Origin of the sequence: Micromonospora sonchi (genome assembly GCF_014646235.1) — a bacterium.
Classification (GTDB): domain Bacteria; phylum Actinomycetota; class Actinomycetes; order Mycobacteriales; family Micromonosporaceae; genus Micromonospora; species Micromonospora sonchi.
The window spans coordinates 1-56,059 of record NZ_BMNB01000038.1; the positions used below are offsets into that span (position 1 = coordinate 1).

General features: G+C 71.8%; 48 protein-coding genes and 2 pseudogenes. 32 read left to right on the forward strand and 18 right to left on the reverse strand.

Annotation, left to right across the window (positions count from 1 at the left end):
- Both IEY61_RS27310 and IEY61_RS27315 read left to right on the forward strand, forming a co-directional pair.
- Positions 1-161: carboxyl transferase domain-containing protein (locus IEY61_RS27310; protein ID WP_189049433.1), on the forward strand; the 161-nt coding region annotated here is incomplete at its 5' end.
- Positions 162-338: 177 nt separating this feature from the next.
- Positions 339-938, forward strand: a complete 600-nt coding sequence (locus IEY61_RS27315; RefSeq protein ID WP_189049435.1) for a carboxymuconolactone decarboxylase family protein — start codon at positions 339-341, stop codon at positions 936-938.
- Here IEY61_RS27315 and sigJ read toward each other — a convergent pair.
- The 5 genes from sigJ to IEY61_RS27340 all read right to left on the reverse strand — a co-directional run bounded on the left by sigJ (position 910) and on the right by IEY61_RS27340 (position 6,307).
- Positions 910-1,851 carry an RNA polymerase sigma factor SigJ gene (sigJ, locus tag IEY61_RS27320; protein ID WP_189049438.1) on the reverse strand — a complete coding sequence of 314 codons (942 nt, stop codon included), beginning with the start codon at positions 1,849-1,851 and terminating at the stop codon, positions 910-912. The two genes, IEY61_RS27315 and sigJ, sit on opposite strands and share 29 nt — an antisense overlap.
- Before the next feature lie 46 nt (positions 1,852-1,897).
- A complete protein-coding gene (locus IEY61_RS27325) occupies positions 1,898-2,752 on the reverse strand; it encodes a hypothetical protein (RefSeq protein WP_189049440.1) in 855 nt (284 codons plus the stop codon).
- Positions 2,745-3,245, reverse strand: a complete 501-nt coding sequence (locus tag IEY61_RS27330; protein WP_189049442.1) for a SigE family RNA polymerase sigma factor — start codon at positions 3,243-3,245, stop codon at positions 2,745-2,747. Before IEY61_RS27330 ends, IEY61_RS27325 begins: the two co-directional genes overlap by 8 nt.
- A 112-nt stretch (positions 3,246-3,357) precedes the next feature.
- On the reverse strand, positions 3,358-4,101 hold the full coding sequence (locus IEY61_RS27335; protein ID WP_189049444.1) for a M50 family metallopeptidase: 744 nt from the start codon (positions 4,099-4,101) through the stop codon (positions 3,358-3,360).
- 229 nt (positions 4,102-4,330) lie between these two features.
- Positions 4,331-6,307, reverse strand: coding sequence for a serine/threonine-protein kinase (locus IEY61_RS27340; protein WP_189049446.1), 1,977 nt, complete (start codon positions 6,305-6,307; stop codon positions 4,331-4,333).
- Positions 6,308-6,399: 92 nt separating this feature from the next.
- On the opposite strand from IEY61_RS27340, the gene IEY61_RS27345 reads away from it, so the two are divergent.
- From IEY61_RS27345 to IEY61_RS27370, 6 genes are all read left to right on the forward strand, one after another.
- A complete protein-coding gene (locus IEY61_RS27345; protein WP_189049448.1) occupies positions 6,400-6,612 on the forward strand; it encodes an acyl-CoA carboxylase subunit epsilon in 213 nt (70 codons plus the stop codon).
- A 126-nt stretch (positions 6,613-6,738) separates the two neighbouring features.
- Positions 6,739-7,200 carry a hypothetical protein gene (locus IEY61_RS27350; protein ID WP_189049450.1) on the forward strand — a complete coding sequence of 154 codons (462 nt, stop codon included), beginning with the start codon at positions 6,739-6,741 and terminating at the stop codon, positions 7,198-7,200.
- Positions 7,201-8,617: 1,417 nt separating this feature from the next.
- Entirely contained in the window at positions 8,618-9,772 is a 1,155-nt protein-coding gene (mycP, locus tag IEY61_RS27355; protein ID WP_189049526.1) for a type VII secretion-associated serine protease mycosin, read from the forward strand.
- A 73-nt stretch (positions 9,773-9,845) separates the two neighbouring features.
- Positions 9,846-9,983, forward strand: a complete 138-nt coding sequence (locus IEY61_RS27360; protein ID WP_189049452.1) for a hypothetical protein — start codon at positions 9,846-9,848, stop codon at positions 9,981-9,983.
- Positions 9,984-10,023: 40 nt separating this feature from the next.
- Positions 10,024-10,680 (forward strand): Maf family protein, encoded by a 657-nt coding sequence (locus tag IEY61_RS27365; RefSeq protein ID WP_189049453.1) that lies wholly within the window; start codon positions 10,024-10,026, stop codon positions 10,678-10,680.
- 9 nt (positions 10,681-10,689) lie between these two features.
- On the forward strand, positions 10,690-11,343 hold the full coding sequence (locus tag IEY61_RS27370) for an O-methyltransferase (RefSeq protein ID WP_189049454.1): 654 nt from the start codon (positions 10,690-10,692) through the stop codon (positions 11,341-11,343).
- Between the two features lie 74 nt (positions 11,344-11,417).
- Here IEY61_RS27370 and IEY61_RS27375 read toward each other — a convergent pair whose 3' ends face one another.
- Both IEY61_RS27375 and IEY61_RS27380 read right to left on the reverse strand, forming a co-directional pair.
- Positions 11,418-12,173 (reverse strand): ABC transporter permease, encoded by a 756-nt coding sequence (locus tag IEY61_RS27375; RefSeq protein WP_189049456.1) that lies wholly within the window; start codon positions 12,171-12,173, stop codon positions 11,418-11,420.
- An 18-nt stretch (positions 12,174-12,191) separates the two neighbouring features.
- Positions 12,192-13,151, reverse strand: coding sequence for an ATP-binding cassette domain-containing protein (locus IEY61_RS27380; RefSeq protein WP_189049458.1), 960 nt, complete (start codon positions 13,149-13,151; stop codon positions 12,192-12,194).
- A gap of 185 nt (positions 13,152-13,336) precedes the next feature.
- Here IEY61_RS27380 and IEY61_RS27385 point away from each other — a divergent pair, with 185 nt between their 5' ends.
- Complete coding sequence (locus tag IEY61_RS27385; protein ID WP_189049460.1) at positions 13,337-15,091, forward strand: acetyl/propionyl/methylcrotonyl-CoA carboxylase subunit alpha; 1,755 nt, start codon at positions 13,337-13,339, stop codon at positions 15,089-15,091.
- A 47-nt stretch (positions 15,092-15,138) separates the two neighbouring features.
- Here the strand turns inward: IEY61_RS27385 and IEY61_RS27390 are convergent, their stop codons facing one another.
- Positions 15,139-16,056, reverse strand: coding sequence for a LysR family transcriptional regulator ArgP (locus IEY61_RS27390; protein WP_189049462.1), 918 nt, complete (start codon positions 16,054-16,056; stop codon positions 15,139-15,141).
- A 69-nt stretch (positions 16,057-16,125) separates the two neighbouring features.
- Here IEY61_RS27390 and IEY61_RS27395 point away from each other — a divergent pair, with 69 nt between their 5' ends.
- Together IEY61_RS27395 and IEY61_RS27400 are read left to right on the forward strand one after the other, a co-directional pair.
- Entirely contained in the window at positions 16,126-16,722 is a 597-nt protein-coding gene (locus IEY61_RS27395) for a LysE/ArgO family amino acid transporter (RefSeq protein WP_189049464.1), read from the forward strand.
- 69 nt (positions 16,723-16,791) lie between these two features.
- Positions 16,792-18,243 (forward strand): GuaB1 family IMP dehydrogenase-related protein, encoded by a 1,452-nt coding sequence (locus IEY61_RS27400; RefSeq protein ID WP_189049466.1) that lies wholly within the window; start codon positions 16,792-16,794, stop codon positions 18,241-18,243.
- A gap of 5 nt (positions 18,244-18,248) precedes the next feature.
- Here IEY61_RS27400 and mgtE read toward each other — a convergent pair whose 3' ends face one another.
- Positions 18,249-19,580 (reverse strand): magnesium transporter, encoded by a 1,332-nt coding sequence (mgtE, locus tag IEY61_RS27405; RefSeq protein WP_189049468.1) that lies wholly within the window; start codon positions 19,578-19,580, stop codon positions 18,249-18,251.
- A 357-nt stretch (positions 19,581-19,937) separates the two neighbouring features.
- Positions 19,938-20,510, reverse strand: a complete 573-nt coding sequence (locus IEY61_RS27410; RefSeq protein WP_189049470.1) for a TetR/AcrR family transcriptional regulator — start codon at positions 20,508-20,510, stop codon at positions 19,938-19,940.
- Between the two features lie 85 nt (positions 20,511-20,595).
- Between IEY61_RS27410 and IEY61_RS27415 the strand changes: the two genes are divergently transcribed.
- The 5 genes from IEY61_RS27415 to IEY61_RS27435 all read left to right on the forward strand — a co-directional run bounded on the left by IEY61_RS27415 (position 20,596) and on the right by IEY61_RS27435 (position 26,554).
- Positions 20,596-21,042: a DoxX family protein gene (locus tag IEY61_RS27415; protein WP_189049472.1), complete on the forward strand. Its 447-nt coding sequence runs from the start codon at positions 20,596-20,598 to the stop codon at positions 21,040-21,042.
- A 55-nt stretch (positions 21,043-21,097) separates the two neighbouring features.
- Positions 21,098-21,565, forward strand: a complete 468-nt coding sequence (locus IEY61_RS27420; protein ID WP_189049474.1) for a MarR family winged helix-turn-helix transcriptional regulator — start codon at positions 21,098-21,100, stop codon at positions 21,563-21,565.
- A complete protein-coding gene (locus IEY61_RS27425) occupies positions 21,559-23,292 on the forward strand; it encodes an ABC transporter ATP-binding protein (protein WP_189049476.1) in 1,734 nt (577 codons plus the stop codon). The genes IEY61_RS27420 and IEY61_RS27425 overlap by 7 nt, the downstream gene beginning before the upstream one ends.
- A 76-nt stretch (positions 23,293-23,368) precedes the next feature.
- Positions 23,369-25,408 carry an ABC transporter ATP-binding protein gene (locus tag IEY61_RS27430; protein WP_189049478.1) on the forward strand — a complete coding sequence of 680 codons (2,040 nt, stop codon included), beginning with the start codon at positions 23,369-23,371 and terminating at the stop codon, positions 25,406-25,408.
- 480 nt (positions 25,409-25,888) lie between these two features.
- A complete protein-coding gene (locus IEY61_RS27435; protein WP_189049480.1) occupies positions 25,889-26,554 on the forward strand; it encodes a DUF998 domain-containing protein in 666 nt (221 codons plus the stop codon).
- A 96-nt stretch (positions 26,555-26,650) separates the two neighbouring features.
- Here the strand turns inward: IEY61_RS27435 and IEY61_RS27440 are convergent, their stop codons facing one another.
- Positions 26,651-28,054 carry an NAD(P)H-quinone dehydrogenase gene (locus IEY61_RS27440; protein WP_189049528.1) on the reverse strand — a complete coding sequence of 468 codons (1,404 nt, stop codon included), beginning with the start codon at positions 28,052-28,054 and terminating at the stop codon, positions 26,651-26,653.
- A 106-nt stretch (positions 28,055-28,160) separates the two neighbouring features.
- On the opposite strand from IEY61_RS27440, the gene IEY61_RS27445 reads away from it, so the two are divergent.
- The gene (locus IEY61_RS27445) at positions 28,161-28,616 is read left to right on the forward strand and encodes a gamma-glutamylcyclotransferase (protein ID WP_043719680.1); all 456 of its coding nucleotides are present in this window, start codon (positions 28,161-28,163) and stop codon (positions 28,614-28,616) included.
- 95 nt (positions 28,617-28,711) lie between these two features.
- Here IEY61_RS27445 and IEY61_RS27450 read toward each other — a convergent pair whose 3' ends face one another.
- From IEY61_RS27450 to IEY61_RS27460, 3 genes are all read right to left on the reverse strand, one after another.
- A complete protein-coding gene (locus IEY61_RS27450) occupies positions 28,712-29,449 on the reverse strand; it encodes an SCO6745 family protein (RefSeq protein WP_189049482.1) in 738 nt (245 codons plus the stop codon).
- Between the two features lie 86 nt (positions 29,450-29,535).
- A complete protein-coding gene (locus tag IEY61_RS27455) occupies positions 29,536-30,468 on the reverse strand; it encodes a hypothetical protein (RefSeq protein ID WP_189049484.1) in 933 nt (310 codons plus the stop codon).
- Between the two features lie 4 nt (positions 30,469-30,472).
- Complete coding sequence (locus IEY61_RS27460) at positions 30,473-31,105, reverse strand: MBL fold metallo-hydrolase (RefSeq protein WP_189049486.1); 633 nt, start codon at positions 31,103-31,105, stop codon at positions 30,473-30,475.
- Between the two features lie 115 nt (positions 31,106-31,220).
- Between IEY61_RS27460 and IEY61_RS27465 the strand changes: the two genes are divergently transcribed.
- Positions 31,221-32,177 (forward strand): DUF4349 domain-containing protein, encoded by a 957-nt coding sequence (locus IEY61_RS27465; RefSeq protein ID WP_189049488.1) that lies wholly within the window; start codon positions 31,221-31,223, stop codon positions 32,175-32,177.
- On the opposite strand, the gene IEY61_RS27470 is transcribed toward IEY61_RS27465, so the two are convergent.
- Positions 32,134-33,396 (reverse strand): amidohydrolase, encoded by a 1,263-nt coding sequence (locus IEY61_RS27470; protein WP_189049490.1) that lies wholly within the window; start codon positions 33,394-33,396, stop codon positions 32,134-32,136. The genes IEY61_RS27465 and IEY61_RS27470 overlap by 44 nt on opposite strands.
- Positions 33,397-33,904: 508 nt before the next feature.
- The gene (locus IEY61_RS27475) at positions 33,905-35,488 is read right to left on the reverse strand and encodes an acyl-CoA mutase large subunit family protein (RefSeq protein ID WP_189049492.1); all 1,584 of its coding nucleotides are present in this window, start codon (positions 35,486-35,488) and stop codon (positions 33,905-33,907) included.
- A gap of 199 nt (positions 35,489-35,687) precedes the next feature.
- On the opposite strand from IEY61_RS27475, the gene IEY61_RS27480 reads away from it, so the two are divergent.
- The 3 genes and pseudogenes from IEY61_RS27480 to IEY61_RS31585 form a co-directional block, all read left to right on the forward strand.
- Complete coding sequence (locus IEY61_RS27480) at positions 35,688-37,871, forward strand: serine/threonine-protein kinase (RefSeq protein WP_189049494.1); 2,184 nt, start codon at positions 35,688-35,690, stop codon at positions 37,869-37,871.
- A gap of 48 nt (positions 37,872-37,919) precedes the next feature.
- The gene (locus IEY61_RS27485) at positions 37,920-39,707 is read left to right on the forward strand and encodes a phospho-sugar mutase (protein WP_189049496.1); all 1,788 of its coding nucleotides are present in this window, start codon (positions 37,920-37,922) and stop codon (positions 39,705-39,707) included.
- 1,078 nt (positions 39,708-40,785) lie between these two features.
- Positions 40,786-40,956 (forward strand): annotated as a pseudogene (locus tag IEY61_RS31585) (DUF397 domain-containing protein); the annotation flags it as partial.
- Positions 40,957-41,026: 70 nt separating this feature from the next.
- On the opposite strand, the gene IEY61_RS27495 reads toward IEY61_RS31585, so the two are convergent.
- Both IEY61_RS27495 and upp read right to left on the reverse strand, forming a co-directional pair.
- Positions 41,027-41,701 carry a GOLPH3/VPS74 family protein gene (locus IEY61_RS27495; protein ID WP_189049500.1) on the reverse strand — a complete coding sequence of 225 codons (675 nt, stop codon included), beginning with the start codon at positions 41,699-41,701 and terminating at the stop codon, positions 41,027-41,029.
- A 137-nt stretch (positions 41,702-41,838) separates the two neighbouring features.
- Positions 41,839-42,471, reverse strand: a complete 633-nt coding sequence (gene upp / locus IEY61_RS27500) for a uracil phosphoribosyltransferase (protein WP_189049502.1) — start codon at positions 42,469-42,471, stop codon at positions 41,839-41,841.
- A 133-nt stretch (positions 42,472-42,604) separates the two neighbouring features.
- Between upp and deoC the strand changes: the two genes are divergently transcribed.
- The 11 genes and pseudogenes from deoC to cydC all read left to right on the forward strand — a co-directional run bounded on the left by deoC (position 42,605) and on the right by cydC (position 55,909).
- The gene (gene deoC / locus IEY61_RS27505; protein WP_189049505.1) at positions 42,605-43,660 is read left to right on the forward strand and encodes a deoxyribose-phosphate aldolase; all 1,056 of its coding nucleotides are present in this window, start codon (positions 42,605-42,607) and stop codon (positions 43,658-43,660) included.
- 5 nt (positions 43,661-43,665) lie between these two features.
- Positions 43,666-45,096: an aldehyde dehydrogenase family protein gene (locus IEY61_RS27510; RefSeq protein ID WP_189049507.1), complete on the forward strand. Its 1,431-nt coding sequence runs from the start codon at positions 43,666-43,668 to the stop codon at positions 45,094-45,096.
- The gene (locus tag IEY61_RS27515) at positions 45,089-45,907 is read left to right on the forward strand and encodes an aldehyde dehydrogenase family protein (RefSeq protein ID WP_189049509.1); all 819 of its coding nucleotides are present in this window, start codon (positions 45,089-45,091) and stop codon (positions 45,905-45,907) included. Before IEY61_RS27510 ends, IEY61_RS27515 begins: the two co-directional genes overlap by 8 nt.
- 382 nt (positions 45,908-46,289) lie before the next feature.
- Positions 46,290-47,624, forward strand: coding sequence for a bifunctional o-acetylhomoserine/o-acetylserine sulfhydrylase (locus IEY61_RS27520; RefSeq protein ID WP_189049511.1), 1,335 nt, complete (start codon positions 46,290-46,292; stop codon positions 47,622-47,624).
- A gap of 7 nt (positions 47,625-47,631) precedes the next feature.
- Positions 47,632-48,771, forward strand: a complete 1,140-nt coding sequence (gene metX, locus IEY61_RS27525) for a homoserine O-acetyltransferase MetX (protein WP_189049513.1) — start codon at positions 47,632-47,634, stop codon at positions 48,769-48,771.
- A 9-nt stretch (positions 48,772-48,780) separates the two neighbouring features.
- Positions 48,781-49,131: pseudogene (locus IEY61_RS27530) on the forward strand (BlaI/MecI/CopY family transcriptional regulator); the annotation flags it as partial.
- 31 nt (positions 49,132-49,162) lie between these two features.
- Positions 49,163-50,068, forward strand: coding sequence for a M56 family metallopeptidase (locus tag IEY61_RS27535; protein ID WP_189049516.1), 906 nt, complete (start codon positions 49,163-49,165; stop codon positions 50,066-50,068).
- 115 nt (positions 50,069-50,183) lie between these two features.
- The gene (locus IEY61_RS27540; protein ID WP_189049518.1) at positions 50,184-51,440 is read left to right on the forward strand and encodes a cytochrome ubiquinol oxidase subunit I; all 1,257 of its coding nucleotides are present in this window, start codon (positions 50,184-50,186) and stop codon (positions 51,438-51,440) included.
- 10 nt (positions 51,441-51,450) lie between these two features.
- Positions 51,451-52,458: a cytochrome d ubiquinol oxidase subunit II gene (locus tag IEY61_RS27545; protein WP_189049520.1), complete on the forward strand. Its 1,008-nt coding sequence runs from the start codon at positions 51,451-51,453 to the stop codon at positions 52,456-52,458.
- The gene (gene cydD / locus IEY61_RS27550; RefSeq protein WP_189049522.1) at positions 52,455-54,125 is read left to right on the forward strand and encodes a thiol reductant ABC exporter subunit CydD; all 1,671 of its coding nucleotides are present in this window, start codon (positions 52,455-52,457) and stop codon (positions 54,123-54,125) included. Before IEY61_RS27545 ends, cydD begins: the two co-directional genes overlap by 4 nt.
- A complete protein-coding gene (cydC, locus tag IEY61_RS27555; RefSeq protein WP_189049524.1) occupies positions 54,122-55,909 on the forward strand; it encodes a thiol reductant ABC exporter subunit CydC in 1,788 nt (595 codons plus the stop codon). Before cydD ends, cydC begins: the two co-directional genes overlap by 4 nt.
- Positions 55,910-56,059 lie beyond the last annotated feature (150 nt).

A 56,059-nucleotide genomic window follows, 5' to 3' on the forward strand; every position in this document is an offset into this window, starting at 1 on the left:
AAGACACCCTCGCCAACCCCTACATCGCCGCCGAACGCGGCTACATCGACGCCGTCATCCCCCCACACCAAACCCGCACCCAAATCACCCGAGCACTACGCATACTCCGCACCAAACGCGAAACCCTTCCGCCGAAGAAGCACGGAAACATCCCGCTGTAGGTGTAAGGAAGGGCCCCTTATTAACGTCTGGTGTAGAGGAAGGGCCCCTTCTTAACAACGCTCGGCGGTGCCGTTCCCCGGCAAGCGCCCCGGCGGTCGGCCGGGGTCGGGCGGTCGTCGCAGCATGACCTGGATCACCCCGCGTCACATGGTCGGGCCCTGTTCCGTCCTGCATGCATGACACGAATTCCTCTGCTCGGTGACAGGCAGGTCGGTTGGCTGACGCGACTCGGGTTCCGGTCCGCCCGTCGCCGCTTCGGCCAGGTGCCGGAACCGTTCCGGGCCGCCGCGCACCACCCCGGGATCATGTGGACGGGCGCGATCCACGAGCTGGCGTACGAACGCGCGGCCAGCCGGCTCGACGCGGAGCTGCGCGACCTGATGGTCCACCGGGTGGCCACCCGGGTCGGCTGCTCCTGGTGCGTCGATTTCGGCACCATGCTCACGCTGAAGGCCGGCTTCTCGGTGGAACGGCACCGGGAACTTGCCCGCTACCAGGAGTCGACCGCCTTCACCGAGCTGGAGAAGCTCGCGCTGCGGTACGCCGACGCGATGACCGATCTGCCCATGACGGTCACCGACGAGATGGTCGAGGAACTGCGCGGGCACCTCGACGACGCGCAGCTGGTGGAGCTGACCTACGCGATCGCGCTGGAGAACATGCGGGCCCGTACCAACCACGCGCTCGGGCTCACCGCCCAGGGCTACACCAGCGGTGACGCCTGCCCGGTGCCGTGGGACGTGCAGATCACCGAGGCAGCGCCCGCTCGGCGGTGAGGGCCGGCACCCGGGCGAGCTTGGCCGGGTTCAACTGGTCGAAGATCCCGGTGATGCGGCCATCGGCAACCGCGAAGGCCATCGTCAGATGCAGGCTCTCCCCCTCTGCGGACCGCATCTCGATGAGCAGGCCCAGGTCGCCGTTGACCAGCACCGGCTCGGCCAGCACGGTGGTGGCCTGCCGGGACGCCCGGCGGAGCAGGCCGATGAAGAACCGGGCGACGGGGAGCGCGCCGACGATCGGCCGGCGGCCGGCTGGGGCGACCCCGCCGCCGTCGCCGATCGCCACCGCGCCGGGTGCGAGCACGGCGAGCAACCCGTCCAGGTCGCCGGCCTCCGCGGCGGCGACGAAAGCGGCGACCACCCGGCGTTGCTCGGCCCGGTCGGCCGGGCGGTGGGGCACATCGTGGGCGGCCAACGCGCGACGGGCCCGCGAGGCGAGCTGTCGGGTCGCCGCGTCCGTGCTGCCGAGCACCGCGGCGATCTCGTCGAACGGGAACGCGAAGATGTCATGCAGGACGAAGGCGACTCGCTGCTCCGGGGTCAGGCGCTCCATCACCACCAGCAGCGCGTAGCTGATCTCGTCGGTGCGCGTGGCGGCATCGACCGGGTCGGGCGCGAAGCCCGCCGGACCGCCGGGCCCGGGCAGCCGCGACACCACCGGCTCCGGCAGCCACGGCCCGACGTACGCCTCTCGGCGTACCCGGGCGGAGCGCAGCAGGTCGAGGCAGATCCGGGCGGTCACGGTGGTGAGCCAGGCGCGGGTATCGTCGATCCCGCCAGGATCGGCGGCGGAGTAACGCAGCCACGCCTCCTGCACCGCGTCCTCCGCATCGGCCCAGCCGCCGAGCATCCGGTACGCGACGCCCATCAGGTGGGTCCGGTGTGGCTCGAAACCCGCCGTCGAATCCATCCGCCGCCTCCCGCCGCCCGTCACATCATCCGCCACCTTCCGGGCGTCAACAGACCGGGTTGGCCGCCGCGCAGAGCCGGTCGGCCGCGACGGTGGCGATCCGGCGCAACTCGGACTCGGTGCCATCACGGCCGAGCCTCAGCACCGTGACCAGGTCGCCGACTCGCAGCACAACCCTCGTCTCGGGGCGTGCCGGTCCCCGGCTCTCACCGGTGTCCAGGTTCTGGGTCCCCGTGACGGTGTGCCGGATCAGCATCGCCTCGTCGCCGGCGAAGTCGCGGTCGGCCACCTCCCACCGGTGCTCCGCCTCGGCTGGCGCGATCCGATCCCCCCACTGGACGTCGCCCTTCGATCGCCAGTTGGCGCATGGTGCGAGCAGCGCGTCGAGCCGCCCGAAGAAGCCAGCGGCTCGGTCCGATGCGAGCCGGTAGACATCCTGGCTGAAGACCACGTCGGTGGGGCCCGGTTCGGTCCCCGCGGGTGCCCGCAGCAGGGTCTGCGACCGCGAGTACCGGGACGTTTCCCAGTAGGTCGTCCGTCCTTGCGACCTGAGGCAGACCAGCAGCATCTGGTCGATCTGCACGGGCTCACCGAGGCCAGCCTGGCCGAGCGGTGGATCGGTCTTCGTGGCGAGGTCTCCCGGTTGCACCAGCGCCTCGTGTGGAATCCCGGCGGCTGTCGGCGACGACGCCTGCGACTGCAGCGCGGAGGTGGGCGGCGTCACGAGACGCATTCCCACGATCATCGGCCCGCCGGCCAGGACCAGCACTGCGGTCGCCGCGCCCACCATGGCCCGACGTCGCCGACGGTGGGCCCGCGCACGCAACACCGCAGGTTCCGGCCAGCGGACGTCGCGCAGGTCGTTCTGCAGTCGCTCGACGAACGTCATCTCGTCACGCACCGGGTGCCTCCTCCAGGTCAGAGACGGCGAGCAGCCCGGCGAGCGCGGCGCGCCCCCGGGAGAGGCGGGCCTTGACCGTGCCGACGGGGGCCGAGGTCTGCCGCGCCACCTCGGCGACCGGCATGCCGACCAGGTAGTACAGCGCAATCGCGACCCGCTGCTCCTCCGGCAGGCGGCGCAGGGCGGCGACCACCTCGACGGTTTCCGTGCCCGGTGCGGGGACACTCTCCACGGCGCCGTGCCGCAGGTAGGCCCGAGCCCGACTGCGCAGGCTGCGCCAACGGCTCACCGCGAGTCGGCTGGCCACCACCCGTACCCACGCCTCAGGGTCGTCGTAGTCCCCGACGGTGGACCACCGTTGCCACGCCCGTATGTACGCCTCCTGGACGGCGTCCTGGGCTTCGCCGAGATCCCCGGTCAGCACGTAGATGAAGCCGAGCAACCGTTGTCGGCTTCCCCGGTAGAACTCGTCGAACCCGTCGACCTCCGGCACCTGCCACCTCCCTGCGGGTCGTAGAGGACACGCACCAGGGGGTGGGCGCGGTTGCCGGAGCACGCGAACCGCCGGCACCGCGTGAAACCGTCGGGACGCCGATGGTCCCGGTTCACCAGGTGATGCCGGCCTCCGAGAGCAGCGGGCCGGCCAGCATCAGACCGCCGACGACCAGCACCGCGAGGTTGACCAGACCGAAGAGGACGACCCAGAAGAACGCCGGGAACCCGGTGATGCCGGCCAGTTGGTCGGCGTCGGAGGCGGGCATCCCACGCCGGGTACGCAGCCGTTGCAGCTCGATCACCGGGCGCACCCCACCGAGGAGCAGGAACCACACACTCGTCCAGGCGAAGGCGGCCTGCACCTGCGGGCTGGCGTACCAGGAGACGGCGAGCACCACCCCGCCGGTGACCACCAGGGAGAGCGCCCCGAAAAGGTTGCGGATCATGACGAGCATGCCGAGCAGCAGCGCGACGGCGATCCAGAGCAGCAGCGTGATCCGATTGCCGGCGAGCAGCCACGCCCCGCCGAGGCCGATCACCGGTGGCGCCAGGTAGCCGGCGAGCAGGGTGAGCACCATGCCCGGGCCGGTGGGACGGCCGGCGGAGAGCGTCAGCCCCGAGGTGTCCGAGTGCAGCCGGATGCCGCGCAGTTTGCGTCCGGTGAGCAGCGCGGCCAGGGCGTGACCGCCCTCGTGGGCGATGGTGATCGCGTTGCGGGCGATCCGCCACGGCAGCCGGGTGGAGACCACCAGCAGCGCGACGAGGCCGGTGAGCAGCACCAGCAGTGGGGGTGGCTCGGGCTGCGCGCCGAACAGGCGGTCCCAGAACTCGGTCATCCCGTCGATCGACACCATGGGGCGCGAGCCTACCGCCCGCGTTCCGGCCCCGGTCCCCCACCGAGCCGTTCCGTTGGCAGGTCGACCCGGCCACCCTGCGCTGACCACCAGGTGGGCCGGCAACACACTCGATACGTCTAAAGTTTTCCTGACCGCGACCCCGGCCGCCGCGGCCACCGTTCCCGGCATCGACGTCTCGCGCTCTGGCAGGGGGACGCCGGCCTGGTACGCGAAAAGGGTGCCCTGATCAGTCCTGACGGTCCGGCACGAACTCCCGGAAGGTCATCTCGAAGTTCTCGAGTTGAGCCTCCCAGTCCCGGTTCGGCACCTCCCAGCGCAGGGCGAAACCCCGGTTGCTGGCGGTGACGAAGCCCCGGTTACGGACCCGGATCTCGACCCCGTTGCGTTTCTGCAACCAGTCCCAGTCGGCGCAGGTACGCCACTTGCAGTCGAGCGGGGAGACGCCGATCAGCCGGTAATCCTGCACGCCGCGAACGTTCTTCCGGTCCGGTTCGATCCTCCGCCAAGCCGCGGCGGCGTCTCGCTGCGGCTTGTCGGTGCGGTCGATGGTCAGCTCGCTGACGCCGTCCGGATCCCGGTACTTGACCCAGGTGCCACCGGCGCTGCGCCGCCAGCCCTCCGGCACCGCCACCTTGAAGCCCACCGGGTCGGTACGCAACGTCCACCCTTCCGGCAGGCCACCAGCGGCGGTCTCGGATGGGCTGGCTGACGGGGTGGGTGAGGCGGACGGGCTCGACGGCGCGGCACTGGTCGGTGGCGGCACCGCAGGCGCGGAGGTCGGCGGCGCGGTCGCCGCGCTGGTGCCGGCCGTGCCCTGCGGAGTCTCCTCCTCGCCTCCGTCGCCGCTGCTGAGCAGCGGCACGATCGCCACCAGACCGACCAGCAGCAGAGCGACCAGGGCACCGACGAGCATGGCACGACGGGCCCGCTCCGACCGCAACTGGCCGGCCTTGAAGACGGAGCCACGGGCCGGCGCCGAACCCACCGGCGCCGCGGGCAGCAGCGAGGTCCCCTGAGGTACGGCCCGAGCCACGTCCTTCGCCGGCGGATCCGCCCGCTCACCCGACAGGGCCTCGTCGCCACCCTTTTCCCCGGCGGCGGAGCCCCTGGGTTCGTCAGCGGCGTGCGGCGTGTCCTGCTCGCTCGCCGGTGCGGCTGCCTCAGCGGCCTCCACCTTGGTCGTCGACGCGGCATTCGACCCGGTGGCGGGCGTGTCCACCCTGGCTGTCGGGATGGCACCCGCGTCCGGGGCGGCGCCGTCGACCTTCGCCGTCGGCTCCCCGGCCGATCGTGGGCTCGGCACCAGCGGCGGGCGCGGCTCGCGCGGACCGTTCGGCCCCGGCCGGCGTACGCCGTCGAGCAGCGAGATGCCACGCGCCCGCCGGCCGCTGGCCTTGCGCAGCATGCGCTCGGCGGACTCGGCGGTGATGCGCTCCTCGGGATCCTTGCGGAGCAGTCCGGCAAGGACCTGCTTGAGCGGACCGGCGTTGCGTGCCGGCGGCACCGGTTCGGTGGCGAGCGCGGCCAGGGTGGCGATCGCCGACGGGCGCGCGTACGGCGACTTGCCCTCCACCGCGGCGTAGAGCGTGGCGCCCAGCGACCACAGGTCGGCTTCCGGCCCGAACGTGCCGTCCCGGGCGCGCTCCGGTGCGATGTACGCCGGTGAGCCCAGCACCATGCCGGTGCGGGTGACGTTCGGGTCGCCGGGGATGGTCGCCAGGCCGAAGTCGGTCAGCACCACCCGACCGTCGTTGCCGAGCAGCACGTTGCCGGGCTTGACGTCGCGGTGCATGATGCCGGCCTTGTGCGCGGCCTTCAGCGCGTTCAGCACGCCCAGCCCGATCTCCACCGCCCGGGCCGCAGGCACCGGCCCGTCCGCCGCGAGAGTGTCCTGCAGGGACCGGGACGCCACGTACTCCATGACGATCCACGGGTCGCCGTCGGTGCGGAGCACGTCGAAGATGCGTACCACGTTGATGTTGTTGAGGCGGGCGATGGCCCGGGCCTCGCGGAGCGAGCGCTCGCGCATCTCGCGGCGCTCGTCGGCGGTCAGACCCGGCGGCGCTACGAGTTCCTTGATCGCGACGTCACGGTGCAGTACCTCGTCGCGGGCCTTCCAAACCCGACCCATGCCGCCCTGACCGAGCGGCGAGAGCAGCCGGTACCGGTCGGCGACGAGTTGGGGGGAGGAAGCGTCAGACATCGCTGAGACGGTACCCGGCACCGCCGACGGTCACACCGCCGGCACGCCACTGTGCGACGAAGATCAAGGCCACGCCGCGTACGCTAATGGACATGCCTGTGGATGAGCCGCTGTTCCGGATCGTGCGCGGCACCCCGACGGCCGAGGAAGTGGCCGCGCTGGTCGGCGCGATCCTCGCCCGATCCCGCCCGGCAGCCCCGCCGCCCCCGGCTCCGACCTCGGCCTGGGCGCGCAGTGGCCGCCCGGCGGGCACGGGCCACCTGCCGGGTCCCGGCGCATGGCGCGCCTCCGGGCTCCCGAGCTGATCTGCGGATACCCGACACCACCCCCGACGCGCCGGGTCCCAGGTTGGCGGCTTGGGGCTCCCGAGGGCGGCGGACACCTACTAACCTCACTCAGGGGAACGAAGCCGTGACAGTTTGGGAGGGCCGATGATCCCCGCGGAGGATCGACCAGCGTCGTGGTTACGCGGTTCCGGCGGCATCGAGGCGGACATCCAGCAGCTACGGGAGTTCGCCGACCGGCTGCGCGCCGAGGTGGAGGGTAATTACACGACCCACCTGCCGTACATCGCCAACGACATGCTCGCCAAGGTGCCCGACCCGGCGGACGCGTTCATCGAGCTGGTGCACTTCATGCGGGCACACTGGGAGACCCAACAGGCTGCCGCGAACGCCGTCTGGGGCCACGGCCACACCACCGGTCACCTGGCCGCTGCCGCAGGTCAGGTCGCCGAGCGGTACGGCACGGCGGACGCCTTCTCCGCGGCCCGCGTGGCCGACGTCGAGCAGGCGCTCCGCAGGACCGGCGGCCCCGCCGGGCGCCCCGGACCATCGCCGTCACTCGCCGACCCCACCGGACCCGACAACACGAACACGGTGGTGCTGCCATGAGAGAACCCGGCGTCGGCCCCCGCGGCGGCCTCACCGACTGGTACCTCATGAACGTCGCCGACATGTGGGCCTGCCTTCAGGATCACCAGACCGATCACCACTGGCGGCACGTCGCCGGTTGGCGCAAGGTCTGCGACCTGGCCGGCCAACACCTGGACCGGCTCCGGACGTACCGCGACGGCCTGGCAAGGGCCTGGCCACCAGAGACCAGCGCCGCCGCCCGCGTGTACCTCGCCGAGTTGGACGATCTGATCGAGCAGGTGCAACACACGCACGACGCCGCCGCCGCCAACCAGAGCGCGCTGTCGGCCGCCACCCAGGCGCTAACCAGCACCCGCACGGAACTAAAAAGGATCTACGACGAGTACGCCAGCAAGCTCCAACAGAAGCGGGCATGGGACGAGACCGCAGCCGACCCGAAGGCCGCCGCTGGCAGCAGGACGAGCCAACCGCCGGTCACCGACACCGACCTGGAAAGGCTTAACATTCAGGCACGCGGCATCATGTACGGACTCAGCGGCGAACTCCAACAAGCCCAAGTAATGCTCCGCCAACCCCCTCCCGCCGCCCCTGTGGCTAGACAGCCGTCCGACCCGGATGCATACGGCGGAGCAGCGGGAACACCAGTCATCCCGCCGATCGTGCCTGTCGCTATACGATCCCCTAACAAAAGCGCAGGCAAAAGGCCCACGTCACCAGTCCGCCTAGCACCCAGTCCAAAGACTCCGCAGATCGGACCAGTGCTGGGCAGAGCTGAGCCAGCCCTAGGGCCGAACTCAAGCAACTCAAGAGCACCTGGCACACCGCAAGTGATGCCCAACGTTCCCTCGCCTGGTATCGGCATCCCGCCAGCACCACCGCCGGCAGGTCCAGGAGGCCGGCCAGATAGCGCCAGGCCTGCCCAGAACCGGCCCGGTCAGATCGGTCATCCAGTCGCTAGAGGCGGCACCAGGGCGTCACTTCCAAATTCAGGTAACTCGCCTCGCGCCTTGCCGCCCGGCGGCGTCATTGGCGGAATCCCAGGAGTGGGGCCGACCCAACCAGGATCAGGTAGTACGCAACCGCGTCGAACCAACCCGATCGGTGGGGTAATCGGTGGTGGAGCGGCAGGTACTGCACCCGGTGGCGCAGCTGGCTCTCGCCCTCGGGGCGGAAGAGTTTTTAACGGGATGCAGCCACCCTCCACATTTGGTGGAATTCCAAGGCCAGGAGCCGCTGGCGCGGCAGAAACAATAGGCGCGTGGAAAGACCCAGATCAAGGAGACTGCGCGGACCAGCAACGCCGATGGGATCCTGACGACCCATGGGTGACGGATCAAGGAGTAAGCCCAGTCGTCCGCCCTCCGGACGAGGATGGACCGATTGACCCTGGCCCAGCCATCGGCTTCAACCGGTGAAAACTCAATCCATTCTTACCGTGACACTCCTATTGGCATTATCGGTCACACCCAGTGCAAACCTTCATGCGCGTGCTAGCAGAATCGCAACCCCACCAACTGACGGCGCCACTCGCATCCGGAGCGATCAATGGCACCTGAGCTACCTTGACACTAAAGAGGCGCATCAAATAAGCCAGGGCATGGGCATCACCGTCGCCGTTCTCGATACGGGGGTGTACCCTCATCCCGATCTCCGGGAGAACCTCCTTAGCGGCTTCGATCTCTTAGAAGGCGGGAGCGGAAACGGGCATCAGGACAACAGTGGCCACGGAACAGGAATGGCGGGTCTCATCGCTGCCCACGGTCGCGGCGACGGCACTGGCGCCCTGGGCATCGCCCCTCAGGCGAGGATCCTGCCGATCAGGTCCTTTAAATCGAACAACGAAGGAGACACAGATCGACTGGCAGAGTCCATCGAGAAGGCCATCGCAGACGGAGCCGATATTATTAGCATATCCGCTGGAGGGGGCGGGGTGAATTCCCGCCTCTTACGTGCCCTCGATGCTGCACGTGCAGCCAACATAGTAATCGTTGCCTCCGCAGGAAACCGGCCAGATGACGCGCAGATCGTCTGGCCTGCCGCCAGCACAGGGGTAATATGCGTAGGCGGTGTTGACCACCGGGGAGCGCATGCCAAGGTATCAGTAACTGGGCCTCGGATCGATGTAGTGGCACCAGCGGTCGAAATCTATAGCACAAGTTACGATGGCCTGTATTCCAAGGGCACCGGCACCTCGAGCGCTGCGGCGATTGTGGCGGGGGCGGCGGCGTTGATTCGGGCGAAGTATCCGTACCTTCCGGCGGACGAGGTGGCGCATCGGTTGACCGCGACCGCGATCGACAAGGGCCCGCCTGGCCGGGACGACCAGTACGGGTACGGGGTCATCGACCTGGTGGCGGCGCTGACGGCAGACGTACCGCCAAGGGGTTTTGAATCGGTGCCGGCGACCGCGCCGGACGACGGTAGCCCGACCACGGCAGCGGACGGGCCGCGGGCCGATGAAAAGAGTGGTACCGCGACCGTGCGCGGCCTGGTGACGCTCGGCGTGCTGCTGGCGGGTGGCGGCGCCTGGGGGTTGTTCGCACGTCGCCGACGCCGATCCGATGATCCGCCACCACGGATCAGTCGCTGAGGCACCCGGGGGGGGCGGGCGGCGTTGTTCCTTTGAACGATATTTCAGGGTGACATAATTATTTCTGTATGACATGACGCTCGCAAGAAGGACGCGAGCCCGCGGGGTCACCGACCGTGACGGACGCCGCGGCCGGCTGAACTGGCTGGTGACCCCGTCCCGTCTGCGCCTGCGCCTCGGCGGCCAGCGCGACGACGAGATCCAGGTGTAGCGGGCGCGTGGCGCGCGAGGGAACCGGTAACGTCGGCAGCGTGTCTGATGCCCTGCCGCTCCGTCTGGTGCTCGCCTCGGCGAGCCCTGCCCGCCGCAAAACCCTCCAGGCCGCCGGCATCGAGCCAGAGGTGCTGGTCAGCGGGGTCGACGAATCGCTCGTGGTGACCGAGCGGGCCGAGGATCTCTGCCTGGAACTGGCCCGGCTCAAGGCGCAGGCGGTGCTGACCCGACTGCGGCCCACCGACGACCAGCGCACGCTCGTGCTGGGGTGTGACTCGGTGCTCGCCTTCGACGGCGAGATTCTCGGCAAACCCGAGGATGCCGGCGACGCTACCCGGCGGTGGGAGCGGATGCGCGGTCGCAGCGGGGTGCTGCACAGCGGCCACTGTCTCGTCGACATGGTGGGCGGGCGCCGGGCCGAGGCGGTGGCCTCCACGGTGGTGCACTTCGCCGACATCAGCGACCACGAAATCGCGACGTACGTCGGCACGGGCGAGCCGCTCGCGGTGGCCGGCGCGTTCACCATCGACGGTCTCGGCGGAGCCTTCGTGGAAGGGATCGAGGGCGACCCGGGCACCGTCATCGGGCTTTCCCTACCACTGTTGCGGCGGCTGCTCGCCGACTTGGACCTGCAGATCACGGATCTGTGGACGAAGGTCGCGCCGGGCAACCAGTTGATCGAGCCGCTCGGTTAACGTTCGGGAATGACGCTCAAGTCGATCCCGCTCACCGACGAGTTGCACACGTACCTTGTCGCGCACGGCGCCCCACCGGACGCGGTCGTCCGCGACCTGGCCGAGGAGACGCTGGCTCTCCTGCCCGAGGATGCCGGCATGCAGGTGGCACCGGAGCAGGCTGCCTTCCTGACGTTCCTGACCCGGCTGCTCGGCGTACGGCAGGCGGTGGAGGTGGGCACCTTCACCGGCCTCTCCTCGCTGTCGATCGCCCGGGGGCTCGCCGAGGGCGGCCGGTTGACCTGCTTCGACATCTCGGAGGAGTACACGAACGTCGCGCGCCGGTACTGGGCGCGCGCCGGCGTGGACGACCGGATCGAGCTGCGCATCGGGGCGGCCGGAGAGCGACTGCGGGAGCTGCCGGACGAGCGGTACCTGGACTTTGCCTTCATCGACGCCGACAAGACCGGCTACCCGGTCTACTGGGACGAGTTGGTGCCTCGGATGCGCCCCGGTGGCGTGATCGCCGTCGACAACGTGCTGCGGCATGGCCGGGTGATCGCGCCGCAGAGCGCCGACGACCGGGCGATCGCCGCGTTCAACGACGCTGTCCTGGCCGACGTGCGGGTCGACGCCGTGATGCTGCCGATCGCGGACGGCCTGACCCTCGCCCGGGTGCACTGACCGGTCGCAGGCCGACGGTTAATAAGGGGCCCCTCCTATACCGCAGGCGTTAATAAGGGGCCCCTCCTTACATTTCAGCGGACGCTGCGGGCGAACTGGCGGGCAGCCCAGAAGACACCGGCGGCGGCCAGCACCGTGATGATGGCCAGGCCCTGCCAGACCCGGTCGTTGCCGATGTCACCGTTGAACAGCGCCCGGGTGCCGTCGACCGCCCAGGAGAACGGGTTCCACCTGGCGACGCCCTGCAACCAGCCCGGCGCGAAGGCGAGCGGCAGCAGGATGCCGGAGAGCAGCAGCACCGGCTGGGCCACCGTGTTCATCAGCGGGGCGAGCGCGTCCTCGCTCTTGACCTTCAGCGCGACGCCGTAGGAGACCGCCGAGGTCATCAGCGCGATCAGGGCGAGCATAAGGTACGCCAGCAGCAGGTCACCGATGAAGACGCGCAGGTCGAACAGGAGCGCGAGCAGGGTGATGATGACCGCCTGGGCCAGCAGCGACACCACGTCGCGCAGTGAGCGGCCGAGCAGCAGGGCGAGCCGGCTGACCGGAGTGACCCGGGAGCGTTCGATGACCCCGGCGCGCAGCTCGGCGATCAGGCCGAAGCCCTGGAACAGGCCGCCGAAGATGGCCAGCAGCACCAGCAGGCCGGGCACGAAGATTTTGTACGCCTCCGCCTGGGTGGACGCGTTCAGCGCCGGCTTGAGCAGCGGGGCGAACAGCAGTAGATACATCACCGGCTGGAAGACACCGACGAAGACCCACACGGGGTTGCGCAGCAGCAGGTGAAGCTGCCGCTGGAAGATCAGCCAGGTGTCACGGGCGAGCTTCATTGAGATCTCCTGGGCGGGTCAGGACTCGCGCAGCGAGCGGCCGGTCTTGGTAAGGAAGACGTCGTCGAGGCTCGGGCGGTGCAGCTCGATCGACCTGAGGTCGAGCCCGGCCCCGTCGATGCGACGCAGGATCCGGGGGATGGCGGTGGCGCCGTCGTCGACGAAGAGGCGCAGCCCGCCCTCGTCGAGGGTTTCCAGCCGGTTGACGTACTCCTCGCCGTCGAGCAGTTTTGCGACCTCGCCGGCGGCGACGGGGTCGAGGCCGACCTGCACCACGTCGCCGGAGATCTCGCGCTTGAGGTCGGTCGGCGTGCCCTCGGCGACCACCTCGCCGTGATCCATGATCGCGATCCGGTCGCAGAGCGCGTCCGCCTCGTCCAGATAGTGCGTGGTGATGAAGACCGTCATCCCGTCGGTGCGCAGCCGCCGGATCTCGTCCCACATGTGGGCCCGGCTCTGCGGGTCGAGCCCGGTGGTGGGCTCGTCCAGGAAGACGATCTTCGGCTCGTGGATGATGCCGAGCGCGATCTCGACCCGGCGTCGCTGCCCACCGGAGTACGTCTTGCACTTGCGATCGGCGAACTCGGTGAGCTGGAACGCCTCCAGCGCCCGCGCGGCCCGGCGCTGTGCCTCGGCCTTGGCGATGCCGTACATCCGGGCCTGGAGGACCAGTTCCTCCCGCGCGGTGGACTCGTCCCAGGTGCTGCCACCCTGAGCGACGTAGCCGATTCGGCGGCGCACCTCACCGGGATCCTTCAGCAGGTCGGCCCCGGCGATGGTGGCCTGGCCGCCGTCCGGCTCGATCAGCGTGGCCAGCATCCGCAGCGTGGTGGTCTTGCCGGCGCCGTTCGGGCCGAGAAAGCCGAAGATCTCACCCGCCGACACGTCCAGGTCGACGCCGCGCACCGCCTCCACCGTCTTCGTCTCCCGACCGGCACGGCTGCGGAACGACTTCCGCAGCCCTCTGGTCTCGATCATGTGCACTCCCCGTTCGAGGCCACCGTCGGCCATCTCGTCACCGTCACCCGACCACACACACACACGACAAAACCTCGCCTGGCGGGCCCGACGGGCAGGTGTGCCATCACACACTGAGCGATCGTTAGGGCCGCCAGGGTGAGCTATAAACTCCCGGTCAGCAACCACCGGGAGGAGCCACCAAGGTGCGCAAGGTACTCATCGCCAACCGTGGCGAGATCGCCGTCCGCGTCATCCGCGCCTGCCAGGATGCCGGCCTGGGCAGCGTCGCAGTGTACGCGGACTCCGACCGCGAGGCCCTGCACGCCATGCTCGCCGACGAAGCGTACGCCCTGGGCGGCGAGACCGCTGCGAATACCTATCTGCGCATCGACAAGCTCATCGACATCGCCACCCGGTCCGGCGCCGACGCGGTGCACCCCGGCTACGGCTTCCTCGCCGAGAACGCCGACTTCGCCCAGGCCGTCATCGACGCGCGGCTGACCTGGATCGGCCCGGCCCCGCAGGCCATCCGCGACCTCGGTGACAAGGTCACCGCCCGGCACATCGCCCAGCGGGCCGGCGCTCCGCTGGTGCCCGGCACCCCGGACCCGGTCGGCGGCCCGGACGAGGTGCTGGCCTTCGCCGTCGACCACGGCCTGCCGGTGGCGATCAAGGCGGCGTTCGGCGGTGGCGGGCGGGGCCTGAAGGTGGCCCGCACCATGGAGGAGATCCCGCAGCTGTTCGAGTCGGCCACCCGGGAAGCGGTCGCCGCGTTCGGCCGGGGCGAGTGTTTCGTCGAGCGTTACCTCGACCGGCCGCGCCACGTCGAGGCGCAGGTCCTGGCCGACCAGCACGGCAACGTGATCGTGGTGGGCACCCGGGACTGCTCGTTGCAGCGCCGGCACCAGAAGCTGGTCGAGGAGGCGCCGGCGCCGTTCCTCACCGACGCCCAACGGGCCCAGATCCACGAGAGCGCCAAGGCCATCTGCCGGGAGGCCGGCTACCACGGCGCCGGCACGGTCGAGTACCTGGTCGGCAACGACGGCACCATCTCCTTCCTGGAGGTCAACACCCGACTCCAGGTGGAACACCCGGTCACCGAGGAGACCGCCGGCATCGACCTGGTACGCGAGCAGTTCCGCATCGCCGACGGCGAGAAGCTGCGGTTCACCGGGGACCCGGCGCCGCGTGGGCACTCCATCGAGTTCCGGATCAACGGCGAGGACCCGGGGCGCAACTTCCTGCCCGCTCCCGGCACGGTCACCGCGCTGCGGCTGCCCACCGGCCCCGGCGTGCGGGTGGACACCGGCGTCTCGGCCGGCGACGTGATCGGCGGGAACTTCGATTCCCTGCTCGCCAAGGTGATCGTCACCGGGGAGACCCGCATCGAGGCGCTGGAGCGGGCCCGACGGGCGCTGGACGAAATGGTGGTCGAGGGGATGGCGACCGCGCTGCCGTTCCACCGCCTGGTGGTCCGCGACCCCGCCTTCACCGCCGAGCCGTTCGCCGTGCACACCCGTTGGATCGAGACCGAATTCGACAACACCGTGCCGCCGTTCAGTGGCGCCGCCAGCAGCGAGGCGGGCGCTGGCGAGCGCGAGACCGTCGTCGTCGAGGTGGGCGGCAAGCGGTTGGAGGTGACCCTCCCCGCCGGTCTCGGTGCGGCTCCCACCACCGGCGGACGGGCCGCGAAGAGGCCCACCCGCCGAGGCGGCGGCGCCACGGCCGGCGCGACGGCCGCCGGGGATTCGCTCACCTCCCCGATGCAGGGCACCATCGTCAAGATCGCGATCGCCGAAGGTGACACCGTCGCCGAGGGCGACCTGGTCGTGGTCCTGGAGGCGATGAAGATGGAGCAGCCCCTGCACGCCCACAAGGCGGGTACGGTCAGCGGCCTGTCGGCCGAGGTCGGCGCGGTGATCACCGCCGGCGCCGTCATCTGCACCATCGACGGGTGAAAGGAAGGGGCCCTTCTTAACGCCTGGTGCATTGAAAGGGGCCCCTCCTAACAGTCCTGACCGGTCACTGGGCGGAGAGTCTCGGCGGCGACCGCCCGGACGGCGGCGGTGAGTGCCACGAGCACCGGCGAGTCGAGGTGCCAGTGCTGCCAGTAGAGCGGGACGTCCACCACCCGGCCGGGTGCGATGTCCACGCAACTGCCGCCGGCCACGTCGTCCTCGGCGATCTGCTCCGGCACCAGCCCCCAGCCGAGGCCGAGCCGGATCGCCGCGCTGAACGCGGGCACCGACGGCACGTAGTGCACCGGCGGATCGAGGGCGCGTCCCGTCACCGTACGCAGAAAGCGGTGTTGCAGGCGGTCCTTGCGGTCGAAGACCACCACGGGCGCGGCGGCGAGCGCCGCGCGGGTGAGCCCGTCGGCGAACCACCGGTCCACCATCGGCGGGGCGGCCAGGGCCCGGTAGCGCATCGCGCCGAGTGGTCGTGCCCGGCAGCCCTGCACCGGTTCGCGCTGTGCGGTCACCGCGGCCATCACCGTGCCGGCGCGCAGCAGTTCAGCGCTGTGGTCCTGGTCGTCCTGCCGCAGGTCGAAGGAGAACCCGGGCTCGGCGGGCAGCCGGGCCAGCGCCGGGGGGAACCAGGTCGCGAGCGAGTCGGCGTTGACCACGACGGCGACCCGGGTACGACCGGGGTCGACGCCGAGCGACCCCCGCGCCTCGGCCAGCGCCTCCCGTTCGAGCAGCGCGAGCTGCCCGGCGAGGCGGAGCAGGGGGCGGCCGGCCTCGGTGACGTCGCAGGGCCGGTGCCGCCGGACGAGCACCTGGCCGACGGTCTCCTCCAGCGCCTTGATTCGCTGGCTGACCGCCGACGGGGTCACGTGCAGCAGTCGCGCCGCCGCCTCGAAGCTGCCCTCGGCGGCGACCGCGGCGAGCCTACGGAGCTGGACCGGGGCCAGGCCACTCATGAAGCGGAGCTTAATCATCTGAAGAATCTTTAGCTGGACCAGCGCTGGCGCGGCCCCTACCGTCGGTGCGTGCTCACCTCAGCCATCGCCGGTTTCTCGCTGGCCATCGCCCTGATCGTCGCCATCGGCGCGCAGAACGCCTTCGTGCTCCGCCAGGGCCTGCGTCGCGAGCATCTGGTACCTGTCGTGCTGGCCTGCGCGGCCTCGGACGCGCTGCTGATCGGCCTCGGTATCGCCGGGGTGGGCTCGGTGGTGACCGGGCGCCCCGACCTGCTCGCCGCGATCCGGTGGGGCGGGGCGGCGTTCCTGCTCGCGTACGCGGCACTGGCCGCTCGCCGCGCTCTGCGCCCCGGCACGCTGGCCCCCGCCGAACGATCACCGGCCCGGCTCGGCGCCACGCTGGCGGCCTGTCTGGCCTTCACCTACCTCAACCCGCACGTCTACCTGGACACCGTGCTGCTGCTCGGCAGCCTGGCCCAGCAGCACCAGCATCGCTGGGTGTTCGGTCTCGGCGCGACGGCGGCCAGCGTGGTCTGGTTCACCGCGCTGGGCGCCGGTGCGTACCGGCTCGCTCCGCTGCTCGCCCGGGCCCGGGTCTGGCGGGTCCTCGACGGTGTGATCGCGGTGGTGATGGTGCTGGTGGCGGTCGCGCTGCTGCTCGGCTGAGAGCGACTGAGCGGGTGTTTTCGCTGTCCGCCGGGACTGCCGGGGGTCTCCGGTGGGAATGATGGCCGGGTGCGGTTCCTCAATGGCGCGAATCCCGCGTACGACCTGACCTACAACGACGTCTTCATGGCGCCGGCCCGCTCCGAGGTGAGTTCGCGGCTGGATGTCGACCTGGCCACTGGCGACGGCACGGGCAGCACGATTCCCCTCGTGGTGGCGAACATGACGGCGGTCGCCGGGCGGCGGATGGCCGAGACCGTGGCCCGGCGCGGCGGCATCGTGGTCATTCCCCAGGACATCCCGATCGAGGTGGTGGCCGAGGTCGTCGCGTGGGTCAAGCAGCGCCACCTGGTGTACGACACGGCCATCGCGCTCGGACCGACCGACACCGTCGGCGACGCGATCCACCTGTTGCCCAAGCGGGCGCACGGTGCGGTGATCGTGGTCGACGACGCCGGCCGCCCGATGGGCGTGGTCACCGACGCCGACACCGTCGGGGTGGACCGTTTCGCCCAACTACGCGACGTGATGTCCACCGACCTGCACACCGTGCCGGCGGACGCGGACCCGCGTACCGGCTTCGACCGGCTCTCCGCCGGCCGGCGCCGGCTGGCCCCGGTGGTGGACGGCGAGGGCCGGCTGGTCGGCGTGCTCACCCGGCAGGGCGCCCTGCGGGCGACGCTCTACAAGCCGGCGGTGGACGACCGGGGCCGGCTGCGGATCGCCGCGGCGGTGGGCATCAACGGGGACGTCGCGGGCAAGGCCGCCGCGCTGTTGGCTGCCGGGGTGGACACCCTGGTCGTGGACACCGCGCACGGCCACCAGGAACGGATGATCTCCGCGCTCCGGATCGTCCGCGGGCTCGACCCGGGCGTCCCGGTGGCGGCCGGCAACGTGGTCACCGCCGATGGCGTACGCGACCTGGTCGAAGCCGGCGCGGACATCGTCAAGGTCGGCGTCGGTCCGGGCGCGATGTGCACCACCCGGATGATGACCGGGGTGGGCCGGCCGCAGTTCTCGGCGGTGCTCGACTGCGCGGCGGCGGCCCGGCGGCTGGACCGCCACGTCTGGGCCGACGGCGGCGTGCGGCACCCCCGCGACGTGGCACTGGCGCTGGCCGCCGGGGCGTCGAACGTGATGATCGGCTCCTGGTTCGCCGGCACCTACGAGTCGCCCGGCGACCTCTACACCGACGCGGACGGCCGGCGGTACAAGGAGAGCTTCGGGATGGCCTCGGCGCGCGCGGTCAGCGCCCGGACCGCGGAGGACAGCCCGTACGACCGAGCTCGCAAGGCGATCTTCGAGGAGGGCATCTCGTCGGCCCGGATGTACCTGGACCCGACCCGCCCGGGGGTGGAGGACCTGATCGACGAGATCATCTCCGGCGTACGCAGCGCGTTCACCTACGCTGGCGCGCGCACCCTGCCCGAGTTCCACGAGCGGGCGCTGGTCGGCGTGCAGAGCACCGCCGGCTACACCGAGGGAATGCCCCTGCCCACCAGTTGGCGGTCGGGTTCGTAGTCGGGTTACAGGTTGAGCACGGCGTGGGCGATGAGGAAGTAGATGATCAGTCCGGTGGCGTCGACGAGCGTGGTGACCATCGGGGCGGACACGACGGCCGGGTCGATGCGTAGCCGCTCGGCCAGCAGCGGCATGGTCGCGCCGACGGTCGCGGCCCAGGCGCAGATGGCTACGAGGGACAGGCCGACGACCACGGCGATGTCACCGCCGACCAGTACGGTGCCGACGGTGAGGCCGACCAGGGCGAGGACGGCGCCGAGGAGCAGCCCGACTCGGGCCTCGCGCCAGATGACGGCGGGTAGGTCGGAGCCGCGCAGTTCGCCCACCGCGATGGCGCGAACAGCGGAGGTCGCGGCCTGGGCGCCGGCGTTGCCGCCGGTGCCGACCAGCAGCGGGATGAACAGGGCCAGGGCGGTGACGGCCTCCAGGGTTGCTTCGAAGACTTGCAACACGTTGACGGTGAGCACGGAGGCGACGATGAGCAGCACGAGCCACGGGGCGCGGGAGCGGGCCAGCCGCCATACGCTGACCGCCATGTAGTGCCCGGGCCACGGTCCGGAGGCGGCTTGGCGGGTGACGTCCTCGGTGTCGGCGGCCTCGATGACTTCGACGGCGTCGTCGATGGTGAGCAGTCCGAGGAGCTGGTTTTCGCTGTCGACGACGGGCAGGGCGAGGGTGTTGGTCTCGCGCATCAGCCGGGCGGCCTGCTCGGCGGGGTCGGTCGCGGATACCCGGGGCACGTCGGCGTCGACGAGTTCGGCGACCGGCCGGTCGGGTGAGCTGAGCACGATGTCGCGCAGTCCGGTCACGCCGATCAGGTAACGACCGGCGTCGACCACTGGCAGGGTGTAGACGGTCTCCGCCTGCGCACCCTTGTCCCGCACGGCCTGCAGAGCTTCTCCGGCGGTGAGCTGCCCGGGCAATGCCACCGCCTCCGGTGTCATGATCTGCCCGACCGACCCGGCCGGGTAGCCGAGCAGCGCGGCGGTCATCTGCCGTTCGTGAGCCGACAGTCCGGCCAGGACCCGTTTGGCTACCTTGGCCGGGGCCTCGCGCAGCATCCTGGCCCGGTCGTCGGGGTCCATCCCCTCGACGAGGTCACGGAACGCCTGGTCCCGCAGCCCGGCGAGGATGGCCTGCTGGTCGACCGGTTCGAGTTCCTCGAACACCGCCAGGGCGCGGTCCTTGTCCAGCAGCCGGAACGGCACCCCGGCGGCCGTGCCGTCGAGGCGGGCCAGTTCGTCGGCGATCACGTGTGGCGGGTGCGCGTCGAGCCACCCCTGCACGCCGGCGAGATCGTGGCGGTCCAGCAGTCCACGCAGGTCGTCATCGGCCACCGTCGCCCTCCCGAGTGCTGCGCACGGCCGGTCGGCCGGACACTGGACGCCCGGCGGCTGACGGACATCGATCGCTGCGACCGACGTGCATGATCGAGATGGGCACGGCGGAAAACCCTTTCAGGTGGCCAAGGGGGTACGAGAGCGCGCGATCACCGGGGAGCAGCACCGGTTCAGGCCACCTGCGCCGAGCGGGTCAGGGGCAGGCCGGTGCGGTGCGCCGCGGCACGGGACTGGAAGGTTCGCTGGTCACGGCCGCGTCCACCTCCCTGTTCCATCCGTCGTAGCGGCCCAAGGCCAGGGTGATCCTACCCGGCCCGACGGCGGGCGGGTCGGCCGCACCGGAGGCCGGCGCACTCAGGGACCGGGCGGTGGGGTGAAGAGCCGCCGGGTCACCGCTCGCGCGGCCTCCCCTGGATCGTCGCCGAGGCCGGCGGGAAGCGCGCCGGCCAGCCAGAGGGTCGCGAACCCGTGCACGATCGACCAGGCGGCCATCGCATCATCCTGTCGGGTGCCGGGCCGGGCTTGGGCCAGAGCCGCCACCCCGGCGTGCAGTGCCCGGCCGGAACGGGCCCGGGCGGCCCGTATCTCGGGGTCGTCGGCCCGGTAGAGGTCGGGGTGGAACATCACCTCGAAGTGCGCGCGGTGCCCGACGGCGAAGTCGACGTACGCGACCCCGACGTCCAGCAGGTCGGTGCCGGCGGCGTGCAGCGCCTCGGCGAGCAGGTCGAAGCCCTGCACGGCGAGCGCCGTGAGCAGGCCGGCCCGGTCGCCGAAGTGGTGCGCGGGCGCGGCGTGCGAGACGCCGGCGCGACGGGCCAGGTCGCGCAGGCTCAGGGCCGCCGACCCGGATTCCTCGATCACCTCGACAGCGGCGGCGAGCAGCACGCGACGTAGATCGCCGTGGTGGTAGCCGCGAGTGCTGGTCATGCCGAAATCCTATCTTGCCATTGACAAGATGACGCCTCCCGGGGCAATCTTGACGATGACAAGATTCTGTCTGAGGAGGTCTTCCATGGCGCCCCTGATCGCCCTGCTGCTCACGGCGGCGGTGGCCCGGCTGGCCGGGCTCGCCGGGATCACCGCCCTCGACGGCTGGCACCCGTCCCTGCGCGTCGGGCTGGCCGCGATGTTCGTGCTCACCGGGCTGGCCCACTTCGGCCTCGGGCGGCGGCAGGACCTGATCGCCATGGTTCCGCCCCGGCTTCCCCGGCCAGACCTGCTGGTCACGGTCACCGGGGTGCTGGAGTTCGCGGGCGCGGTCGGGCTGCTCGTACCGGCCACCGCCCGCTGGACCGGCGCCGGGCTGGCCGCACTGATGCTGGTCATGTTCCCGGCAAACGTCTCCGCCGCGCGCCGAGGGCTGACCCTGGGCGGGCGTCCGGTGACCCCACTCGGATCGCGCGCCCTGCTTCAGGTGCTGTTCATCGCCGCAGCCGTGGCCGTGGCGGTCGACCCCTGACCGGACCGACGAAAAATAGTTCGGCCCCTGATTTTCAGGGGGCTAATGTGCGAGCATGACTCTGATTCAGCTGGCGGACGTGCCGCTCGGTCGGCTGTTGGTGGTCGCCGGTCACCTCGCCGGCCAACGGTGGAATCGCTACCTCGCCGACGAGCACGGTCTCACCCAGGCCGGCATGGCCACCCTGCTGGCGCTCGCGGAGCACGGTGAGCTGCCACACCGACGGGTGGCCGAGGCGTGCTTCGTCCGCCCGGCCACACTCACCGGCATCGTGGACACCCTCGAACGGGACGGCCTGGTGGAGCGACACCGCGACGACACGGACCGGCGCAGCGTCAACCTCACCCTGACCACGGCCGGTCGGGAGCGGGTGGCCGCGCTCACCGCAGCGATCCGGTCCGGGCAGCCGCTCACCTCGGTCGACGCCGATCCGGCGAAGGCGGCCGTCATCCGGCAGTTCCTGTTGGAGGTCATCGGCAGCGACGAGGCACCCGGCGGGGCGGCAGGAGGCCCGACGTGTTGATCCGGTTGCTGCGCGGCCACCTGCGGCCGTACCAACGGCTGCTGGCGGCCGTGGTGCTGCTCCAGTTCGTCGGCACCATGGCCTCGCTCTACCTGCCCAGCCTCAACGCCGACATCATCGACCTCGGCGTCGCCCGGGGCGACACCGGCTACATCACCCGCACCGGCGGGTGGATGCTCGCGGTCAGCGTGGTGCAGATCGTCTGCGCGGTCGTGGCGGTCCGTCTCGGCGCACGGATCGCCATGGGCTTCGGCCGGGACGTACGGGCAGCGGTCTTCGGACACGTCAACACCTTCTCGGCACGGGAGGTCGCCCGCTTCGGCGCCCCGTCGCTGATCACCCGAAACACCAATGACGTGCAGCAGGTGCAGATGCTCGTGCTGATGAGCTGCACCATGTTGGTCGCCGCTCCGATCATGAGCATCGGCGGCGTGGTGATGGCCCTGCGGGAGGATGTCGGACTCTCCTGGTTGATGCTGGTCTGCGTGCCGGTGCTGGCGATCCTGCTGGGCCTGGTCATCCGGCGGATGGTGCCCGGCTTCCGGCTCATGCAGACCCGCATCGACGCGATCAACCGGGTGCTCCGGGAACAGATCACCGGGATCCGGGTGGTCCGGGCATTCGTCCGGGAGCCGTACGAGGTGAGACGCTTCGCCGCCGCGAACGCCGACCTGACCGCGACCGCCCTCCGCACCGGCCGCCTGATGGCGTTGATCTTTCCCGTGGTGATGCTGGTGCTCAACGTCTCCAGCGTGGCGGTGCTCTGGTTCGGCGCGGAACGGGTGGACGCCGGAGCTATCCAGGTCGGCGCGCTCACCGCCTTCCTGCAATACCTGATGCAGATCCTGATGGCCGTCATGATGGCCACCTTCATGCTGATGATGGTGCCCCGCGCGGCGGTCTGCGCAGAACGGATCGTGGAGGTGCTCGACACCGACTCCTCGGTGGTGCCCACCCCGGCCCCGGTCACCCAGGTGTCGACCCGGGCCGAACTGGAGCTGCGCAATGTGCGGTTCCAGTACCCGGGTGCCGCCGAACCGGTGCTGAGAGAGGTCTCGTTCCGGGTCACGCCGGGCACCACCATGGCGATCATCGGCAGCACCGGCGCGGGCAAGACCACCCTGCTCAACCTGATCCCCCGGTTGGTCGACGTCACCGCCGGTGCGGTGCTCGTCGACGGCGTCGACGTGCGGGAACTCGCGCCGGACGAACTGTGGCGCCGGATCGGGCTGGTGCCGCAGCGGCCGTACCTGTTCACCGGAACGGTGGCGACCAACCTGCGCTACGGCAACCCGGACGCCACCGACGAGGAACTGTGGGCGGCGTTGGAGATCGCCCAGGCCCGGGACTTCGTCGAGGCCATGCCCGAGGGCCTGGACGCCCCCATCACCCAGGGCGGCACCAACGTCTCCGGCGGCCAGCGGCAGCGGTTGGCGATCGCCCGAGCCCTGGTCCGTCAGCCGGAGATCTACCTGTTCGACGACTCGTTCTCCGCGCTCGACCTCGGCACCGACGCCCGGCTGCGAGCGGCCCTGCGGCCGGTCACCGCCACCGCAGCGGTGGTGATCGTCGCCCAACGGGTCTCCACGATCGTCGACGCCGACCAGATCATCGTCCTGGAGGACGGCGGCGTGGTCGGGGTGGGCCGACATGAGGACCTCCTTACGACCTGTCCGACCTACGCGGAGATCGTGGCGTCTCAGCAGACCACGGAGGTGCCGGCATGAGCGAGCGCCAGCGAGCGAATCATCAACTCAGCGTGCAGGTGCCTCATGCCGGCACGCAGCGAAGCGGAGAGCCGGCATGAGCGAGCAACGGGTTCGCGGCGTACCGGCGCAGCCGTCGGCGCCGGACGGGCCAACGCCGAAGCGACTCCCGCCCGGCGGCCAGCGCGGCGGGCCACCGTGGATGGGCGCGGGGATGCCCGCGGAACGTTCCATGAACTTCGGGCCAACCGCCCGCCGGCTGCTGAACCGGCTACGCCCGCAACGTCTGCACGTGGGTGCGGTCATCGGGCTCGCGGTGGTCAGCGTCGGGCTCACCGTGATCGGGCCCAAGGTGCTCGGGCACGCCACCGACCTGATCTTCACCGGGGTGATCGGCCAACAGCTCCCACCGGGCACCAGCGCCGACGAGGCGGTCGCGGCGGCCCGGGCGGCCGGCAACGACAACTTCGCCGACATGCTCGCCCGGATGGACGTGGTGCCCGGGGCCGGGATCGACTTCTCCGCCCTGGGTCGGGTGCTGCTGCTGGCGCTGGGCCTCTACCTGGCGGCCAGCCTGCTGATGTGGTGGCAGGGCTGGCTGCTCACCGGGGTGGTCCAGCGGACCGTGCTCAAACTGCGCGCGGACGTGGAGGAGAAGCTGCACCGGCTACCGCTGTCCTACTTCGACCGGCAGCCGCGCGGTGAGCTGCTCAGCCGGGTCACCAACGACATCGACAACATCTCGCAGAGCCTCCAGCAGACCCTGAGCCAACTGCTCACCTCGCTGCTCACCGTGGTCGGTGTGCTCGGCATGATGTTCTGGATCTCGCCGCTGCTCGCCGTGGTCGCGTTGGTCGCGGTGCCGCTGTCGGTCGTGGTGGCCGGGCAGATCGCCAAGCGGTCGCAGCGGAAGTTCATCGCGCAGTGGACCCACACCGGGGAGCTGAACGCGCAGATCGAGGAGGCGTTCACCGGCCACGACCTGATCAAGGTCTTCGGCCGGCGGCGCGAGGTGGAGGCGGCCTTCCACGCCAAGAACGAGCAGTTGTTCCAGGCCAGCTTCGGTGCCCAGTTCATCTCCGGGATCATCATGCCGGCGATGCTCTTCATCGGGAACCTCAGCTACGTGGCGATCGCCGTGGTCGGCGGGCTGCGGATCGCCTCCGGCGCGATGAGCCTCGGCGACGTGCAGGCGTTCATCCAGTACTCCCGTCAGTTCACCCAGCCGCTCACCCAGGTCGCTTCGATGGCCAACCTGCTCCAGTCCGGGGTGGCCTCGGCGGAGCGGGTCTTCGCGGTGCTGGACGCCGACGAGCAGATTCCGGACCCGGCCGCACCGGTGCGCGTGACCGACCCACACGGCCGGGTCGAATTCGAACACGTCTCGTTCCGGTACGCCCCGGACAAGCCGCTGATCGAGGACCTGTCCCTGGTGGCCGAGCCCGGTCACACCGTGGCCATCGTCGGGCCGACCGGCGCCGGCAAGACCACCCTGGTCAACCTGATCATGCGCTTCTACGAGCTGGACGCCGGCCGGATCACGCTCGACGGGGTGGACATCACCGCGCTGCGCCGCGACGACCTGCGCGGCCGAATCGGCATGGTGCTCCAGGACACCTGGCTGTTCGGTGGCACCATCCGCGACAACATCGCCTACGGCCGACCCGACGCGACCGAGGAGGAGATCCTCGCCGCCGCCCAGGCCACCTTCGTGGACCGGTTCGTACGCAGCCTGCCGGACGGCTACGACACCGTGATCGACGAGGAGGGCAGCAACGTCAGCGCCGGCGAGAAACAGCTCATCACCATCGCCCGGGCGTTCCTCGCCGAACCCGCACTGCTGATTCTCGACGAGGCGACCAGCTCGGTGGACACCCGTACCGAGGTACTGCTCCAGCGGGCGATGGCGGCGCTGCGATCGGAGCGGACCAGCTTCGTCATCGCGCACCGGCTCTCCACCATCCGCGACGCCGACCTGATCCTGATGATGGAGCAGGGCCGCATCGTCGAGCAGGGCACCCACGAGCAGCTGCTCGCCGCGCACGGCCCGTATCACCGGCTCTACCAGTCCCAGTTCCGCCAGGCGGCCGGGGGCGACGACCCGGCGCCCGTTGCGGCGGCGTCCACCGCAGGCTGATCCGCACGTTGCCGGGAGCCCTGCCTTCCGGCGGGAGGCCCCGGGAGCCCTGCTTCCCCGGGGGAGGCCGGGAGCCTCGCCTTCCGGTGGAAGGCCCCGCGAGCCCTGCTTCCGGGGGAGGCCGGGCCGCTGACACGGGACCTGTCAGCGGCCCGGTGGCGGCCGCCGGCGTCAGGAACGGGGGACCCGACGCGGGCCGCGCGCCGACAACGGTACGCCGCCGCACCACCATCCCGCGACCACGACCCTCCGCTGATCGACTTCGATACCAGGTGGATCCGGTCACCGTCCGGCAAGGGCTGGCGAGCCCACGCAGGTCAGACGTCCAGGGTAATTCCGGGTGATGTCGGACACGCCCTCAGGGGAGATCCCGGACCGCACGCAACGTGTCAGGTCCGCGACCGGTAGGGGTGGACCCCGGCTTGGATTTCGGTGCTCGTCCCGGATCCGTCTGGGGTGCCGCCGACGCCAGGCTGAGCCATGCCTGGAATCCGGACCAGCGGAGGGCTCACCCTCGCCGGCATCACCTTGGCGGCGCTGCTCGCCATCGTCGGCCACGTGGCGGTGGAGGGGCTCGATCCGGTGAGTGTGACCGTCAGCGACTACGCCGTCTCCGACTCCGGCGGAAGCATCCACGTGGCGATGTTGGTGATCGCCGCAGCCTCCGCCGTACTCATCCCGGCCCTGCGCCGGCTCGGCCCGCCCGACGGCCGACGGCACGCGGCCACCGCGCTGCTGGCGGTCTGGGCCGGCGGGCTGCTGGTGTCCGGGCTGGTGCCCACCAACCCGCCCGGTACGCCCATGGACACCGCGGCCTACGTGCACCGGTACGCCTCGGTGCTCGCCTTCCTGGCCCTGCCGATCGCCGGCTGGCTGCTCGCCATCCGCCTGCCCGCCCAGCCGCACGCCCGCCGCTGGCTACGCGCCCTGGCCCTGGCCAGCTTGCTGCTGGTGGCCGCCATGGCCTGGTCCGCCTACCCCGGCGACCGAGCCCTCTACGGACTCATCGAACGCGCCCTCATCCTCACCGAGATCACCCTCCTGACCCTCCTCGCCACCCTCCCCGCTCCCCGCTCCCCGCTCCCCGCGATCATGCAGTTTTTGTCTCCGCAAAAGCCGCAAATCAACGCGAATCGGCGACCATAAGTGCATGATCGACGAGGCGGTGACGGTGGGGGTGGGGCGGGGTGGGGCGGTGAGGGTGGGGCGGTGAGGGTGGGGTGGGGCGGTGCGGGTGGGTGGTTACTCGAGTTCGTGGAGCATGAGCTGGCGGGCGGCCTCGGTGACGGAGCCGGAGAGGCTGGGGTAGATGGTGATGGTCTGGGCCAGCTCGTTGACGGTGAGGTTGTTCTCCACGGCCATGGTGATGGGCAGGATCAGCTCGCTGGCCTTCGGGGCGACCACCACACCACCGATGACCTGGCCGCTGGCGGGGCGGCAGAAGAGCTTGACGAAGCCGTCGGCCACCTCGGCCATCTTCGCCCGGGCGTTGCCGGCCAGCGGCAGCATCACCTGCCGGGCGGGGACCTTGCCGGCGTCCATCTCGTCCTGGGAGACGCCCACGGTGGCCAGCTCCGGGTCGGTGAAGACGTTCGCCGCGACCGTCCGTAGCCGCAGCGGCCGGACCGCCTCGCCGAGCGCGTGCCACATGGCGATCCGGCCCTGCATGGCGGCGACGCTGGCCAGCGGCAGCACCCCGGTGCAGTCACCGGCGGCGTAGATGCCGGGCACGTTGGTACGGGAGACCCGGTCCACCGTGACGTAGCCGCCCCGGGCCAGCTCGACGCCGTACTCGGCCAGCCCCAGCTCGGCCGTGTTGGGGATCGAGCCGACCGCGATCAGCGCGTGCGAGCCGTACACCTTGCGTCCGTCGGCGAGCTCGACCTCGACGCCGTCGGACGTGCGGCGGACGCCCTCGGCGCGGGAGTTGTTCAGGATGGTCATGCCCCGGGAGCGGAACACCCGCTCGATCGCCTGCGCGGCGTCGGCGTCCTCGTGCGGCATCACCCGGTCCCGGCTGGAGACCAGGGTCACCTCGATCCCCATCGCCAGGTAGGCGCTGGCGAACTCGGCACCGGTCACGCCGGAACCCACCACGATCAGGTGCTCCGGCAGCTCGGGCAGGTCGTACACCTGCCGCCAGGTCAGGATGCGCTCACCGTCGGGCACCGCGGTGGGCAGCTGGCGCGGGGTCGCGCCGGTGGCGATCAGCACCGTCGAGGCGTCGATCGCGTACGCCGCCTCCTCGCCGCCGGGCGTGACGATCACGCGGTGGGTGTGACCGAGGGTGTCCTCGCCCATCCGGGCCTGGCCGGAGACGAAGGTGACGCCGGCCTTGAGCAGCTTGGCGTGGATGTCGGCGGACTGGGCCAGGGCGAGGCGCTTGACCCGCTCGTGGACCGCCCCGGCGTCGACGGTGACCGCGTCCAGCCCGTCGGAGTGCACGCCGAACACCTCGGTGTCGCGGTACCCGGTGACCACCTCTGAGCTGGCGATGAAGGTCTTTGACGGTACGCAGTCGGAGAGCACGCAGGCACCGCCGGCGCCGTCGGCCTCCACCACGGTGACGTCGGCGTCCAACTGGGCGGCGACCAGTGCCGCCTCGTAGCCCGCCGGCCCCCCGCCGATGATCACGATCCGGCTCACCACGACCGCCCCTCGTCCATGCTCACAGTGACTTTCTTCTCCCCGACACGTGCGACACGCACCGCCGTATTCTCCCCCACGCACCAGCCGGGCTATCGTCATCGCCGTGCGTCATTACGCCGCCTACGGCTCGAACCTGGACCCCGCCCGGATGCGGGCATACTGCCCGCATTCGCCGATGGTGGGCATCGGCTGGCTGGAGGGATGGCGGCTCACCTTCGCCGGTGAGGACGTCATCGGCTGGGAGGGTGCGGTCAGCACCGTGGTCGAGTCGCCCGGCGACCGGGTGTTCGTCGCGCTCTACGACATCCACCCGTACGACGCGGCCCAGTTGGACGAGATCGAGGGTGTCACCTCCGGCACCTACCGGAAGCTGACGGTCCGCGTGTCGACGCTGGATGGCGACGTGACGGCCTGGGTCTACGTCTTCGACGGCTACGAGGGCGGGTTGCCCACCTCGTGGTACCTGTCGGAGATCGCGAACGCCGCCGAGAAGGCGGGCGCGCCGGACGACTACGTCCTCGAGCTGCGGTCCCGCCCCACCGGCACCGCGTCGGCGTAGCGCGTCTTCCACCCCCCCAGTCTGCTATCGGCCGCCCTCGGGCCGGGCCCCGGCCCCGGGAGCCCGGGTGCTTCATCCCCGTTTCGAGCGGTTCGTCAGCCCTTCGGGTGCGCCTGCGCCACGGCCAGCAGTTCCACCAGCTCGGCGCCCTCGTCGGGACCGAGCACCACGAACGCGGGCGCGACGAGCCGATCGGTCACCGCCTCGGCCCACAACCGGCGCCGGACCAGCGGTCCGACCGGTGGGTACGGCGGTGGCCACCCGCAGGCGACCGCGCCGCTCTCGCCCTCCGGGCCGGTCAGCACCGCCTCCAGCGGACTCATTCCGCTGGCCCGCACGGCGACCAGGTGGGCGCCGGTGAAATGCTCCCGGAGCAGGCGCAGCCCGGCGGCGGCCCGAGCACCCGGGTGCTGCGCGAGCGGCGGCATGGCCCGCCACGCCGCGAACAGCGGCATCCCACTGGCGTCGGCTGCCGCGACCGCCCGTTCGACCAGCGTGGCGAACCGGTCGACGCCGGGCAGTGCGGACAGGTTCTCGTCGCCCCAGCGGCAGCACTCGGCCAGGCTAGCGGTGGCGACCTCGCCGGGCCGCACGGTGCGCACGGCGGCGTCCCAGCCGTCGGCGACCGCGTCGGGGGCGATGAAGCCGAGCGCGGCGGCCACCGTCTCGGCTCGGACGTCGCCCAGCGCCCCGGCCCGGCCGGTGATGTAGAACGCCCAGCCCGAGATGCCGAGCACCCGGGCCCGGCTCAGGGTGATGGGACACCGGTTGTAGGCCTCCCCGAGCGCCAGCACCGCCGGTTTGCAGGCCGCGGCCACCTGTTCCGGGGTCATCCCGCTCCGCCCGAACGCCCGCCCGCACGGGATTCGTCCACCACACCGTCCATGAGCGATCCGGCCGTAGGTCCGTCCACGAGAAATCAGTCTGCCGCCCCGTCGCCGCCGCCGGCATCCCCCTCCTCGGCCATCAACGCCTCCATCGCGGCCTCGACCTCACCGGTACGGCGCCGGGCGGCACTGGCGGCGCGCTCAGCGGCCCGGCGGGCCAACCGCGCCCGGCTCAGTTCCTGCTCGGCGATGGCTCGGCGGCGCTCCAGCTCGGCCAGTTCCGTCTCGACGGCGTCCAGGGCGGCACCCCCGTCCCGCTCGGTCGCCGCCGCGCCGGCCAACTCCGCCTCGGCCCGTTCCTGATCGGTACGCGCCCGCGTCAGCTCCTTCTCCAGTGCCGTACGGCGGCGGGCCAGTTCCGCCCGGGCGGCCCGCCGCGCCTGCTCGGCCCGCAACGCGCCCCGGTCCGGCCGGCGTTCGCGGGGCGGGGCGGCTGGCGGCTCCTCGCCGCCGGTCACCAGGCGCAGCTGTGGCCTGGGCACCTCGCCGAACCCGGCGTAGTGCACGGACCGCAGCAGCCGGCCAGCGCGTACCTGCTCGGCCACCTCCGCGTCGGAGAGCGCGGCGTTCAGGGTCGACTCGACCTCGCCCAGCGGCAGCCTTCCGCCCGGGGGCGCCCCCTCGACCCCGGCGGCGAGCCGGCGTACCTCGGCGACGAGCGCGCCGACCACGGCCCGCCGCTGCGCCGACAGTTCCCGCAGGCGCGGGCCGCGCAGTTCGCGTTGGGCGTCGCGCAGGGCGTCGGCCAGCTGCACCAGGTCGGCCAGCAACTCGGGGCGCTCGATGGCCAACAGGTTGACCAGCCAGGCGGCCACCGTGGGCCGGCGCAACCGGGCGATCTGCCGGGCGGACGCCGGATCGCCGGCGTGACGCGCCTCGGCGGCGGCGGCGTCCCGCACGGCGACGAACCGGTCCGGCGGCGTTCGGTAGAGCCGCTCAACGAGTTCGCGCGGGGGGCCGGGCATCGGTTCAGCCGTCGATCCGGCTGCCCGGCTCCAGCCGTTGGTACTCGCTGCCGGACAGGGCGGTGTACTGCCGGTCGAGCACCGCGTACCCGTTGTCGTTGAGCAACGCGTCGTGCAGGGCGAAGACCCGGCGCGGGGACACCGCGCGGATGAAGTCGACCACCTCGGAGAACTTCGACCAGGGTGCATGGATCGGCGCAAAGAGGGTGTCGACCTGGACGTCGTCGGGGACGAAAAGGGCGTCGCCGGGGTGGTAGACGGTCTCGTTGATCAGGTAACCGAGGTTGGCCACCACCGGGATGTCGGGGTGGATCACGGCGTGCCGGCCGCCGTAGGCGCGTACCGGGACGCCCGCGGCGGTGAACGACTCCCCGGGCACGACCGGACGCAGCATCTCGGCCGCGTCCCCGAGGGTGTCGGCGAGCGCGGCCGGGGCGTGGATGACGAACGGACGCCGCGCCAACTGCTGGTTGACCGCCTCCACGTCGACGTGGTCGGGGTGCTCGTGGGTGATCAGCACCGCGTCGGCCCCGTCCAGCGCCACCGCCGGTTCGCTGAACATCCCCGGATCGATGACCAGCACTCCCCCGTCGTGCTCGACCCGTAGGCACGAGTGGGCGTACTTGGTGAGCCGCATCGTGATGCCTCCCATATCGAATCGTGACGTCCTGAGCGCAGTCTGCCGGAACCCGTGAGGTGGCGCGGGCCGTCCGAGCTATCACCAATGCGGGAAGGGTGAAAGGGGAACGGGGATGAACGTGCGAAGAGCTTGGCGATCGCCGGCGGCGGCGGCGGTTCTCCTGTTGCTGCTCGCCGGCTGCGGGAGCAGCAGCGGAGGTGACGACTCGGCGGCGACCGCCGCGGGGGCCGCCGCCGGGCCGGCGAACGAGGGCGGCAACGCCGCCCCAGCAGAGAAGGCTGGCAGCGCAGCGGCGACGGACACCCGGGTCGACCAGCGTTCGATCATCTACACCGGATCGCTGCAGGTGAAGGTGGACGATGTGGCGGCCGCCGCCCGCGAGGCCGCCGCCACGACCACCCGGGCCGGTGGCTTCGTCGGCGGGGACCAGCGCCGCAGCTCCGACGCCGACGCGGTCGCGGAGTTGCAGCTGCGGGTGCCGGCGGACCGGTTCTACGCGGTGGTGGAGGAGTTGGCGGCTCTCGGCGTCCAGCAGCGTCGTGAGATCAACACTCAGGACGTCACCGAGGAGACCATCGACCTCGACGCCCGGATCACCAGCCAGCGGGCCCGGGTGGAGAGCGCGCGGCGGCTGCTCGACCGGGCCACCTCGATCAGCGATCTCGTCACGCTGGAGAACGAACTGGGCCGACGCGAGGCCGACCTCGCCTCGCTGGAGGCGAAGAAGCGGCGGCTGGCCGACCTGAGCGCACTGTCCACGATCACCGTCACCCTGGCCGGGCCGGACGTGAGCACCGCCGAGGAGGAGAACGAGATCGGCTTCCTGGTCGGGCTCCGCGGCGGTTGGAAGGTCTTCCTGACCTCGATGACCGTCCTGCTCACCGTGCTCGGGGCGATCCTGCCGTGGCTGCTGGTGCTCGGCGTACCGCTGGGGGCGCTGTGGTGGCTGAGCCGCCGGCGCCGCCGGAACCGGACCCCGGAGCCGCCGCTCGTCGCACCGGTCGGCACACCGCCACCGCCGGGGGTCAGCGCACCGCCGCCAGTGCCTGGAGCGCGGTCTGCACCATGAGCCGTACGCCCACCGGGATGGCGCGCTCGTCCACGTCGAACGATGCCCGGTGCAGGTCCACGTTCGGCCCGGAGCGGCCGACCCCGAGCCGGGCCAACGCGCCGGGGACGTACTCCAGATACCAGGAGAAGTCCTCGCCGCCCATGCTCTGCGGGGTCTCCGCGACGGCGTCCGGGCCGAGCGCGGCGATGGTGGCCCCGGTCAGCACCGTGATGGCCTGCCGGTCGTTGCAGACCGGCGGGCGACCGCGCAGGTATTCCAGGTCGACCGTGGCCCCGGTCGGCGCGATGACGTCCCGGACCACCTGGGAGACGATCTTCGGGGCCGACTCCCAGGCGTTCCGATCCATCACCCGCAGGGTGCCGGAGGCGGACGCCTCGGAGGGGATGACGTTGTACCGGGTGCCGGCGGTGGCGTGGCCGAAGACCAGCAGCAGCCCGCTGTTCGCCGGCACCCGCCGGCTGACCAGGGCCGGCACCTCGGTGACCAGCCGGCCGAGCGCGTCGACCAGGTCGACGGTCAGGTGCGGGCGAGCGGTGTGACCACCCGGCCCGGTGAGCCGGACGGTGATGTTGTCGGCGGCGGCGGTGATCGGGCCGACCCGCAGGCCGACCTGACCGACCGGCAGGTTCGGGTCGCAGTGCAACGCGAAGATCTGCACCACGTCGTCGAGGCCGCCGGCCTCGATCACCTCGAGCGAGCCGCAGGGCAGGATCTCCTCGGCGGGCTGGAAGATCAGCCGGACCCGGCCCGGCAGTTCGCCCAGGTCCGCGAGCTGGGCGAGGAGCATGCCGACGCCGAGCAGGATGGTGGTGTGCACGTCGTGGCCGCAGGCGTGGCAGACGCCGTCCACGGTGGAGCGGTACGGCACGTCCTTGACGTCGGTGAGCGGCAGCGCGTCGATGTCGGCGCGCAGCGCGATGACCGGGCCGTCCGGGCGACCGTCGATGTCGCAGACGATGCCGTTGCCCTTGGGTAGCAGCCGGGGGGTGAGCCCGGCCAAGGCGAGTTCCCGGGCGATCAGCGCGGCGGTCTCGAACTCCGTGCCGGAGAGTTCCGGATGCGAGTGGATGTGACGGCGCGTGGCGATCAGGCCCGGTACCCGGAGAGCGAGCAGATGGTCCAACTCGAACGGGAGGGGCTGGGCACCGGTCGGTGGCGCCTCCGGCCAGGACGGCGCCACCTGCCCGCCGGTCGGCATCGTCAACGCACTCGTCACGTCGAATTCTCGATCACTAGGAACGGATGGATCATCGGGAACAGCAGATAGCGTAGACCCCCGATGGTAACTCTGCGCAACCTCGTTCCGGTGACGGCCGGACCGCACAGCGTCACGTATGCCCTGCTCGGAGGCACCGTAGGCGTACGGGACAGCAGGTAGATCGCGGTCGAAGGCCATCACCCGCTCCCCACCTCCTACAACGCGTAACCAGGCCCGAGTGGCCGGAAACTCCTCGGGCTCCATCGCCAGCGTTCCGAATTGTCGCATTAGTCGGACGAATCAACTGACTGTATGACGACTACCCGACCACGCCCGGCGAGCGGCACCCGTGGACGTTCACACGTCCGGGTCCTTTCCGACCGCACACCATGTGCGTCCTGGAGATCACCCGGGAGGGAGTACCCGGCGACCCGTCGTCCGACACGCTCCGCGTCCGGCGGTCGGCTCACGCGCGGTGGCGCAGCGGTTGACTCACGCGCGGCGCCGGCCCGGTCGGGTGGGCGGGTCAGAAGCGATCGGTGGGACGGTACTGACCCCACACCTCGCGCAGCGCCCCGCACACCTCGCCCACGGTCGCCCGCTCGCGCAGCGCCGTCTTCATCGGGTGCAGGACGTTGCCAGTGCCCGACGCGGTCTCCCGCAGCTCGGCCAGGGCGCGTTCAACGGCGCCACCGTCGCGTTCGGCGCGCAGCTTGACCAGCCGTTCGGCCTGCGCCGCCTCGATCGCCGGGTCGACGCGCAGCGGCTCGTACGGCTCCTCGGCGTCGATGGCGAAACGGTTCAGCCCGACCACCACCCGCTCACCCGAGTCGATCTCCTGCGCCACCCGGTACGCCGACTGTTCGATCTCCCGCTTCTGGAAGCCCGCCTCGATGGCCTCCACCGCCGAACCGTGCTCGAAGACCCGGGCCATCAGCGCGTCGGCCGCCGCCTCGACCTCGGCGGTCATCGCCTCCACCACGTACGACCCGGCGAACGGGTCGACGGTGGCGGTGAGATCCGTCTCGTACGCGAGCACCTGCTGGGTACGCAGCGCCAGCCGGGCCGCCTTCTCGGTGGGCAGCGCGATCGCCTCGTCGAAGCTGTTGGTGTGCAGCGACTGGGTGCCGCCGAGCACCGCGCCGAGCCCCTGCACCGCCACCCGGACCAGATTTACCTCCGGCTGCTGGGCGGTGAGCTGCACGCCCGCGGTCTGGGTGTGGAAGCGCAGCATCATCGACTTCGGATTCTTCGCCCCGAACTCGTCGCGCATCAGCCGGGCCCAGATCCGCCGGGCTGCCCGGAACTTCGCCACCTCTTCCAGCAGGGTGGTGCGGGCGACGAAGAAGAACGACAGCCGGGGGGCGAAGTCGTCCACGGCCAGCCCGGCGGCGATCGCGGCCCGGACGTACTCGACGCCGTTGGCCAGCGTGAAGGCGATCTCCTGCACCGGGGACGCGCCGGCCTCGGCCATGTGGTAGCCCGAGATGGAGATGGTGTTCCACTTCGGCACCTCGGCCCGGCAGTAGCCGAACGTGTCGGCGACCAGCCGCAGCGAGGGCTTCGGCGGGAAGATGTACGTCCCCCGGGCGATGTACTCCTTGAGGATGTCGTTCTGGATGGTGCCGTTGAGCGCCGAGCCGGGCACCCCGTTCTCCTCGGCGATGAGCTGGTAGAGCAGCAGCAGCACCGAACCGGGCGCGTTGATCGTCATCGAGGTGGAGACCTGGTCCAGCGGGATGCCGTCGAAGAGCAGGCGCATGTCCTCGATGGAGTCGATGGCCACGCCGACCTTGCCCACCTCGCCGTGGGCGATCGGGTCGTCGGAGTCGTAGCCCATCTGGGTAGGCAGGTCGAAGGCGACCGAGAGGCCCATCGTGCCGGCCCGCAACAACTGGTGGTAGCGCGCGTTGGACTCGGTGGCGGTGCCGAAGCCGGCATACTGGCGCATGGTCCACGGGCGGGAGGTGTACATGGTCGGGTAGACCCCGCGGGTGTACGGGAACTCCCCCGGCTCGCCCAGCCGGGAGTCCAGGTCGCCGGGAAGGTCGGCCGCCGCGTACACGCCCTTGATCGGGAAACCGGACTCGCTCAACCGCCGTTGCGTCATCACCGGATGGTAGGACGAGCAGGCCGACATTCGGGTCCGGGATGACCCGTGACACGACTCGTCACCCGAGGTGAACGCAAGGACGCGTACCGTTGAGTAAGTTAAACGTCCCCCGTGCCGGCTTTCACTTCGGGCGTCCGAACCAGCAAGATAGGGGAGTTGTGTCCCAGCCCCCTCGACTTCCCCCGGTGGCTTTTCTGTGACTCAGATCCCGACGTGGAGCGGCGGACCAGTCAGCACCCCCACCAACGGCCGCGCGACACCCGGCACCGTCATCGGTGACCGGTACTCGTTGCGCTCTACGGTCGGCAACGGTGGCATGGGCACGGTCTGGCGGGCCACCGACACACTTCTGCGCCGCGACGTGGCGGTCAAGGAGGTCATCCTCCCGCCGGGCCTGGCCCCGAGCGACCGCGACGCGATGTACGAACGCACCCTGCGCGAGGCCCGCGCCGCCGCCGCCATCGCCCACCCGGCCGTGGTGCAGGTGTACGACGTGGTCACCGAGGGCGGTCGGCCGTGGATCGTGATGGAGCTGCTCGACGCCCGCAGCCTCGCCGACATGGTGATCGAGGACGGTCCGATCGCCCAGCGGGTGGTCGCCAAGATCGGGATCGCCCTGCTCGGCGCGCTGGAGGTGGCGCACGCGATCGGCGTACTGCACCGCGACGTCAAGCCCGCCAACGTGCTGATCTGCTCCGACGGGCGTTGCGTGCTGACCGACTTCGGGGTGGCCCGGATGCCCACCGACGTGCAGCTCACCACGCCGGGCATGGTGCTCGGCTCACCGCACTTCATCTCGCCCGAGCGGGCCATGGGCCAGGATTTCGGCCCGCCCAGCGATCTGTTCTCCCTCGGTGTGACGCTCTACACCGCAGTGGAGGGTCGACCGCCCTTCGATCGCGGCGACCCGATCGAGACCATGCACGCGGTGGTGGAGGATCCACCGGCCCCGCCGCAGCGCAGCGGCCCGCTGACCCGGATGCTGATGGGCCTGCTGGAGAAGGACCCGGCCCGTCGGCTCGACGTGCACACGGCCCGCGCCATGCTGCGCGAACTGCTCGCCGGGCCGCTGAGCAGCAATGCCGCTGCGGTCAACTCGATGACCGACCCGTACTCGGTGATGCAGATGCCGCAGCCCGCACCGATCACCGCACCGCCGGCGAAGAAGCCCGAGCCGAGCGGGCAGATCGGCGGTCGCGCCATGCTCGCGCCCGGCGAGTCGCTGACCGACCGGCTCGCCGCGCTGCGCCGAGGCGAGCGCCCCGGACAGGTCACCCCGGCCAGCGCCGCCGCGATGGAGGACACCAGCGCCGACGCGCTGGCCCGACCGGGCGCCATGTCATCGCCACCGGTCGGCCGCACCTACGGCGCCGGAGTCGAGGCCACCCAACGCATCGGCGGGGCTGAGGCCACCCAACGGATCGGCGGAGCCGAAGCCACCCAGCGGATCGGTGCCGACAGCACCCAGCGGATCGGCACGGAGGCCACCCAGCGCGTCGGGCCCGAGGTGTTCGGCTACGGCGGCGGGCAGCCGGAAGCCACCCAGCGAATCGGTGGCTACGGCGGTGGGCAGCCGGAGGCCACCCAGCGGATCGGTGGCGGCTACGGCGGCGGGCCGCCGGAGGCCACCCAGCGGATCGGCGGCTACGGCGCCGACCACTGGCCGGCGGCGCCCAGCCACCAGTACGGCACCCCGCCACCGGCCAGCGGCGGTGGTGGTGGCAGCAGCCCGCTCGACCGGGCGAAGGCCACCGGCGCTCGTCTGGTCGACACGGTGAAGGGCTGGCCGCGCAAGATCCAACTGGCCGCGGCCGGCGGCCTCGCGCTGCTCCTGCTGATCACCGTCGTGGCCCTCACCGGTGGGGACGACTCCCCACCCGCCACCCCGGTCGCCGACCCGTCCAACTCCGCCGAGGAGGGGCCGGGCGGCGTCGAGATGCAGGAGCACTCGGCGCGCGGGGTGCGGGTGCTGGTGCCCAAGGGCTGGAAGAAGGCCGCGCCCAAGGGTGCCGTCTACGTCGACTACACCGACCCGGAGGACAGCGGCCGCCGGGTCCGCATCCTCAACGAGGAGTGGCGCGGCGACTCGGCCCGCTGGGCGCAGACCGCCGAGAACGGCCTGAAGACCCGGTCGAACTCGTGCGCCAAGCCGTACACCCAGATCTCGATGGAGGCCAAGGAACTCGCCGGGAAGCCGTCGGCCGAGTTCGAGTACACCTGCGGCGAGGGTGACGGCATGCGGCACGGGGTGTGGCACGGGGTGGCCCACGACGGCCGGATGTACTCCTTCTACCTCACCGCGAACGACTCCCGCTTCGCGGAGAGCAGGCCGATCTACGACGAGATGGCGCAGTCGTTCCAGCTCACCGCCGCCGGCTGAGCCGGGGCGCGGGACCGTGGTGATCCGCCGCCGTGCTATCAAGAGGCCATGGCGGCGGACACCACTGACCTTGACACCCTGCGCGAGCGGGCCGAACGCTGGCTCGCCGACGACCCCGACCCGGCCGACCGGGCGGAACTACGGACGGTGCTCGATCGCCTCCCGGCCAGCGCCCCCGAGTTGGCCGACCGGTTCGCCGGGCCGCTGACCTTCGGCACCGCCGGGCTGCGCGGGCCGCTGCGCGCGGGGCCCAACGGGATGAACCTCGCGGTGGTCACCCAGGCCGCCGCCGGGCTGGTCGCCTGGCTCGCGGCCCAGGGCGGCACCGGTCCGTTGGTGATCGGGTACGACGCCCGGCGCGGCTCGCGCGAGTTCGCCGAGCGGACCGCCCGGGTGTCCACCGGGGCGGGACGGCCCGCCCTGCTGCTCCCCCGCCCGCTGCCCACCCCGGTGCTCGCCTACGCGGTACGACACCTGCGGGCGGTCGCCGGAGTGATGGTGACCGCGAGCCACAACCCGCCGCAGGACAACGGCTACAAGGTCTACCTCGGGGCCGAGCTCGGCGGCGACCGGGGCGCCGGGGCGCAGATCGTGCCGCCCGCCGACGCCGGCATCGAGGCCGCCATCCGCGCGGTCGGCCCACTCGCCGAGGTGCCGCTCGGCGCGGCCGGGCAGGTGCTCGGCGACGACCTCGTCACCGGATACGTGGCCGAAGCGGTGCAGGTCGTGCCCGCCGGCGGCCCCCGGGAGCTGACCGTGGCGTACACCCCGCTGCACGGCGTCGGGGCGACCGTCCTCACCGCCGCCTTCGCCGCCGCCGGCTTCCCCGTGCCCGGCCTGGTGCCGGACCAGGCCGAGCCCGACCCAAACTTCCCCACCGTGAGCTTCCCCAACCCCGAGGAGCCGGGCGCGGTCGACCGTCTGGTCGCCCTCGCCGAATCGACCGGCGCCGACCTGGCCATCGCCAACGACCCCGACGCCGACCGTTGTGCGGTCGCGGTCCGGGAGGCGACCGGCGGCTCGGACGGCACGGAGACCGTCGGCGGCCCGGACGGTCCCGGCGGCCCGGACGGTCCCGGCGGCCCGGACGGTCCCGGCGGCCCGGACGGTGCCGAGGGCGTCCGGCCGGGACGTTCCGGCTGGCGGATGCTGCGCGGGGACGAGCTGGGCGTACTGCTCGCCGACCATCTGATGCGACGCGGCGTGACCGGCCTGTACGCCACCACCATCGTCTCGTCGTCCCTGCTGCGGGCGATGTGCGCAGCCCGGGGCCTGCCGTACGACGAGACGCTGACCGGATTCAAGTGGATCGTGCGGGCCGGCGGCGGTGCCGAGCCGCTGGTCTTCGGTTACGAGGAGGCGCTCGGCTACTGCGTCGCCCCCGAGCACGTCCGGGACAAGGACGGCATCACCGCCGCGCTGACCGTCGCCGAGCTGGCCGCCGGTCTCAAGGCGCAGGGGCGCACCCTCACCGACCGGCTGGACGAGTTGGCCGCCGAGTTCGGCGTGCACCACACCGACCAGCTCTCGGTACGCGTCGACGACCTGCGCCTGATCGCCGACGCGATGGCCCGCATCCGTGCCGCCACCCCGGTCACGCTGCTCGGCCAGCCGGTCACCGAGTCGCAGGACCTGCTCCCCGAGGCGGACGTGCTGATCCTGCGTACCGACACCGCCCGGGTGGTGATCCGCCCCTCCGGCACCGAGCCGAAACTCAAGGCGTACCTCGAAGTGGTGGAACCGGTCACGGACGGCGACGTCGCCACGGCGCGTTCGCGCGCGGCAACCGCCGTCGCAACCCTACGCACCGAAACCGCCCACGCCCTGGGCATGTAAGGAAGGGCCCCCTTTTAACGCCTCGTGTATAGGAAGGGCCCCCTATTAACCACCTGATCAGAATTCCTGTTGCTGAGAGTGATCGGCAACCGGGCGGCGGGGCCGGTCCTGGCACCTCAGACGGCCGGGCGATGAGACACCTCCGCCACCGGCACCCGTCTCCGTCGCACAAGGCACCGCAACTCGCCGCCCTGCTCACCGGACGCCGCAACTCGCGGCTTTGGTCACCGGGCGCCGCAACTCGCGGTTTCGCTCGCAGGATGCCGCAACTCGCGGTCTCAACCGGCCCGGACACCCCCACATACCGCAACCCGCGCCACCCACAACGCCGGACACCCCGACATACCGCAACCCGCGCCGCCCACACCCCCGCCACCGCAGCCACCACCCCCGGACCCACCACGCCTGGGCCCACCTCGCCCGGACCCACCACGTTCGGGGCCCACAACCCCCTGGACCCACCACCCCCGGACCCACCACGCCCGGACCCACCACCCTCTGGACCCACCTCGCCACCACCACCTGATGGCCGCTGGTCACTCCAACTCCCAGGGCGGGCGTCCCGGGCCCAGATGATGACGCTCCCGGCCACTGTCGAGCTGACCCGTCTGCGCTATCACCACCCCCGCACCGGGCGACAAACCGACCAGGCAGCATCACACCACCATTGCGCCATCCCGCCGATCCAGCCCTGCGGAATACCGCACGCCCGCCATTCACCCCAACCCGACCCACCGTCGATCACCCCGACCCGCCGTCGATCACCGCGATCCGCGCACGCTCTCAGCTCGACAGGGCCACACCCCGACACCAACGACCGGCTGCCCATCCGCCGAGCGGACACGACAACGACAGTCACCGACAAGACTCGACCAGGCGCTCAACAAGCGGCGCACTCCAGCCCGCTGCGTTCAGTAACGGTCAGCCGGCACCTCCGCCCAGCGCGGAAACGCTCGCTCCACCTCGACCAGCCGGCGGAGATCCCCGCCTGTGAACGGGTCTGGCGAGGGCTGGAGTCGCTCGCGTTGGATGAGCCGACAATCAGTGGAGCTGATCGATGCCATCCGGGGAGAGTGCTATGAGTGACCTGACCGGCGCCCGCTGGCGCGCCAGCGCCAGCGCCAACGGCGGCACCAACGGCGGCGAGTGCATCGAGGTTGCCGACAATTTGCCCGGCGTCGTCGGCATCCGGGAGAGCAGGGACCCAACCGGCCCGGCGCTCACCGTCGCACCCGCTGCCTGGTCCGCCTCGTCACCGCTGTGCGGGCCGATCGGCTGCCCGGCTGACCCTGATCAGGCCGGCCCATCACGACGGAGGGTCATGATCGGGGGCCGAGGGCGGCCTCGACCGCGCGGCCCAGGGCGGCCACCACCAGGCCGACCGAGGGACGGACCACCGAGTCCGCCAGGCTCACCTCGCCGGTGAAGCCGGCGCCGCTGGCGATTTCCGACAACCGGCGGCGCGCGCGCTCGGCCGCCTCGTCGGTGGCGCCGAGCGTGGACTCCATCCGCAGTACGACGACCAGGGTGGCCAGCGCGGCGGTCCGCTCGTCCGGGGCGGCCCCGGTCAGCGCCGAGACGAGCCGCTGGTGGGTGTCCGCCTTCACCGAGGGGTCCAGCGCCGGATAGCGGTGTACGTGAATGAAACCCAGCTCGGTCTCCTCGACTTCCCGGACGACGCCCTGGTCGCGCAGTTCGCCGAGGATGCTGTCGCGCAGGCCGTGCCGCAGCCGCTGCACCCAGTTGGACGGGCTGTGCGGCGGGTCGGCGGCGATCCGGGCGAGCACGTCGTCGGTGACCGGCTCACCGGTGGGCGTCGCGTCGACCGCCGTCAGGGTCCCGTCGGCGTACGCGATCCGCTCGGCCAGCGCCAGCTCGATCAGGACCGCCGCGGCCATCCCGAGGTCGAGGCTGATCCGTGGCATCGTCGACTTGCCGGTCTCGTCGTCGTACGCGAGCAGGAGCAGCTCCTCGGCGAGCGGGACACCAGTCATGTTCGGGACGCTAGTCGCTGAACCCCACCCCTCGCGGGCCAAACCCGCCCCAACCCCTCCCGTTGATCATGAGGTTAGCGGCAGTGATTGAGATCGACATCGCCGCTAACCTCATGATCAACGGTGCAGGTGGGGGGTCAGAAGCGGGGCATGCCGCCGAACTGGCGGTCGCCGGCGTCGCCGAGGCCGGGCACGATGAACTTGCTGTCGTTGAGGCCCTCGTCGATCGAGGCGGTGACCAGGCGCAGGGGCAGGCCGGAGCGCTCCAGCCGCTCGATGCCCGCCGGCGCGGCCAGTACGCAGAGCACGGTGATGTCGGTGCAGCCACGTTCGGCCAGCATCCGGCAGCAGTGTTCCAGCGATCCACCGGTGGCCAGCATCGGGTCGAGGACCAGCACCGGCAGGCCGTCCAGGTCCCGGGGCAGCGATTCCATGTAGGCCCGTGGCTCGAACGTCTCCTCGTCGCGGGCCAGCCCGACGAAGCCCATCGACGACTCGGGCAGCAGCCCCAGCGCGGCGTCGGCCATGCCGAGACCGGCCCGCAGCACCGGCACCAGCAGCGGCGGGTTGGCCAGCCGGGTGCCCTCGGTGGCGGTGACCGGGGTCTGCACCGGGTACTTCTCGACCGGGAAGGAGCGCGCCGCCTCGTACACCAGCATGGTGGTGAGTTCGCGCAGCGCCGCCCGGAACGAGGCCGGGTCGGTCCGTTCGTCCCGCATGGCGGTCAGCCGGGACTGGGCGAGCGGATGGTCAATGACGTGTACGTCCACGATCGCTCAACCTACCCGGCCCGGCCACCGGCGCGCTTGGCCCGCCCGGACCAGCGATGTCGCTCACGCGGAACCGCTCGGGCAGCCGCAGCGACCAAGATCACTGCGGGTCGACCCGCGTAGACTTCGGGCCATGACGGCGACAGCGACGTCGGCCCGGTCGGATCTCTCCGAACTGGGACGATCCGAGACTGCTCTGCGTGCCTTCCTGCACGGCCTACCAGGCGTGGACCAGGTCGGCGCGGAGCAGCGGGCAGCCCAACTCGGCACCCGATCCATCAAGACCACCGCCAAGGCCCAGGCGATCGACCTCGCCATCCGGATGGTCGACCTGACGACGCTGGAGGGGGCGGACACCCCGGGCAAGGTGCGGGCGCTCGCCGCCAAGGCACTGCGGCCGGACCCGGCCGACCCGTCCTGCCCGCACGTCGGCGCGGTCTGCGTCTATCCCTCGATGGTCCCGTACGCGGCCGAGGTGCTGCGCGGCAGCGCAGGGTCCGGGCGGCCATCCGACGGACCGGGACCGACGAACGGCGCCGCGCCGGCCGGACCCGGCGGAGTGCACCTGGCCAGCGTGGCGACGGCCTTCCCGTCGGGCCAGGCGCCGCTGGAGGTCAAGCTCGCCGACACCCGAGCGGCTGTCGAGGCCGGTGCCGACGAGATCGACATGGTGATCAACCGGGGTGCCTTCCTGGCCGGCCGCTACGGCGAGGTGTACGACGAGATCGTCGCGATCAAGGAGGCCTGCGGCGGTGCTGATGCCGGTCGCCAAGGGCGACCGCGAGCGCACCTCAAGGTGATCCTGGAGACCGGCGAACTGGCCACGTACGACAACGTGCGCCGTGTCTCCTGGCTGGCGATGCTGGCCGGCGGCGACTTCATCAAGACCTCCACCGGCAAGGTCCCGGTCGCGGCCACCCTGCCGGTGACGCTGGTGATGCTGGAGGCGGTCCGCGACTTCCGCACGGCCACCGGGCGGCAGGTCGGCGTGAAGCCGGCCGGCGGTATCAGGACCACCAAGGACGCCATCAAATACCTGGTGATGGTCAACGAGACCGTCGGGCCGGACTGGCTGGACCCGGACTGGTTCCGCTTCGGCGCCTCCAGCCTGCTGAACGACCTGCTGATGCAGCGCACCAAGCTGAAGACCGGCGTCTACGCCGGCCCCGACTACTTCACCCTGGACTGACCGCGATGTTCGAATACGCCCCCGCCCCCGAGTCGCGCTCGGTGGTGGACATCAAGCCGTCCTACGGCCTGTTCGTCGACGGGACGTTCGTCGACCCGGCCGACGGCGGCAGCTTCAAGTCGATCAATCCGGCCTCCGAGGAGGTCCTCTCGGAGATCGCCGAGGGTGGCGCGCAGGACGTGGACCGCGCGGTCCGCGCCGCCCGGAAGGCGTACGACAAGGTCTGGGGCCCGATGCCGGGCCGGGACCGGGCCAAGTACCTGTACCGGATCGCCCGGATCGTCCAGGAGCGCTCCCGCGAGCTGGCCGTGCTCGAGACGTTGGACAACGGCAAGCCGATTAAGGAGTCGCGGGACGTCGACCTGCCGCTGGTCGCCGCCCACTTCTTCTACTACGCGGGCTGGGCGGACAAGCTCGGTCACGCCGGTTTCGGTCCCGCCCCGAAGCCGCTGGGCGTGGCGGCGCAGGTCATCCCGTGGAACTTCCCGCTGCTCATGCTGGCCTGGAAGATCGCTCCGGCCCTCGCCGCCGGCAACACGGTGGTGCTGAAGCCGGCCGAGACCACCCCGCTGACCGCGCTGCTCTTCGCCGAGATCTGCCAGCAGGCCGACCTGCCGGCCGGCGTGGTCAACATCGTCACCGGCGCTGGTGACACCGGTCGCGCCCTGGTCGAGCACCCGGGCGTGGACAAGGTCGCCTTCACCGGCTCCACCGAGGTCGGCCGGGCCATCGCCCGCGCGGTCGCCGGCAGCCGCAAGAAGCTCACCCTGGAGTTGGGCGGCAAGGCCGCCAACATCGTCTTCGACGACGCCCCGGTCGACCAGGCGGTCGAGGGGATCGTCAACGGCATCTTCTTCAACCAGGGGCACGTCTGCTGCGCCGGCTCCCGGCTGCTGGTCCAGGAGTCCGTCGCCGAGACGGTGCTGGAGTCGCTGAAGCGGCGGATGGCTCAGCTGCGGGTCGGTGACCCGCTGGACAAGAACACCGACGTCGGCGCCATCAACTCCGCCGCCCAGCTGGCCCGGATCAAGGAGCTGTCCGACGCGGGGGCCGCCGAGGGCGCGCAGCGGTGGTCGCCGCCGTGCGAGCTGCCCGAGCGGGGCTTCTGGTTCGCGCCGACCATCTTCACCGGAGTCACCCAGGCACACCGGATCGCCCGGGAGGAGATCTTCGGCCCGGTGCTGTCCGTGCTCACCTTCCGCACCCCGGCCGAGGCCGTGGAGAAGGCCAACAACACGCCGTACGGGTTGTCGGCCGGGATCTGGACCGAGAAGGGCTCCCGGATCCTGTGGACGGCCGACCGGCTGCGCGCCGGGGTGGTCTGGGCCAACACGTTCAACAAGTTCGACCCGACCTCGCCGTTCGGCGGGTACAAGGAGTCGGGCTACGGCCGCGAGGGCGGCCGGCACGGGCTGGAGGCGTACCTCAATGTCTGAGCGGGTGGCGGTACGCAAGACGTACAAGCTCTTCATCGGCGGGAAGTTCCCGCGCAGCGAGTCGGGACGGTCGTACCTCGTGCAGGACTCCAACGTGTCGCTGGCCTCCCGCAAGGACGCGCGGGACGCCGTGGTCGCCGCCCGCGCCGCCGTGCAGGGGTGGGCCGGGGCGACCGCGTACAACCGGGGTCAGATTCTCTACCGGGTGGCCGAGATGCTGGAGGGCCGGCGCGAGCAGTTCGTCGCCCTCGGTGTGCCCGGCGACGAGGTGGACGCGGCGACGGACCGCTGGGTCTGGTACGCGGGCTGGTCCGACAAGCTGCCGCAGGTGTACGGCGGCGCGAACCCGGTGGCCGGGCCGTACTTCAATCTCTCCGCGCCCGAGCCGACCGGCGTGGTGGCGGTGGTGGCCCCGGAGGCGCCCGCGCTGCTCGGCCTGGTCAGCGTGATCGCTCCGGCGATCGTGACCGGCAACACCGTGGTGGTGGCCGCCTCGCCGGCGGCCCCGCTGGCCGCGGTGACCCTGGCCGAGGTGCTGGCCACCTCCGACCTGCCCGGCGGGGTGGTCAACATCCTCACCGGTCGCCTCGCCGAGACCGTGCCGACGCTGGCCGCGCACATGGACGTCAACGCGATCGACCTGACCGGGGTGACCGACCCGGAGCTGGCCGCCGACCTGGAGGGCAGGGCGGCGGAGAACCTCAAGCGGGTGCTCCGGCCGGCGGCTCACGACTGGTCGGCGGATCCGGGGTTGGGCCGGATGACGTGGCTGCTGGAGACGAAGACCGTGTGGCATCCGAAGGGCCTCTGAGTTGCGCCCGTCACCGAGGATCCACGCTTCGGGACGATTCGTCTCGAACACTGCCGGGTAGGCTAGCGTCTGGCGTTTAACGGATCGAGCGCAAATGATCATGCTATCAGTGGAGCCCGACATGTCGCACGCACAGGTCCCGCAGCTGCGGATGCGCCTCTGCTCACGGCGTCACGTCGACCTGATGCGCGTCACCACCGCGCTCTGTCACGCCTGATCCGCGGCGCCCTGGCCCGAGCGGCTCGTCCCATCAGCGGCAGACCATCGATCCGTGGTCGGCCTGGCCAGCCTTTGCTCTCCGCGCGCCACCCCGTCCGGTGAGTTCCGGACGAGCGATCTTGCCCGCCAGCCCCGCAGCCACCCGGCCTGAAGGAGAGACATCATGACCACCCCCGACTCCGATCCAACTCCCGCCGAGTCGACACCGGCCACCTGGTCCTTCGAGACGCTGCAGGTGCACGCGGGCGCCGCCCCGGACCCGGCCACGGGCGCCCGGGCGACCCCGATCTACCAGACCACGTCGTTCGCCTTCCGTGACGCTGACCACGCCGCCGGCCTGTTCGCGCTGGCCGAGCCGGGCTACATCTACACCCGGATCAACAACCCGACCCAGGATGTGCTGGAGCAGCGGGTCGCCGCCCTCGAAGGCGGTGTCGCGGCCCTGGCGGTGGCCTCCGGCCAGTCCGCGGAGACCCTGGCGATCCTCAACCTGGCCCGCAGCGGTGACCACATCGTGTCCAGTGCGAGCCTGTACGGCGGCACCTACAACCTGTTCCGCCACACCCTGCCGAAGTTCGGCATCGAGGTGAGCTTCGTCGAGGACCCCGACGACCTCGACGCCTGGCGGGCGGCGGTCCGGCCGAACACCAAGGCCTTCTTCGGCGAGTCCATCGGCAACCCCCGCAGCAACATCCTCGACATCCGGGCGGTCGCCGACCTGGCGCACGAGGTCGGTGTCCCGCTGATCGTGGACAACACCGTCGCCACGCCCTACCTGCTGCGCCCGCTGGAGCACGGCGCGGACGTGGTGATCCACTCCGCGACCAAGTACCTCGGTGGTCACGGCACCGCCATCGGTGGTGTGGTCGTCGATGGCGGCAGCTTCGACTTCTCGGCGCACGCCGAGAAGTTCCCCGAGTTCGTCGAGCCCGACCCCACCTACAACGGGCTGCGGTACTGGCCGGCGCTGGGGCCCGGCGCGTACGCGATCAAGATGCGGGTCCAGCTGCTGCGGGACCTCGGTCCGGCGATCTCCCCGTTCTCGGCCTTCCTGCTGTTGCAGGGCATCGAGACCCTGTCGCTGCGGATGGAACGGCACGCCGCCAACGCCCAGGCCGTCGCCGAGTGGCTGGAGCAGCGCGACGACGTGGTCAGTGTCAACTACGCCGGCCTGCCCACCAGCCCGTGGTACGACCGCGCCCGCCAGTACCTGCCCCGCGGCACCAGCGCCCTGCTCACCTTCGAACTGGCCGGTGGCGTCGAGGCCGGCATCGCCTTCGTGGACGCGCTGAAGCTGCACTCGCACGTCGCCAACATCGGCGACGTGCGATCGCTGGTGATCCACCCGGCGTCGACCACCCATGCCCAGCTCACCGACGAGGCGCGCCGGGCCGCCGGGGTGGGCCCGGGGCTGGTCCGGCTCGCCGTCGGAATCGAGCACATCGACGACATTCTGGCCGACCTGGAGGCCGGGTTCATCGCCGCCAAGGAGGCCTGATCCGGCGATGACCCTCACCCCACTGCGTGCGGAGGCCGGGCAGCTGCCCGGCCTCCGCACGGGCGCGTCCGGTCGCCGATCCGCCGAGATCGGGAAGCTGACTCTGGAGTCCGGGCGGGTGCTGCCGGACGTCCGGATGGCCTATCAGACCTGGGGCACGCTGAACTCCGCCGGCGACAACGCGGTGCTGGTGCTGCACGCCCTCACCGGGGACTCGCACGTGGTCGGTCCGGCCGGTCCCGGCCAGCCGACACCCGGCTGGTGGGACGGGCTGATCGGCCCCGGCGCGCCGTTGGACGACCGCCGGTACTTCGTCGTCGCGGCGAACGTCCTCGGCGGCTGCCGTGGCAGCACCGGGCCGGCCACGCCCGCGCCGGACGGCAAGCCGTGGGGGTCGCGCTTCCCGCGCCTGACCCCTCGGGACCAGGTACGGGCCGAGGCGGCGCTGGCCGACCTGATCGGGATCCGGTCGTTCGCCGCGGTCATCGGCGGCTCGATGGGCGGCATGCGGGCGCTGGAATGGGCGATCATGTATCCGGAGCGGGTACGCCGGTGTGTCGCCATCGCCACCACGCCGGACTTCTCCGGTGACCAGATCGCCTGGAGCGTGCCGCAGCTCGCCGCCATCCGAACGGATCCGAACTTCCGGGGTGGCGACTACTACGACGGGCCGCCGCCCCTGGCCGGAATGGCGGTCGCCCGGCAGATCGCCCACGTCACGTACCGTTCGGCGCGCGAGCTGAACGAGCGGTTCGGTCGCGCCCCCCAGGCCGGGGAGGACCCGGCCGTGGGCGGTCGGTTCGCGGTGCAGTCGTACCTGGACCACCACGGCGCCAAGCTTGGCCGACGGTTCGACCCGAACTCCTACCTGGTGCTCACCGAGTCGATGAACGCCCACGACATCGGGCGTGGGCGGGGTGGGGTGGACGCGGCCCTGGCGAGGATCCGCGCGGAACTCACCGTGGCCGTGGTCGACTCCGACCGGCTGTTCCCGCCGGAGCAGGGTGCGGTGCTCGCCGCCGCACCGACCGCCCGGCCGCTGATCACGATCCGGTCCGACTTCGGCCACGACGGCTTCCTGGTCGAGGCCGAGCAGGTGGCGGCGGTGGTCCGGGGAGCCCTGGGAGGGGACTACTACGAGAGGTAGGATCAGGGGGTGACTCGGCTTGGTGACCTCGAACGCGCGGTGATGGATGTGCTGTGGGACACGGTTCCCGGCAGGTCGGACGGCATCACCGTGCGGGAGGTGGCCGAGACACTGGACGGACGCGAGCTGGCGTACACCACGGTGATGACAGTGCTGGACCGGCTCGCCGGCAAGGGCATGGTCGAGCGCGAGCGCGAGGGACGGGCCTGGCGGTACCGGGCCGCGGCCAGCCGAGAGGCGTACATCGCCCGGCTGATGCTGGACGCGCTGGACCTCGGCGGCAGCCGGGACGCCGCGCTGGTGCGCTTCGCCCGATCGGTCACCGGCACGGAGGCCGACGTGCTCCGTGCCGCCCTGGCCGACGAGGCGGCGGAGCGGTAGGGACGACGCCGTGGCCCACAGCCTGCACTTCGCCGCCTCGATGCTGGCGTGCTGGTTGATAGCGCAGGTGCTGGCCCGTTCCACCTGGACGTGGCGCAGCCCTCGGGTGGCGATCCTCTGCTGGCAGGCGGTCGGCCTGGGTGCCGGCCTCTCCGCGGTGGGCCTGCCGATGTCGCTGGGGCTGACTCCGTACCAACGCGGCACCGGCAGCGCCCTGCTAGCGCTCGCCGACGACCTGTGGCACAGCACCCTGCCGGCCGGTCTGGGCGCCGTGCACCTGGGGCTGGTGGGCGTCGGTTTCGGCATCGGGGCGGTGCTGCTCACCACGACGGTACGCAGCATCCACGGCGCGGTACGCGCCCAGCGCCGGCACCGCGATCTGCTCGCCCTGGTGGCCCGGCGGGATCCCACCGTGCCCGGCGCGCTGGTGCTCGACCATCCGGGCGCGGCCGCGTACTGCCTGCCCGGGGTGCGTCCCCGGGTGGTGGTCAGCGCCGGCACGCTCGATCTGCTCAACCCGGCCGAGCTGGCGGCGGTGCTCACCCACGAACGGACGCACGCGCAGGAGCGGCACGACCTGGTGCTGCTGCCGTTCACCGCGCTGTGCCGGGCACTGCCCTGGCTGGGCTGGGTCAGGAAGGCGCACGAGCGGGTCTCGCTGCTGGTCGAGATGCGCGCCGACGACAAGGCCCGGGAGCTGCACGCGGATGCACCGCTGGCCGGGGCGCTGCAGCGCTTCGCCGCCGCCGGCAACCGGATCACTCCGGCCGGCGCGCTCGGCCTGGGCGACCGGGACCTGGCCGTACGCGTGCAGCGGCTGATGGTCACCGAACGCCCGCCCCGCCTGCTCGGTGCCGTCGCGCTGGCGGTGACCACCACCGCTGCCGCCCTGCCGATCTCGTTGTTCCTGAGCTGACCCACCCTGAACTGACCCTGATCTTGTCGGAATCGGCCCGCGTGAAGCCCTATAGGTAGGTTGCCTACCGGTAGCCTTCCCACCAACTCACGCCCCCGTCCCAGGAGAGCCGGCCATGGACACCCTGCTCCTCGCCCGCCTGCAGTTCGCCGCGACCGCCTCGGTCCATTTCCTCTTCGTGGCCGTCACCCTCGGCCTGGTCACCCTCCTCGTCGGGCTGCAGACCGCCTGGGTGGTCACCGGCAACCCCCGCTGGGAGCGGCTGACCCGGTTCTGGGGCCAGCTCTACGTGATCAACTACGTGCTCGGCATCGCCACCGGCATCGTGATGGAGTTCCAGTTCGGGCTGAACTGGAGCGGGCTGTCGCGCTACGTCGGCAACGTCTTCGGCGCCCCGCTGGCGATCGAGACCCTGGTCGCCTTCTTCCTGGAGTCGACCTTCCTCGGCATGTGGATCTTCGGCTGGCACCGGCTGCGCCGGGGCGTACACCTCGCGCTGTTGTGGGGCGTGGCGCTCACCGCGTACGCCTCGGCGTTCTGGATCATGGTGGCCAACTCCTGGTTGCAGAACCCGGTCGGCTACGAGGTACGCGACGGCGTCGCCCACCTGACCGACTTCTCCGCGCTGCTGACCAACCCGGCCCTCTGGACGGCACTCGGGCACGTGGTGTCGGCAGCGCTGCTCACCGGCGGGCTGCTGATGGCCGGGATCAGCGCCTGGCACCTGCTCCGGCGCACCCCCGACCACGACCTGTTCCGCACCTCGCTGCGGATCGGGGTGGTCACCGCCACGCTGGCGATCAGCCTCGTGCAGGGCTTCGGCTTCGCCCAGTTCCGGCCGGTGGGTGCGGTGCAGCCGACCAAGTTCGGGGGCACGAGCCCGGAGGCCGAGGCGCTGGTCGCCGAGTGGACCGCCCGGTTCGGGCCCGGCGACTACCTGCCGCCCGCGCTGGCCAGCGTCGGGCTCGGGTTCATGATCCTCATCGGTTTCGGCCTCGGCCTGCTCTGGCTGCTGCTGCCGCTGCTCTGGCGGGACTGGATCATCCGGCTCCGGTTTCCGCTGTGGCTGCTGATGCTCGCCGTGCCGCTGCCGTTCGTGGCGCTGATCCTGGGCTGGATCTCCCGCGAGGTCGGCCGCCAGCCCTGGGTGGCGTACGGGCTGCTGCCGGTGGACCAGGCCGTCTCCCCGATCAGCGGATGGCTGATGGCCGTCTCCCTGACCGGCTTCACCCTGCTGCTCGGCACCCTCGCCGTCACCAACTGGGTGCTGCTGGCCCGGCACGCCGCCCGGGGCGCCGCCGACCCCGCCCTCGGCCGCCCACCGGCGCAGCCGGCCGCCGACGACACCCGCCCCGAACCCACCTTCGCCTGAGGAGACCGCCATGGAACTCGCCTGGTACGCCCTGCTCGGCCTCTTCTTCGCCGGATACCTGGTGCTCGGCGGCTACGACTACGGCGTCGGGCTGCTGCTCGCCCGCGGCGTCGACCCCGCCCGGCGGCGGGCGGCCCTCAACGCGGTCGGGCCGTTCTTCCTCGGCAACGAGGTGTGGCTGGTCGCCGCCGTGGGCATCCTGTTCGGCGCGTTCCCGGTGCTGGAGGGGGAACTGCTCGCCGGCAGCTACCCGGCCGTGCTGGGCGCGCTGGCCGGGGTGATCCTGGTGACCGCCGGGGTGCAGCTGCGCAGCCGGCCGGCGAGCCGGTCCGCCCGGGCCGGTTGGGACCGGGTGATCGCGGTGGGCAGCCTGCTCGCCGCGCTCGGCTGGGGCACCGTGCTCGCCGGGCTCCTCCAGGGCGTACCGCTGCACGCCGACGGGCACGTCGCCGGGGTGGCGCACCTGTTCACCCCGTTCGCCGCCGCCACCGCGCTGGCCGTGGTCGCCCTGGTCGCCGCGCACGGTGCGACCTTCCTCACGCTCCGGCTGCCGGCCGCCGAGGCCGATCGGCTCCGGCCGCTGGCCCGCCGGCTGATCGTCGCCGCGGTCATCGCGGTCGCCACGGCCGCCGCCGTCGGCCTGCTCTCCGATCGGGTACGCGCCGCCGCGCAGCGCCCCGCGATCGGCGTACTGCTGGCGATTCTGCTGGTCGCGGCCCTGCTGGTGGCCCACGCGGCGCTGGGCCGGCGGCGGGTCGGGCTGGCCTTCGCCGCCACCGCCACCGCTCTCGCGCTGCCGGTCGTGCTGGTCGGGGCGACCCTGTGGCCGTACGTGCTGGTGTCGACCGTCGACCCCGGCGCGTCGCTGGCGGTGGCCGACGCAGCGGCAAGCGCCCCGACGCTACGCCTGCTGGGTTGGCTGGCGCTGCCCCTGCTGCCGGCCCTACTAGGCTTTCAGGCGATGTGCTGGTGGATTTTCCGGGGACGGACCGACGGCAGAGCAGCGGTGTACTGGTGAACCGTCGCCCCTTCGACCCGCGGCTGCTGCACCGGGTCCCCGCGGCCCGGCGCGACCTCATGCTGCTCGCGTTCCTGGGCGTGCTCGCCGCCGGGCTGGTCGTGGTGCAGGCCACCGCCCTGGCCGCGCTGTTGGCCACCGCGTTCACCGGCCGGCTGGATCGGGTCGCGCTGGCCGGCTTCGTCGCCGCCGTCGCCGCCCGGTCGGTGCTGGTCTGGGCACAGGGCGCGGTGTCGGCACGGCTGGCCGCCACGGTCAAGGCCGCACTCCGGGCCGACCTGCTGGGCGCGGTGGCCCGGCACGGGCCGGGCTGGGTCGCCGGCCAGCGGGCCGGGCAACTGGCCACCCTGGCCGGCCGCGGGCTGGACGCCCTGGACGCCTATTTCACCGGCTACCTGCCACAACTGGCGCTGAGTATCACCGTCCCGGTGGCCGTGCTGACCCGGGTCTTTGTCGCCGACTGGAGTTCGGCGGTGATCATCGCGCTGACCCTGCCACTCATCCCGATCTTCGGGGCGCTGCTCGGCTGGCAGGCCCAGGCCGCCACCGAACGCCAGTGGCGGCGGCTGTCCCTGCTGGGCGGGCACTTCCTGGACATGGTGGCCGGGCTGCCCACGTTGCGGGCCTTCGGCCGCGCCCGGTCCCAGACCGAGGCGGTCCGCCGGATGGCCGACGGTCACCGGGTGGCCACCATGAAGACCCTGCGCATCGCGTTCCTCTCCGCGCTGGTGTTGGAGCTCGTCGCCACCCTGTCGGTGGCGCTGGTCGCGGTGCCGGTGGGTGTCCGGCTGCTCGGCGGCGGGCTGGCCCTGCAGACCGCGCTGCTGGTGCTGCTGCTCACCCCGGAGGCGTACCTGCCGCTGCGGGCGGCCGGCAGCCGGTTCCACGCCAGCATGGAGGGACTCACCGCGCTGGACGAGGCGCTCACCCTCTCCGGTTCCGCGCCGGCACCGGCGGGCCGCGCCGGGACGCTGCCCGACGGGCGCGGCGAGATCCGGTTCGAGTCGGTGACCGTCGCGTACGAGCGCACCACCGCGCTGCGGGACGTCACGCTGACGATCCGGCCGGGCGAGCGGATCGCGGTCATCGGCCCGAGCGGCGCCGGCAAGACCACGCTGCTGAACCTGCTGCTCGGCTTCGTCGCGCCGACCGCCGGCCGGGTCACCGTCGGCGGGGTCGATCTCGCCGACGCCGACCTGGACGGCTGGCGCCGGCAGGTGGCCTGGGTGCCGCAGCGGGCGCACCTGTTCGCCACGACGCTGGCGGACAACATCCGGCTCGGTACCCCCGACGCCGAACCGGCCCGGGTCGCCGCCGCGGTCCGGGACGCCTCCCTCGACGACGTGGTCGCCGCGCTGCCCGACGGGCTCGACACCACGCTCGGCGAGCGCGGGCACGGCCTGTCCAGCGGGCAACGGCAGCGGGTGGCCCTGGCCCGGGCGTTCCTGAGGGACGCGCCCGTGGTCCTGCTCGACGAACCGACCGCGCGCCTCGACGCGGCGGCCGAGGCGGCGGTGCTGTCGGCCACCCACCGACTGATCACCGGCCGCACCGCGCTGCTGGTCGCGCACCGGCCCGCGCTGCTCAGGGGCGTCGACCGCGTCCTGCGGGTCGCCGACGGTCGGGTCACCGAACTCACGCCGGCACCGGCCGGGGAGGTCCGATGAGCGGTCCCTCTCCCGAACTGACGGTGCTGCGCCTGGCCCGGCCGTACCTGAGACGGCTGGTCGGTGCCGGGCTGCTCGCCGCCGGCACCGAGTTCGCCGGGCTGGCCCTGATGGCCACCGCGACCTGGCTGTTGATGACCGCCGCCGGGCAGCCGCCGCTGGACCGTCTCACCGTGGCGATCGTCGCGGTGCGGGCGCTCGCCGTCGGCCGGGGCGTGCTGCGCTACACCGAGCGGCTCGCCGGTCACGACGCGGTGCTCCGCCTCGTCACCGACGTACGCGCCCGGGCCTTCGCCACGCTGGCCGACCGACGCGGCGCACCGCCGCGCACCGGTGACGCGCTGAGTCGACTGGTCTCCGACGTGGAGGCGGTGCAGGACCTGCTGCTGCGCGTACTCGTCCCGGGCGCGGCGGCCGGGCTGGTGAGCGTACTGGCGGTCGGCCTGACCGCGCTCGTCTCCCCACCGGCCGCGCTCGTCCTCGCCGGCGGGCTGCTGCTGGCCGGGGTGGCCCTGCCGGCGCTGGCCACCCTCCTCACCCGGCGGGCCGGCGCCGAGGTGGCCCCGCTGCGCGGCGCGCTCGCCGCCGACGCGGTCGACCTGACCCACGGCGCCGCCGACCTGGCCGCCTTCGGCGCCACCGGCGACGCGCTCGGTGCCGCCGAGCGGCGGGCGCGGCGGCTGGCCCGGCTGGAACGCCGGCTCGCCGCGCTCGGTTTCGCCGTCGACGCCGCCGGGGTGCTGGTGGCCGGGGTGGCCGCCGGCGCGGTGGTACTCGTCGCGCTCCGCGCCGGAGTGGACGGGGTGCTGGTCGGCGTCCTGGCGGTCGGCACGCTGGCCGCGGTGGAGATCGCCCTCGCGCTGGTCGGCGCCGCCCGGCAGTGGACCGGGCTGCGCACCGGCCTGGCCAGGATCGCCCGGCTCGTCGCCCCCACCCCGGGCGCCAATCACCCCGCCGGCCCGACGGCGGCCGACCACCCCGCCGGTCCGGAGGCCGACCGGAACGCGCCGGGCGTGCCGGGCGTGCGGTTCGAGCGGGTCACCGTCCGGTACCGGGCCGGCGCCCCCGCCGCGCTGGACAGCTTCGACCTCGACCTGCCGCCCGGCCACCGGGTGGCGGTCGTCGGGCCCAGCGGCGCGGGCAAGAGCAGCCTGGCCGCCGTCCTGACCGGCGCGGTACGCCCCGACGGCGGCCGGGTGACCCTGGACGGACGGGACGTGTCGAGCTACCCGCCCGACGCGTTGCCGCAGGTGGTCGGCGGGCTGCTCGCCGAGGCGCACGTCTTCCACGCCTCGGTCCGGGACAACCTGCTGCTCGGCCGCGCCGGCGCTGACGAGGCGGCGCTCACCGGCGCGGCGGACGCGGCCGGGTTGGCGGACTGGGTCCGGGAGCAGCCGGACGGCTGGGACACCGTGGTCGGCGAGCAGGGCGGGCAGCTCTCCGGCGGCCAGCGACAGCGGCTCGCCCTGGCCCGGGCACTGCTCGCGGCACCTGCGGTGCTGGTGCTGGACGAGCCGACCGAAGGCCTCGACCCGGTCGCCGCCGACGAGGTGCTCGCCTCGGCCCTCGCCGCCGTTCCAACCGGGCACTCGGTGCTGCTGATCTCCCATCGGCTCAGCGGTCTCGCCGGACTGGACGAGATCGTGGTGCTGGACGCCGGGCGGATCGTCCAACGCGGCCGGCACGCCGATCTGGTCGCGGCTGCCGGCTGGTACCGGGACCAGTGGCTGCTCCAGCAGGCCGCCGAACACGGCTACCTGGCACTCTCCACCCGCACCGCTTAGTGCTCGGCTGCGGAAATCCGTCGGGGGGGTGTCCCTATGACCTTTGTCAAGGAGACGCCCGCAGCAGGGCGATCCACTGGTGATGTGCAGGACGGGTTGGGTGTCGGACAGGGGATGAGTGTCGGATCGGCTGCGGCTTTTCCGGTTCCT

What these genes read in the sequence shown, in the direction of transcription:
- IEY61_RS27345 (WP_189049448.1), top strand. Translation starts at nt 6,400, where the DNA reads ATGCCTGTGGATGAGCCGCTGTTCCGGATCGTGCGCGGCACCCCGACG.
- IEY61_RS27390 (WP_189049462.1), bottom strand. Translation starts at nt 16,056, where the DNA reads ATGAGTGGCCTGGCCCCGGTCCAGCTCCGTAGGCTCGCCGCGGTCGCC.
- IEY61_RS27335 (WP_189049444.1), bottom strand. Translation starts at nt 4,101, where the DNA reads ATGGTGTCGATCGACGGGATGACCGAGTTCTGGGACCGCCTGTTCGGC.
- IEY61_RS27545 (WP_189049520.1), top strand. Translation starts at nt 51,451, where the DNA reads ATGGAACTCGCCTGGTACGCCCTGCTCGGCCTCTTCTTCGCCGGATAC.
- IEY61_RS27460 (WP_189049486.1), bottom strand. Translation starts at nt 31,105, where the DNA reads ATGCGGCTCACCAAGTACGCCCACTCGTGCCTACGGGTCGAGCACGAC.
- IEY61_RS27435 (WP_189049480.1), top strand. Translation starts at nt 25,889, where the DNA reads ATGCCTGGAATCCGGACCAGCGGAGGGCTCACCCTCGCCGGCATCACC.
- sigJ (WP_189049438.1), bottom strand. Translation starts at nt 1,851, where the DNA reads ATGGATTCGACGGCGGGTTTCGAGCCACACCGGACCCACCTGATGGGC.
- deoC (WP_189049505.1), top strand. Translation starts at nt 42,605, where the DNA reads ATGACGGCGACAGCGACGTCGGCCCGGTCGGATCTCTCCGAACTGGGA.
- IEY61_RS27540 (WP_189049518.1), top strand. Translation starts at nt 50,184, where the DNA reads ATGGACACCCTGCTCCTCGCCCGCCTGCAGTTCGCCGCGACCGCCTCG.
- IEY61_RS27515 (WP_189049509.1), top strand. Translation starts at nt 45,089, where the DNA reads ATGTCTGAGCGGGTGGCGGTACGCAAGACGTACAAGCTCTTCATCGGC.
- IEY61_RS27380 (WP_189049458.1), bottom strand. Translation starts at nt 13,151, where the DNA reads ATGATCGAGACCAGAGGGCTGCGGAAGTCGTTCCGCAGCCGTGCCGGT.
- cydC (WP_189049524.1), top strand. Translation starts at nt 54,122, where the DNA reads ATGAGCGGTCCCTCTCCCGAACTGACGGTGCTGCGCCTGGCCCGGCCG.
- IEY61_RS27465 (WP_189049488.1), top strand. Translation starts at nt 31,221, where the DNA reads ATGAACGTGCGAAGAGCTTGGCGATCGCCGGCGGCGGCGGCGGTTCTC.
- IEY61_RS27430 (WP_189049478.1), top strand. Translation starts at nt 23,369, where the DNA reads ATGAGCGAGCAACGGGTTCGCGGCGTACCGGCGCAGCCGTCGGCGCCG.
- IEY61_RS27520 (WP_189049511.1), top strand. Translation starts at nt 46,290, where the DNA reads ATGACCACCCCCGACTCCGATCCAACTCCCGCCGAGTCGACACCGGCC.
- IEY61_RS27410 (WP_189049470.1), bottom strand. Translation starts at nt 20,510, where the DNA reads ATGACCAGCACTCGCGGCTACCACCACGGCGATCTACGTCGCGTGCTG.
- IEY61_RS27350 (WP_189049450.1), top strand. Translation starts at nt 6,739, where the DNA reads ATGATCCCCGCGGAGGATCGACCAGCGTCGTGGTTACGCGGTTCCGGC.
- IEY61_RS27510 (WP_189049507.1), top strand. Translation starts at nt 43,666, where the DNA reads ATGTTCGAATACGCCCCCGCCCCCGAGTCGCGCTCGGTGGTGGACATC.
- IEY61_RS27485 (WP_189049496.1), top strand. Translation starts at nt 37,920, where the DNA reads ATGGCGGCGGACACCACTGACCTTGACACCCTGCGCGAGCGGGCCGAA.
- IEY61_RS27420 (WP_189049474.1), top strand. Translation starts at nt 21,098, where the DNA reads ATGACTCTGATTCAGCTGGCGGACGTGCCGCTCGGTCGGCTGTTGGTG.
- IEY61_RS27450 (WP_189049482.1), bottom strand. Translation starts at nt 29,449, where the DNA reads ATGACCCCGGAACAGGTGGCCGCGGCCTGCAAACCGGCGGTGCTGGCG.
- IEY61_RS27340 (WP_189049446.1), bottom strand. Translation starts at nt 6,307, where the DNA reads ATGTCTGACGCTTCCTCCCCCCAACTCGTCGCCGACCGGTACCGGCTG.
- metX (WP_189049513.1), top strand. Translation starts at nt 47,632, where the DNA reads ATGACCCTCACCCCACTGCGTGCGGAGGCCGGGCAGCTGCCCGGCCTC.
- IEY61_RS27475 (WP_189049492.1), bottom strand. Translation starts at nt 35,488, where the DNA reads ATGACGCAACGGCGGTTGAGCGAGTCCGGTTTCCCGATCAAGGGCGTG.
- IEY61_RS27370 (WP_189049454.1), top strand. Translation starts at nt 10,690, where the DNA reads ATGACGCTCAAGTCGATCCCGCTCACCGACGAGTTGCACACGTACCTT.
- IEY61_RS27495 (WP_189049500.1), bottom strand. Translation starts at nt 41,701, where the DNA reads ATGACTGGTGTCCCGCTCGCCGAGGAGCTGCTCCTGCTCGCGTACGAC.
- IEY61_RS27415 (WP_189049472.1), top strand. Translation starts at nt 20,596, where the DNA reads ATGGCGCCCCTGATCGCCCTGCTGCTCACGGCGGCGGTGGCCCGGCTG.
- IEY61_RS27375 (WP_189049456.1), bottom strand. Translation starts at nt 12,173, where the DNA reads ATGAAGCTCGCCCGTGACACCTGGCTGATCTTCCAGCGGCAGCTTCAC.
- IEY61_RS27315 (WP_189049435.1), top strand. Translation starts at nt 339, where the DNA reads ATGACACGAATTCCTCTGCTCGGTGACAGGCAGGTCGGTTGGCTGACG.
- IEY61_RS27455 (WP_189049484.1), bottom strand. Translation starts at nt 30,468, where the DNA reads ATGCCCGGCCCCCCGCGCGAACTCGTTGAGCGGCTCTACCGAACGCCG.
- IEY61_RS27360 (WP_189049452.1), top strand. Translation starts at nt 9,846, where the DNA reads ATGACGCTCGCAAGAAGGACGCGAGCCCGCGGGGTCACCGACCGTGAC.